A 57,671-nucleotide genomic window follows, 5' to 3' on the forward strand; every position below is an offset into this window, starting at 1 on the left:
GGCCAGGCCGGCGGACTCGCCCTGCCCGGCGCCGTCGCCTTCCTCGTGTGCGTGCTGCCCATCGCCTACTGGTCCGACCGGATCGGGCAACTGCGCGCCATGCGCTACGGCGTCGCCCTGTTCGTCGCCGGCCTCCTGGTCGGCTTCGCGCTCCCCACCCTCCCGGGAACGGTCGCCGCGATGGTCCTCTCCGCCCTCGGCTACGCGTCGTTCGCGGTCAACGCGCTGGTCGCGCTGTGGAACCTGGCACCCACCCAGAAGGTGCTGGGGACCTACACCGCGCTCTACACCCTCGCCTCATCCGCGGGCATGGCCCTGGGCCCGGCGATCCTCGGCACCACCATCGACCTCACGGGCTGGCGCTTCATGATGCTCAACGCCGCCGCCTTCGCCACGGTCACCTTCGCCGTCTTCACCCTCCTGGCCCGCCGAGCCCCCGACCGGAACACGGCGTGACGAACCCTCTGAACCCGCACATGAACCTGCACGGCGAAAGGCTCTGAACCCATGGAACTGCGCATCCTCGCTCCGACCGGGGCGCTGGGCGCCGGCTTCGACGCCGACGCCTTCCGGCGCGGCGTCGAAGCCCGCCCGCACGTCATCGCCTGCGACGCCGGATCCACCGACAGCGGCCCGGCCGCCCTCGGCTCCGGCACACCCAAGCTCTCCCGCCAGGCCGTGACCCGCGACCTGCGGCTGCTGCTGAAGGCCCGCGACGAGCTCGGCATCCCGCTCATCATCGGATCCTGCGGCACGAGCGGGCGCGACGTCGGGGTCGACCAGGTCGCGGAGATGGCCCGCACCATCGCCGCTCAGGAGGACCTGCACTTCAAGCTCGGCCTGATCTACTCCGACCAGCCCGCCGACCGCATCCAGGACCTGTACGACGCCGGCCGCATCCGAGCCCTGCCGAACGCGCCGGCCATCGACCGGGACCTGTTCGCCCGCAGCCACACGGTCGCCATGATGGGCGTCGAGCCGATCCAGCACGCCCTCCTGGAGGGCTGCGACGTCATCCTCGCCGGACGCGCCAGCGACACCGCTCTGTTCGCCGCCCTCCCTCACCTGCACGGCGCCGACCCGGGCCTGACCTGGCACATGGCCAAGACCATCGAATGCGGCGCCGCCTGCGCGATCCCGCCCTCCGCCAACGGCCTGCTGGTGCACCTGCGCGAAGACCACTTCGACGTCACCACCCTCGCCGACGGCAGCCGCCTCACCCCGCGCTCGGTCGCCGCCCACACCCTGTACGAGAACGCCGACCCGTTCCACATCCTGGAGCCCTCCGGGACTCTGGACACCACCGACGCCACCTACGAGGCCGTCGACGAGCGGACCGTCCGCGTACGAGGCGCCGCCTACCTGCCGGCCGACGGGTACACCAACAAGCTCGAAGGCGCCGAACTCGTCGGCTACCAGAGCGTCATCATCGGTGGGGTGCGCGACCGCCTCGTCATCGACGCCCTGCCCAAGCTCCTGCCGTTCGCCCGGCAGTACTTCGACGCGAAGATCCTCGACGTCTTCGACGGCGAGGTCGACCCCGGCACCGTCGACATCGACTACCGCCTCTACGGCGCCGGAGCCGTCCTCGACGGCACCGAACCCGACCAGCTGCTACCCCGCGAGCTCGGCGTGCTGATCACCGTCACCGCCCCCGACCAGGCCACCGCGCACGCCGTCTCCACCTTCGTCGCCCACGTCAGCAGCCACCTGCCCATCCCCGAGTACGACGGACTCGTCTCCACCCTCGCCTACCCGTACTCCCCGCCGGAGATGGACCGCGGCCCGCTCTACCGCTTCACCCTCAACCACGTCGCCACCGGCGTCACCCCCACCGAACTGTTCCGCACCACCACCGAGGAGCTGTGAGCCCATGGCCACCCTGACCGACTACTGCTCCCTGGTCCGCTCCAAGAACGCCGGACCCTTCACCCTCACCTTCGACTTCATGTGCCACGACCAAGCCGCGTACGACGCCCTGGTGGCCACCGGCTTCCTCAACGAAGGCCTCTTCGCGTCCCTCTACAACACCGACCCCGACCGGATCCTCGTCGTCAACCACCGCCACGCCCTCGCCGTCAAGGTCTCCCTGCCTCGCCCCACCGTCCAGGGCGACCTGCACGACAGCGACTGCTACGCCGGCCAGCAGTACGCCCCGCTCATGGACATGGAACTGCCCGCGTCCGCCTGACCCGTCCCGCCGGCGGGCGGCCGGAGCATCGCACCGCCTGTCCCGCCATCCCGCATCCGCACCCGCACCCGCACCCGCACCACGGAGTCGACCAATGCCCGCCGAAGCCCCCGTCTCCCCCTGGCACCTGCCCCCCGACCATCCCGCGCAGCAGTTCCTCACCGGCTCCACGCCGCTGTTCGCGCTTGCCCGTGACCCCCGTGTCTCCTACTGCCTGTACGTCCCCCGCCGCCACAGCAACACCGGCGAGCCCCGCCCGCTCGTGGTGGCCGTCCACGGCACCCACCGCTACGTCGGGCAGGTCCGTGACTCCTTCGCCGACTTCGCCGAGGAACACGACTGCGTCGTCCTCGCCCCGCTGTTCCCCGCCGGCCTGGCCGGGCCCAACGACCTGGACAGCTACAAGTTCTTCACCGAGCCGGGCCTGCGCCCCGACCTGCGGCTGCTCGACATGGTCGAGGAGGCCTCCGCGCGCTGGCACATCCGGACCGACCGTTTCCACCTGCACGGCTTCTCCGGCGGAGGGCAGTTCGCCCACCGCTTCTTCTACCTCCACCCCCACCGCCTCGCCTCCCTCTCCGTCGGCGCGCCCGGCCGCACCACCCTCCTCGACGCCTGCACCCCCTGGTGGCGTGGAACCGCCGACAGCGAAACCCTCTTCGCCGCCACTCCCGACACCACCGCCATGGCGCAGGTGCCCGTCCAGCTCGTCATCGGAGCCGACGACACCGCCATCGACGTCTGGGAGGGCGCCGAGCAGCCGGGCAGCCGCATGGACCGGATGACCGAACTGCGCGACAACTGGAACCGCCACGGCATCACCAGCCGCCTGGATGTCGTCAGCGGCGCCGGCCACAGCGCATCCGCCGTCACCCCGGCCGTACTGGCCTTCCTCGCTGACCACGTCCCCATCGTCCCCGCACCGGCAGACCCTGGGCATGGGCCTGCGGCGGGGCCGCGGCGATGACGACGAAACCGCCCGAACCGTGCTGAGCAGCCCGGAGCCGCCCCGGGAGGAGAGCGGCCCACCCACCGTACGGAGGACCGTCCCCGTGGAATTCCACCTGACCGGGTGGGCGCTGCTCGACAACCTGCTCATGGCGACTCTCGACTCCCTGCCCCCCGATGCACCCTCCAGCTCCACCGCGTCGCCCACCTGACCGTCCGGAGCACGAACCGTCACCAGACCGACCCGGCCACCACCGGTGCGGCCCCGGTCGGCACGGCGCAGACCGTCAAGGAATCGTCAGGTCGAGAGGGGTTGGAGCGTCAACCGGCCGGGCTTTGCTGGAGATCCGCAGACGCCCTCCGACCGAAATGAGCTGTGACCATGGCTGTGCTGCTCCACCGATGGGGACTGTTCGCAGTGCGGCGGCGCCGTACGGTCCTGGCCGTGTGGCTTCTGATCGTCGCCGCGATCGCCACCCTCGGGATGACCTTCGCGGGGAGCTTCGACACCGCGTCGCAGATCCCGGGATCAGCCGCGCAGAGCGCCCTGCAGAAGATGGACCGCCATTTCGCGGCCACTCAAGTACCGCCCCGACATCCTCGACGCCTTCCTCGCCGGAACCGGCCTCTCCCTCGACCTCCCGCCGCCATCACCCAAGCATGGCGTGGCCACCTGACGGACGTCACAGTTGAGGAACTGGCCGGCTGGCAGCAGAGCCTCAGCTACCGCGTCACCACGCTGCTCACCCAGGATCCCCGCCCAACCGCACAGCCGAACTGCACGCCCGCACCGCCTTCCACGGCCTGCTGGACCCAACTGTCAGACCGACTCGGTCCAAACATCGGGCTATTCTCGAGGCCATGCTGGCACCGGCATGCGCCCCGGTGTCCTGGCTCGTCGATCGCAGGGCCAGCCTCTCCAAGCCTCGGCCGCCCCGACCGTGGCTTCGAGGTCGGGGCCCTGGACGACGACCCGGTTGCCCTGGCCTTGGCCGTTGGGCGGCTGCTCGCCGGCCCCATCCGCCCGGCCGCGCCGGTGTGGGCAAGGGACTGGCTTACCATCACCGCCTATACCAAGCCGTCCGCTCCGCGAGTCTCACCGTCGACGGCGACTTCGCGGTGACCAGCTTCAACGACGTCCCGCTCTGCATGCTGCTCCAGTCGTCCCTCCAGCGTGCGCCTGCCGCTGGGCCGCCCTCGCGTGCCTCCTGGTCGAGCAGCTGATCGCCGCCGTCGAGGAGCCGGGTAGCCCGCTCGCGAGCGGCCTGCTGCTCCCGGCCGACCTGGTGATGCGCGCCAGCCCGCCGGACCACCGGGGCCTGACGTCCGGACAACGCACCCCGGGGCTGTCCGTCCGGCCGGACAGCCCCGGCGGCGCGGCCCGCGTGACGTCCTCGGTGTGCGCCTACTGGGGCGCCCGGGGCGAGGCAGAAAGTGAGGGAGCGTCGGTTTTGCGACGTATCAAGATGTTCGAAGGATCCACGGCGGGCCCGCGGGCCGGTTGACTGGTGATCGAATTCTCGGCGAGACTGGAAGCATGGTGAAGCGCCGGAATCGAGTAGGTGCACGGTCGACCTCGCGGGAGCGTGCGGGGTTCGGCGCCTGTTGTCGTCCGTCCGTCTGATTTCCCGGTCGGCCGAAGCGGCTCCGCCATCGCGGGCCGGCTGATCTCCTCCCCCCTTTCTTTAGGGGCGTGACCGCCTGTCGGGAATCGTATCGAAAGCAATCTGGAACAGACGTCTGTTCCAGAATCTTCTGCATGCGGTCGAACGTATCATTACGGTGTCCGTCGGGACGGCGGATAATCGGGCCCGAACGGGCATACGTGGACCGGCCGTCGGTCAACCATAATCATGACCGGTTACCTCGCCCCGGAATACCGGTGCCCGTAAGCCTGCGTTCCAGAGGATATACGGAGGGAAGTGTCCAGTGGATGCCAGGGTTCACAGGAAACGACCGGAGGGCGGCGCATTCAAGAGCCCGCCGGTGGAGGCCGTACCTCGTTTCCACCCGCAACTCGGCGCCCCCTCGCGGGTGGCGATCGACCAGATCGTCGAATCGGATTCGCTCCGCTCCGGCGGGTTGGACGAGGAGCACGTGCGGATGCTCGCCGATTCCGGGGCGCCGCTGCCGCCGATCATCGTCGACCGGGCGACGATGCGGGTCCTCGACGGTGCGCACCGGTTGCGCGCGGCGACCCTGCGTGGTCGGCGGGACATTGAGGTGGAGTACTTCGTCGGCGAACCCAGGGACGCGTTCGTCCTGGCAGTCAACGCCAACATCGCCCACGGCCTGCCGCTGTCCCAGGCCGATCGGGCGACGGCGGCCGCCCGGATCATGCTGTCCCACCCCGAGTGGTCGAACCGGGCGATCGCCCTGGTCGCCGGGCTCTCCCACCAGGCGGTCGGGGAGATCCGGCGGCGTGCAACTGGCCAGGACGACCGGTTGCACAGCCGGGTCGGCCGGGACGGGCGGGTCAGGCCTCTGGACAGCGCGGGCGGGCGCAGGCGGGCAGGCGAGCTGATCGCCGAGGACCCGGGAGCCTCGCTGCGCACGGTGGCCCGGCTGGCCGGGATCTCGCCCGGCACGGTCCGCGACGTGCGCGAGCGGCTGCGGCGCGGCGAAGATCCAGTCCCCCAGGCTGGCAGGCCGCGCCGACAGGAGGACCCCCTGACCGTCAGGAGCACAGGGCGGGAACCGTCCCCGGCCCCGCCGTCCGCAGGGCCCAGCACAAGGGACACCCCAGAAGCCGTACGCGGCCAGGACGTTTCATCAGTGCTGAACCTGCTACGCAACGACCCGTCGCTGCGTTTCAGCGAGGCCGGCCGGGCGCTGCTGCGCCTGTTGCACGCACATGCCTCGCTGACCGCCCAGAGCGAACTGTTCCTCCAGGCCATTCCGGCGCACAGCGCGGGCCTGGTAGCGAATGTCGCCCTGGAATACGCGGGGGCATGGCAGCGGATCGCCGAGCGCCTGCGGTTCCCGGGCGAACCTGGCGGTATGGCCATCGGTGACTAGTCGGAATCGGCCGGACCGCCCGCAGCCCGCACGGCGGGCCCGGCGGGAGTTATCGGGACGGAGCCGGGAGAACCGGGAACGACAGCGGAGAACGAAACTGCATCAGCGGCGACTGTGATCGCTTGACCTGGTTCGGAGGGGGTGCCAGCATCGAATGCGTTCACGGGGTACGAAATGCTCAGGGGAAACTCACAACGACTGGTTTCCGGCGATTGCGACGCAATACCGACAACCGGGTCGGGTACGACAGGGGAGGCAGCAGATGTCCTTGAACAGTTATGACGAATGGTCACCGCTCAGGGAGGTGATCGTCGGTTCCGCCCGGAACTACACCTCGCACGAGCGCGAGCTGTCGTTCGACCTGTTCTTCCACGACAACATCACCCGCTCGGAGTGGTACTACCCCCGGCTGACCGCGGTCGGCGACAGGCGGGACGGCCCGGTCCGCCCGTCGCGCCAGTCCATCAAACAGCGCTACGTCGACGAGTTGAACGAGGACGTCGACGGGATCGCCAGGACCCTGGAATCCCTGTCGGTGAAGGTCCACCGGCCCCTGGACGTGGACAGCGCCACCGCCGAGGTCAGCACACCGGCCTGGTCGGCCTCGGTGGTGCCGCCGCTGAACGTCCGCGACAACACCCTGATCCTCGGCGACGAGATCATCGAAACACCCCCGATGGTGCGTTCCCGCTACTTCGAGACACAGTTCCTCACCCCGGTCTTCGCGGAGTACTTCCGGCGCGGTGCCAAGTGGACGGTGATGCCACGGCCGTTGATGACCGACGCCTCCTTCGACCTGTCGTACGCCAGCGCCTCCGTCGGCGGTCCCACCGAGCCGATCGCCGACCCGAAGACGTCACCCTACGACGTCGGGTTCGAGATGATGTTCGACGGCGCCCAGGTGCTGCGGCTCGGCCGCGACCTGGTGGTCAACATCTCCACAGCCAACCACGCTCTCGCGGTGGACTGGCTTGAGCGCCACCTGGAGGGTCGGTTCCGCATCCACCGGGTGCACCGGCTCAGCGACAGCCACATCGACAGCATGGTCCTCGCCCTGCGCCCTGGCCTGCTGCTGGTCCGCTCGGAGGCCGTGCGCGACCAGCTGCCGGAGCCGCTGCGCACGTGGGACGTGATCGTTCCCCCGCCGCCCGAGGCGAACAACTTCCCGCACTACGACGACGACGACCTGGTCCTCACCAGTCTTTTCATCGACCTGAACGTGCTGTCGGTCGGCCCGGACACCGTACTCGTCAACGACGCGTGCCCGGAACTGATCCGGACGCTGGAGAAGCACCGCTTCACCGTGGTACCGGTCCGCCACCGCCACCGGCGGCTGTTCGGCGGGGGGTTCCACTGCTTCACCCTGGACACGGTTCGCGAGGGCGGGCCGGAGGACTACTTCAGCTGAGTCCTGCGGTCGGGCACCAGCCCCGTACCCGGGGCGGGGTGGGCAGAGCCGGAAAGGCGCAGGGACGGCAGGCGCGGGACCAGGGAGCGATCAGCGCCCCTGCCAGTTCGGCGGCCGCTTCTCGACAAAGGCCGCCGGCCCCTCCGAAGCGTCCCGACTGAACATCCGGGCCTCCTCCTGTGGATAGCGGGTCGCGAACGCCTGCTCGAGCGACAGGGTGGCCGACCGCGCGGCCGCCTCCTTGACCGCGCGCACGGACAGCGGAGCACAGCGCAGCAGGTCGGCCACCCAGGCGTCAACGCAGGCGTCGAGCTCCTCGACTGGCACTACCTCGTTGACGAGGCCGAGTTCGTAGGCACGGGCGGCGGTGAGGGGGCGTCCGGTCATCAGGTGGCCCATCGCGGTCCTGTAGGGCAGCTGGCGGGAGAGCCGGAAGACGCCGCCGGCGCCCGCGATCAGCCCGAGACGGACCTCGGGGAGGGCGAACGAGGCGTCCTCGGCGGCGATGATCAGATCGCAGGCGAGGGCGAGTTCGAAGCCTCCACCGAGGGCATGACCGCGGACCTTCGCAACGACCGGCTTGGTCAGGTCGAACCGCTCTGTCAGCCGGGGCCAGCCGGGCTTGTCGCGGCTGCCGAAAGTCGAGGTGCCGGCGCTACCGGCGCGGGATCGCGCGACCAGTTCCCCGAGGTCCTGGCCGACCGAGAAGGCCCGTTCCCCGGCGCCGGTGAGCACCGCGACCCACAGGTCGGGGTCGGCCTCGAAGTCGTCCCATATCAGGGCGAGTTCCTCGTGCATCCGCAGGTCCATCGCATTCAGCACCCGTGGTCGGTCGAGGGTGACGTAGGCGACGTGGCCGCGCTTCTCGTAGCGGACCCGGGGTTCCTCGGCGGCTGCGCCGGCATCCGTGCTGGAGGGCTGCATGGCACCGCAATCTAGTACCGGCCCGGGGGTGTTCACACGGGCCGCTCCGACCAGCACGGGAGGATCGATCGATGGCGCTCAGCGAAATGACACGGCTCGCGGGGTCCGCAGACACCGGGCCGGACGGCCCCTCGGCGCGGATCGTCGGGGTGGGTACCGCGGTGCCTCCCGACGCGTACACCCAGGCGGAGGTGCTCGACGAGCTACGGGTCGAGGATCCGAGGATCAGGTCGCTCTTCCTGAACAGTGCGATCGAACGCCGCTTCCTGCGGTTACCTCCACGTGGGCCGGACGGGCTACGCCGCCCAGAGTCCCAGGGGCAGTTGCTGCGCAAGCACGTCCGCGGCGGGCTGGCCACGGGCCGTGACGCAATCGAGGCGTGCCTGGAGGCAGCGGAGGCGCGGGCCTCGGACATACGGCACCTGTGCGTGGTGTCCTCCACGGGCTTCCTGACACCCGGCTTCAGCGCCCTGCAGATCAAGGAGCTGGGCCTGCGCCGGGACTGCTCGCGGCTCGACGTGGTCGGGATGGGGTGCAACGCCGGGCTGAACGCGCTGGGCGCCGTCTCGGCGTGGGCCCGCGCCCACCCGGGCGACCTGGCGCTGATGCTGTGCGTAGAGACCTGCTCGGCCGCCTACGCCTTCGACGGCACCATGCGCACCTCGGTGGTCAACAGCCTGTTCGGGGACGGCGCGGCGGCCGTGGCCCTTATCGCGGACCACCCGGGTCAGGGTCAGCCGACGGGGTCGGACGGGGGTCGGCGGGGCCCGTCCGTCCTGGGGTTCTCCAGCTGGATCATCCCCGACGCGGTGGACGCGATGCGCTACGACTGGGACGAGGACCAGGGACGGTTCAGCTTCTACCTGGATCCCGAGGTGCCCTACGTAGTCGGGGCCAACGCCGAGCACGCCCTGCGTTCCCTGCTCACTAGCGCGGGACTGCGACGCTCCGACATCGGCCACTGGATCGTGCACTCCGGAGGAAAGAAGGTCATCGACTCGGTGCGGCTCAACCTGGGGCTGTCCGCCCACGAGGTCCGGCACACCACCGGGGTCCTGCGTGACTACGGCAACCTCTCCAGCGGCTCCTTCCTGTTCTCCTACCAGCGCCTGCTGAACGAGGGCGTGGTGGCGGCCGGTGACCACGGGGTGCTGATGACGATGGGGCCCGGCTCGACGATCGAACTGGCGCTGGTCCGGTGGTGACGGAGACCACCGGCGTACGGGCGTGGCGGCCACCGTCTATGGAGGCGAGCGCGGACTCGGGTGCGGGCCCAGGTACGGAAACAGGAACGGGCGCGGACTCAGGTGCGCGCAACCAAGAACGGATGCGAGCGGCAACGGAGCACAGTCCGGTCGAAGCCGGCAGAAGGGACATGACGGCGATGGGCACATGGCATGAGGTGGACGAGCGAACGGACGGCCTCGGCCACCACCTGGAGTTCGACGGCGGGTCGGGGCTGCCCGCACTGACCGCCCGACTCAATGAGCTCTGCGACCGGGTGGAGGAGCAGCCGCAGGCGGTGGTGGTGCTGCGCCCGGCTGCCGGGACCGGGGAGGACCGATCCTGGCCGGGTAGGGCCCGGATCCAGGACGTCAACCGGTGGGAGCGGGCGGTCCGCCGGCTGGAGCGGTCGCCCGCGGTGAGCATCGCGGTGGCGTCAGGCACCTGCGCAGGCCCGGCGCTGGACCTGCTGCTGGCGGCGGACTACCGGATCGCCGGGGCCGATCTGCGGTTGCTCCTGCCGGTCAACGACGGCCACTTCTGGCCAGGGACCGGCATCCACCGGTTGGTCACCCAGCTGGGCGCCGCTCGGGCCCGGCAACTGGTGCTCTGGGGAACTGAGTTGACTGCCGAGCGGGCCCTGGGGACCGGACTGGTGGACGAGGTCGCCGACGACGTGCCGGACGCCGTCCGCACCGCCACGGTCTGGCTCGGCCGGGCGGCCGGCGCCGAACTGGCCGTCCGGCGCGCCCTGTTACTGGAGGCGGGCGCCACACCCTACGAGGATGCACTCGGGATGCATCTCGCCGCCTGTGACCGGGAGTTGCGCCGCCTCACCGGCGGCGGCACCGACGCGCCGCCGCCGCACACCCCCGCCGGCCCGGGGCCCGCGGCGGGCCCCGGACGGGACGCCGACCAGTGAGCGGCGACCTCACGGTCCACGGCCCCGACCGGGCCGGACGCCCGGCAGTGCGCGACGGCGACCCGATGGCGTGGGACGCCGACCCAGCGACGTGGGGGACGACCCCGCCGCCCCTCGGGGCCGGCCTGGCCGAGGACGCGACCGCGCTCGCCCACTACGCCGCGGCGGCCGAACGCGAGCTCGCCACCTTGCCCGCCGTGCCCCAGCGCGACCGCCGCCAGCGCGACGCGGCTGCCCGGATCCTGCAGGCCGCCCGCACGCTGCGCGACCACTTCATTGCCCACCACGCGGAGGCGGTCTACGACGAGCTGACCGGGGCACGCTCGGTCCACCTGCGCATAGACGCGCTGGCTCGCGCCGCGGCCGACCGCTTCCCCGGCCTGGTACCGACCCGCGCGCAGCTCGACGCCGAACGCGCCCTCGCCCAAGCCGACAAGGAGGGGCGGGAGATCGACCAGGGCATCCTCTTCCGCGGCCTGCTCCGCTCCCCCACGGCGGGACCACACCTGACCGACGCCATGCTGCTGCCCACTCGGCGGGCGCTCGACCTGCTCTCCAGGTTCCGCCGGACCGGACGGCTCGACCTGGGCGTGGTCCTGATCGAACGCAGGGGGGCGGCCGCCCACCTGACCCTGCGCAACACCCGCTGTCTCAACGCGGAGGACGACGCACTCGTCGACGACCTGGAGACCGCCGTCGATCTCACCCTGCTGGACGACCAGGTCACGGTGGGGGTGCTGCGTGGGGGCGAGATGACCCACCCCCGCCACGCGGGCCGGCGGGTCTTCAGCGCGGGGATCAACCTCACCGACCTGCGCGAGGGCCGCATCTCCTTCGTGGACTTCCTGCTCCGCCGCGAACTCGGGCCGATCGGCAAGATCACCCGCGGACTACTTCCGGTGCCCGGCGTCGAATCGTTCCCGCATCGCACCGTCCAGAAGCCGTGGATCGGCGCGGTGGACTCGTTCGCGATCGGCGGCGGGATGCAGCTGCTGCTCGTCCTCGACCGGGTCATCGCCACCGAGGACGCCTACTTCAGCCTTCCCGCCGCCCAAGAGGGCATCGTGCCGGGCGTCGCCAACCTGCGGCTGCCCCGTCTCACCGGTGCCAGGGCCGCCCGCCGCGTCATCCTCACCGGGCAGGTCATCACTGCTACCGACCCGCAGGCCTCCTTGGTCTGCGACGAGGTGGTGCCCTCCGACGGGATGGACGCGGCCGTGGAAGCCGCCGTGGCCGCCTTCGACAACCCGGCGGTCCTCGCCAACCGGCGCATGCTCCAGCTCGCCGAGGAGCCGCCTGAGCGGTTCCAGGCGTACCTGGCGGAGTTCGCCGTGACCCAGGCGCTGCGGCTCCACAGCGAGGACGTGATCGGCCGGATCGCCCGGCCCCGACCGGAGGGGGACGAACGTGCCGACGATCGACCGGCGTGATCTGCACGGCGCGCTGGCCGAGCCGGTGCTCGGCTCGATCGGGTTCCTGAACGAGGTGATGGGCCGCTACCCGGACGCGGTCTCCTTCGCCCCCGGCGCCCCGCACCCCGCCCTCCTGCGCGAACTCGACCTCGACCGGTACGTCCGGCGCTACCTGGACCACCTCGGCGACGACCGCGGCCTGGAGCCTGATCGAGCCCGGCTCCTGCTGGCGGAGTACGGGCCGAGCCGCGGCCTGATCAACGACCTGCTGGCGCGGGCGCTGCGGCTCGACCAGGGCCTGGACGTGCCGGAGCGCGCGATCGTGGTGACCGTCGGCGCCCAGGAGGGCATGCTGCTGGCGCTGCGCGTGCTGCACCGCTCCACGGACGACCTGCTGGCGGCTGTCACCCCGTGCTTCCCCGGCGTCCTCGGCGCGGCCCGGCTGCTGGACATCGGCGTCCTGCCGGTCCACGAGAGCCCCGTCGGGATCGACTTCGACGAACTCGCCGGGGTCTGCCGGGCGGCCAGGTCGGTCGGCCGCCGGGTGCGGACCCTGTACGTCGCCCCCGACTACTCCAACCCGTCCGGCACCGTGCTCGACCAGCCCGCCCGGCTACGGCTGCTGGCCGCCGCGCGACGGGAGGACTTCCTGATCCTGGAGGACGGCGCGTACGGTTTCACGGCCGCACCCGGCGCCGCCCTGCCCACTCTGAAATCGCTGGACACCGACGGCCGGGTGATCCACCTGGGCACCTTCGCCAAGGTCTGCCTTCCCGGCGTCCGGGTCGGCTTCGTCGTCGCCGACCAGCCGGTGCGCGACACGGACGGCGCACGCGGCACCGGCCGGCTGCTCGCCGATGAGCTCGCCGCCGCCAAGACCGTGGTGACGGTGAACACCTCGCCGATCGGCCAGGCCGTGGTCGGCGGGATGCTGCTGGAGCACGGCGGCTCCCTCGCCGCGCTGGGCCGGGAGCGCTCCGTCCTGTACCGGCGCAATCTCGACCTGCTGCTGCGGGCGCTGCGGCGCCGGCTCTCCCCCGACGCCCCGGGCGTGCCGCCGGGGATCTCCTGGAATCGGCCCACCGGCGGGTTCTTCGTACGGCTGCGCCTGCCGTGCCCGGTCGACGCCGAGCTGCTGGAGTACTCCGCCTCGCGGTACGGCGTGCTCTGGACGCCGATGTCCGCGTTCCACCTGGACGGCGCCGGCGACCACGAGCTGCGCCTCTCGTGCAGCTACCTCGACCCGGACCAGATCGAGGAGGGCGTCGACCGGCTGGCCCGCTTCCTGCGCGACCTCCCGACGGCCCCGTCCGGCGGCCGTCGGACGAGGACCGCCGGAGCCGAGTCCGTCCCGCGCGGGCGCGGTACGAGCGGGCCCGTCCACGCGTCCCCGGGCACCGCGCCAATCCACCCCACCCCAGACACCCGTCCGGTTGCACCGGCCGGCCCGACGAGCGGACAGCAACGATGACCGACCGCCCCAACGCCGTCCCCGTCCCCGGCCCGCAGCCCCTGCCGCCCGCACGGCTCCAGCAGCTCGTCGACGAGCTGCGCGACGCCGACCGCCGCAACCGCGCCGCCGTGAACCTGGTTCCCAGCGAGACCCGGCTCTCCCCGCTGGCCGCCCTGCCACTGGCCACCGACTTCTACAACCGGTACTTCTTCGACGAGCACTCCGGCTTCCGCGGCGGCCTGGCCGCCCACCGGCTGGAGAGCGAGGTCGCGGCGGGCAGCCTCGCGCGGCTCTCCGGCGCCCGTCACGTGAACACCAGGCCGGTCTCCGGGATGAGCGCGATGACGCTCGCCATCGCCGCGCTCGCCGGGCCCCGCGGCAACACCGTGATCAGCGTGGGCGACGAACACGGCGGCCACTACGCGACCCGGGAGGTGGTCGAACACCTCGGCTACCGCTCGGCCACGGTGGCCTTCCGGTCCGGGCGGGTCGACCGGGACGACCTGGTCCGTGCACTGCGCGAGGGCACGCCGGGCCTGGTCTACCTCGACCTCCAGCACAGCCTGCACCTGCCCGACGTGGCGGCCGTCGTGGAAACTGTGCGCCGGCACGGGCGCGGCGTTCCGGTCCACGTTGACTGCAGCCACACCCTCGGCCTGGTACTCGGCGGGGCGGTGCCCCACCCGCTGGAGGCGGGCGCCGACTCCATGGGGGGCTCCACCCACAAGACCTTCCCCGGCCCGCACAAGGGCGTGCTGATCACCGACCGGCCGGACGTGGCCGAACGCTTCCACGAGGCCGACATGCGGCTCATCAGCAGCCACCACTTCGCCGAGAGCCTCTCCCTGGGCCTGGCCGCCGCCGAGTTCGAGCACTTCGGCGCCGGGTACGCCGCCGCGACCCTCGCCAACGCCGAGCTGCTCGCCGAGAGCCTGCACGAGGAGGGCTTCGAGGTGGCCAAGGCCGGCGAGACGTTCACCCGCACGCACCAGGTCTGGGTCCGGATCGGCGACCCGGAGGACACCCAGCGCTTCTTCGACCGGGTGACGGCGGTGGGACTGCGGGTCAACCGGCTGAGCCGGCTGCCCGGCTGGGACGGCCCCATGATCAGGCTCGGCACCAACGAGGTCACCTTCGAGGGCGCCGGCCCGCGGAGCATCCGGCTCATCGCGGCGGCCCTCGGCCACGCCCGCCGGGCGGCGCCCGGACGCGGTCCTGACGCACCGGAGATCCGCGCCTCGTTCGGCCGGCCCCACTTCTTCGACGACCCGGCCCACCTCGATCCGGACGCCGTCTTCGACCCCGTCACCGCGTTCGCCGCAGCCGGCCGCGGCTGACCGACCGTCCGCCCCGATCCCATCAGGAGGTTTGAGTGGCCACCGACTCCCGCGACCCCGCCGGCCTCGTCCGCGGCGTCACCGCACTGTGGCAGGAACTGCTCCGTGTCGAGCAGGCCGCCCCGCACGACAACTTCCTCGACCACGGCGGCACCTCGGTCACCGCGATGTTGCTGCTCAACCGGCTGCACCGCGACTGGGGCCTGGAGCTGCCCATTCGGGCCTTCCTGCGCGACCCCACCCTGGGCGGCGTCCTCACCGCGCTCGCCGGATTGGCGGCCGCCGCGCCCGCGTCCGACGGTCCGCGACGGGCGGGCCCCGCGGCCCGGCGCACCCCTCCGGCCCGGCTGGAGGCCGCCCCCCGGAACGGACCGCGCGACACCTTCCCGACCACCCCTGCCCAGCGCCGGCTGCTCTTCCTCGACCGCTACGACGGCGGCAGCCCGGCCTACCAGATGCCAGTCGTCGCCGTCCGGGTCGAGGGGCCGCTCGACCCGGACGCCCTGCGGACGGCACTGAGCGCCCTGGTCACCCGGCACGAACCGCTGCGCACCACCTTCACGCTCGGCGACGAACTGCTCCAGGTCGTGCACCGGCAAGGCGAACTGCCCTTGGCCGAGACCGACCTGAGGACGCTCCCGGCGGCAGGCCGGCAGGCCGGCGCCGACCGCTGGGCGGCCGCGCTGGCCGCCGCGCCGATGAACGTGGAGACCGGGCCGCTCGCCACCGCCGGCCTCGCCCGGCTGGGCACCGAGGAGTACCTCTTCGTCCTGGTCGCGCACCACCTGCTCATCGACGGCTGGTCCGTCTCCGTGCTCCGCGCCGAACTCGCCGAGCTGTACCGGGCCGCCGTGGAGGGCCGCCCACCCGCCCCTGCCCTGCGCGACGACCAGGGCCCGCCCCGCCCGCAGTACGCCGACGTCGCGCTGCGCCGGGCCGAACGGCTGCGCGCGGGCCGGGAGCGCCCGGGGCTCGACTGGTGGCTCGACCGCCTCCGGGACCTTCCCGCCAGGTTCGACCTGCCGCTGGCCGACCCGCGCCCGGCCGTGCCGGGCCGGACGGGCGGACTCCACGGACATCGGCTGCCGGTCGCCGTCGTCCGGCGGATCGGCGCGCTGGCCGCACGGGCCGGCGCGACCCCGTACCACGTCCTGCTGGCGGCCTACCTACTCCTGCTGCACCGCTACAGCGGACGTACCGACCTGCTGGTCGGCACCCCGGTGTCCGGCCGCGAGGAGCCCGGACTGGAGTCACTGGTCGGCCTGTTCACCAACACCGTGGTCATCAGGGCCGACCTGTCCGGGCCGCTGACCGGGGTGGGGCTCGTCCGCCTGGTCCGGGACGCGGCGCTCGACTCCTTCACCCACCAGGACGTTCCCTTCGAACGGATCGTCTCGCGGCTGCGGCTGCCCCGCGATCCCGGCGCCAACCCCGTCTTCCAGGTCTTCTTCGCGCTGCACAACCAGCCGCCGGCCGAACCTGAGCTGGCCGGCACCCAGACGCTGCCGCTGCCGGACGACCGGCGCTTCGCCCGGTTCGACCTGAGCCTGGACGTCACACCGGTCGCAGGGGCGATGGAATGCGCCTGGGAATACCGCAGCGACCTGCTGGACCGCCCCCGAGCGGAGCAACTCGCCCGGCACTGGACACGGTTGCTGGACGGCCTCATCGAGGAGCCGGACGTCCCAGTGGCCGGGCTGCCGCTGCTGGGCGAGGAGGAGGCCCGCGCCCTCGTCCTGCACGGCCCCCCGCCGGCGGGCCCGGAGCCCGGCCTCGCGGAGCTGTTCGCCGCCCGGGCGGGCGCCCACCCCGGGCGCGTCGCGGTCGTCGGCGCCGGGGCCCGGCTGACCTACCGGGACCTCGACCGGCTTTCCGACGCCGTAGCCGCCGGGCTCACCACCGCTGCCGCCGGGACCGCCCCCGGGGCCGCGCCGGCACCGGTGGGAATCCACCTGCCTCGCACGCCCGACGCGGTGGCCGTCATGCTCGGCGTCCTGAAGGCGGGCCGGCCCTACCTGCCGCTCGACCCCGGCCAGCCGGCTGGCCGGACCGCCACCCTGCTCCGGGACTGCGGAGCGGGCACCGTGGTGACCGGCGCCGCCGACGCGGGCGCGCTGCACCGGGCGCTGGCCGCGGACCCGGCGGGTCCTCCGGTACCGGTGGACCCTTCGGACCCTTCGGACCCGGCGATACTGCTGGTCGAGGAGCTTCTCGCCGCCACCGCCGACCGACCCCACACCCCGGCCCGGCCGACCCCGCCCGGCGCACTCGCCTACATCACCTACACCTCGGGTTCCACCGGGCGGCCCAAACCGGTGGCCGTCCGCCAGGACGCGCTGGCCGGGCTCGTCCACGGCACGAGCACGGAACTCGGGTTCGGCGAGGACGACGTCTGGGTGTCCAGCCACACCTTCACCTTCGACGTCAGCGCCTGGGAGATCTGGGCCCCGCTGCTGACCGGCGCCCGGCTGGTGATCGCCACCGCCGCCCAACAGCACGCACCCACGGGCCTGCGCGCCCTGCTCGCCGAGGAGGCCGTCACCGTGCTCTGCCTCACCCCGTCCGTCCTGCGCGAACTGGCCCGCCTGGGCCTACCGGAGGGCGGCGCCCTGCGCCGGGTCTTCGCCGGCGGTGAGGCACTGCCCTCCGACCTCGCCCGCACCCTGCTCGACTGGCCTGCCGAGTTGTGGAACTTCTACGGACCGACCGAGGCGACCGTGTGGGCCGCCGTGCACCGGGTGGGGCCGGCCGATCTCGACGGACCGAGCGTGCAGCTCGGCCACCCGGTCGCCGGCACCCGGCTGAGCGTCCTCGACGACCGGCTCCAGCCACTGCCGCCCGGCGTCCCCGGCGAACTCTTCATCGGGGGAAGGGCGTTGGCCGAGGGCTACTACCGAAGGCCGGACCTGACCCGGGAACGCTTCCCCCCCGACCCGACAGCCGGGCCCGGCGAACGGCTCTACCGCACCGGGGACAGGGTCGTGCTCGGCCCCTCCGGGGAGCTGCGCTTCCTCGGGCGCGCAGACGACCAGGTGAAGATCCGCGGCTTCCGGGTCGAACTCGGCGAGGTCGAGGCGGCCCTGCGGGCCGCGCCCGGGGTCCGTGACGCCGCCGCCGCACTGCGGCGGCGAGGCGAGCACACCGTCCTCGCCGGCTACCTCGTCCCCGAACCGGACCGCGCCGGCCCCGCACTCGCCCGCCAGGTGCTGGCCGCACTCGCCGAGACGCTGCCCGCCCACCTGATCCCCACCCTGCTGACCGAGATCCCCGCCGTCCCGCTGACACCCAGCGGCAAGGTCGACCGGCTGGCGCTGCCCGAACCGGCGGCCGCCACCGGGGCGCCAGCCGCCGGGTACCGACCGCCGGCCGACGATGTCGAGCGGCGCCTGTGCACCCTCTGGGAACGGCTGCTCGGCGCCGACCGGGTCGGCCGGCACGACGACTTCTTCCTCCTGGGCGGCGACTCCCTGATCGCGATGCGGTTCACCATCGAGGCCGAGCGGGAGTTCGACACCTCCCTCACCCTTCCCGACGTGTTCCGGCACCCGACCGTCCGGGCGCTCGCCGCCATGCTGCGCGGCACCGCCTCCACCTCCGAGGAGCCGACGCCCGGCCACCCCACGCCCGGCCCGCCGTCCGCGGCGCTCCTGGAGGCGGACGCGGTCCTGGACGCCGCCATCGCCCCCGGGGAGGCCGTGCGATGAGCGCACCCACCGTGCTGCTCACCGGCGCCACCGGCTTCCTCGGGGCGCACCTGCTCGCCGAACTGGCCGCCGCCGGCGCACGGGAGATCCGCTGCCTGGTCCGGGCCCCGGACTCCCCCGCCGCGGCCGAACGGCTGCGGGCGGCCGCCGCCCGCTACGGACTGGCCGAACCGTCCCGGGCCGTCCGCCCGTGGCCGGGCGACCTCGGCCGCCCCCGGCTGGGACTGGGCAACGCCGGCTACGCGGCCCTGGGGCGCGGTCTCGACCTGGTCGTCCACGCCGGCGCCCGGGTCAACCTGGCCCTGCCCTACGAGGCGCTCAAGCCCGTCAATGTCGACGGCACCCAGGAGATCCTGCGGCTCGCCGCCCAGGGCCCGACACCGGTTCCGGTGCACCACATCTCCACGCTCGCCGTCTTCGGCCCGGACACCCCGGTCGAGGAGACCCTGCGGCTCCCCGCCCCGACCGATCTGGCCAGCGGCTACGAGCAGAGCAAGTGGGTGGCCGACCGGCTGGCCGCCACCGCCGCCGAACGCGGCCTGCCGGTGGCGATCCACCGCACGGGCCGCCTGTTCGTCAACAGCGCCACCGCCGGCCACAATCCGCAGGACCTGCTGGTCCAGGTGCTCACCGCCGTCGTGCGCCTGGGCACGGCCCCGGACTACGAGGCCGTGCTGCGGCCCGCGCCGGTGGACTGGACGGCCGGCGTCCTGCGCCGCCTCGCCCTGGCCCCCGACGGTCTCGGCCGCGCCTACCACCTCACCGGACAGCAGCCGCTGCCGTGGAGCGCGGTGCTGGACGCCGTCGACGCCGGCGGCCCGGCGCTGCCGCGTACCGACTACCGCCGCTGGCTGCGGCTGCTGACCGAGCACGCCGGCCGCAGTGGTGACGAGGTGCTGCGCCGGCTGACCCTGGTGCTCGGCGCCCGTCCGCCGTTCCTCGGAGAGGACGCCGGCACGCCGGCCAACGCTCGCTCGGTGCTCGGCCCCGCGTTCGACCGGGAGCACCCTGCGTCGGCCGCCGGGCTGGTCACCCGCCTGGTGGCACGGCTGGCTGCCGAACCGCCAGGCCCGCCACCAAGCCCGCCGCCGGAAGACGCCACTGACCCGGGGCGCTCGCCGGGCCCAGCGCCGGTCGCGCCGGCCGCGCCGGCGGGTGTCGGCCCGGACCGGCCGACGGGGGAACCGTACGCACCCGGGGGCACCCGATGAGCGACCTGTACCTGTCGGCGCTGGCCCACGTGCACGGTGAGCCGCGGCCGATCGCCAGCCTCGCCGAACCCGGCGCCGAGGAACTCACCGACCCGCTCCACGGCCTGGCCTCCTACCGGCAGAGCGAACTGCCGATCTGGCGACTCGCCGCGCTCGCGGGCGAGCGCACCCTCGAACTCGCTGACGGCGCGCCCGATCTGCTGCTCTACATCAGCGAGAACGACGAGGACATCGCCGACTCGCTGGCCCGGCTGGCCGACCGGCTCGGCCTGCCGACCGTCGAGTACCTGGCCCTGGCCGGGCACGGCTGCGCCAACCTGGGCCCCGCGCTGCGGATCGCGGGGGACGCGCTCGCCTCCGGACGCCACCGGCGCGTCCTGCTGATCTCGGCCGACCGCGCCCCGGCGGGCGGACGGCTGATGAAGTCCGGCCTCTCGGTGTTCAGCGACGGCGCTGCCGCCGGCGTGCTGACCCGCTCCCCACCGGACCGGCGCTCCGCCACCTTCCGGATCGACGCGGTGGGCCTGCGTACCTCGGTCAGGGCCGGATCGCGATCCGCTCCGGGACTGCTGGACATCGTGGAGCTCGCCACCGACGCGGTGACCGACATCCTCGCGGAGACCGGCCGCAGCCCGGAGGACTTCGACGCCGTCGTCTTCGCCAACTACCGCCTCCAGAGCCAGGGGTTCCTCGCCACCGCGATGGGCTTCGGCCAGGACCGGCTCCTCCTCGGCGACGTCGCCGGACTGGCCCACAGCTTCTCCGCCGACCTGCTGATCACCCTGGAACAACTCGCCGCCGACGGCCGCACCCGGCCCGGTCACCGCCTGCTCGTCTCCGCCACCGGTCCGCACGCCTGGTCGATCCTGGCCGTCGAACAGGTCGGACTGCAGCCCCGAGAGGAAGGACCCCACCGATGACCGACTCCCGAGAGACCGACCCGGTCCGCGAGCGCTTCGACCTGATCGTCAACGGCCCGGCCCTCTTCAGCGCGCTCGTCGCCGGGCTGGAACTGGACCTCTTCGGCTACGTGTCCCGCCACCCGGCGCCGCCGGCCTTCGAGGACATCCGCGCCTTCACGGGCCTACCCGCCCACCAGACCCGCGTCCTGCTGCACGCCCTGTGCGCCACCGAACTCCTGGACGTACGGGACGGCGGCTACGTCAACTCCCGGTTCGCCGAAGAGACGCTCACCTCGGACGGCCCGGACGGCTGGCGGCACATCCTCGACGGCTGGCAGCGGATCTACAACCCCGCCTTCGCCCACACCACCGCCGCGCTCCGCGCCGGCACCAACACCGCGCTGGCCGACCACCGGGGCGAGGAACCCACGCTCTACCGGCGCCTCGCCCACAACCCCGAGCTGGAGGCCGTGTTCCACGCCTCGATGGCCGCCTTCAGCCTCCGGACCCTTCCCGCGCTGTTGGAGCACATCGACCTGACCGGGGTCGGTGAACTGCTGGACGTCGGCGGCGGCGACGGCACGACGGCCCGCCACCTCGCCGGTCGCTTCCCCGCGACCCGGATCACCGTGCTGGACACCCCGAGTGTCAGCGAGCTCGCCGACCGGGCCGAGCCCTTCGCCGGACGCAACCGGATCACCCTGCGCCCCGGCGACATCCTGAACGACCCGTTCCCACCGGGCGCGGACGCGGTGCTGTTCAGCCACGTCCTGGAGGTGTTCCCCGCCGACCGGATCCGACAGCTGCTCGCCAAGGCCGTCGAAGCGCTGCCCAGCGGGGGGCGGGTGTTCGTCTACGGGTTCGTGATCGACGAGGAGGAGCGCCGGGGCATCTACTCGGCCCGGCTCTCGCTCTACCTGAACGTCCTCGCCAGCGGCGGCGGCATGGCCTACCCGGCCGCCGACTACGAACGCTGGCTGCGCGAGGCCGGCTGCGTCGACGTCGCGACGGTGGCCGGACTCCCCTTCGAACACGGCCTCACCGTCGCCACCAAGCCCTGAGCGCCGAGCACCGAGCACCAAGTCCTGAGTCCTGAGCCGGGTGCCCCGAGTACTGTGCCCCGCTCCCCGGCGGCCCCTGATCACCCCGCCCCTCAGCGCCCCACACCATCGAGCGAGAGGAACCGCCGTGCCCCCCGAGCAGGCGCTCGAACCCGAGCCCGTCCGCCACCCCACCGCCCGCTCCTGCCCGTTCGACCCGCCGCCCGAGCTGGGCCGGTACCGGGAGAGCACCCCACTGCGCCGGCTCGCCTATCCGGACGGCCACCTCGGCTGGCTGGTCACCAGCCACCGACTGGCCCGGACCGTCCTGGCCGACGACCGGTTCAGCGCACGGGCCGACCTCAAGCACGTGCCGGTCCCGCGTCCGGCCGCCGACCCTTTCATCGGCGCAGAGGTCCAGCCCGGCTGGTTCGTCGACCTCGATCCGCCCGAGCACACCCGGTACAAGCGGCTGGTCATCAGCAGCTTCACCGCGCGCCGGATGGCCGAACTCCGGCCCCGGATCGAGCGGACCGTCGAGGGGCATCTGGACGCGCTGGCGCAGGCCGGCCCGCCGGCCGACCTGGTCGAGCACTTCGCGCTGCCCGTCCCGTCCACCGCCATCTGCGAACTCCTCGGCGTCCCGTACGGGGACCGGGCCGAGTTCCAGCACAACAGCACGGTCCTGTTCAGCCTCACCGCCGACGCCGGGGAAGGCGTCGAGGCGATGCGCGCGCTCGACGACTTCCTGCTGCGCCTGGTCCGGCACAAGCGCCGGGTCCCCGGCGATGACCTACTCAGCCGGATGGCCTCCACCAGCGACCTCACCGACGCCGAGGTGGCCGGGGCCGGCGTCCTGCTGCTCACCGCCGGCCACGAGACCGTCGCCGGCATGCTCGGCCTCGGCGTCTTCGCCCTGCTCTCGCACCCCCGTGAGTGGCGGCGCCTGCGCGAGCGGCCGGACCTGGCCGACAACGCGGTCGAGGAACTGCTGCGCTACCTGTCGATCTTCCACTTCGGTGTCCCCCGAACGCCGTTGGAGGACGTCGAGCTCGACGGACGGACGATCAGGGCGGGCGAGAGCGTCACCATCTCGCTCTCGGCGGCCAACCGCGACCCGCAGCGGTTCCCTCATCCGGACCGGCTCGACCTCGCCCGCGCCACCGGCGGGCACATCGCCTTCGGGCACGGCATTCACCAGTGCATCGGGCAGAACCTGGCGCGGCTCCAACTACGCGTCGCCTACCCGGCACTGGCCGCCCGCTTCCCCGACCTGCGGCTCGCCGTCCCCGCCGGGGAGGTCCCGCTCGGCGGCGACATGGGCTTCTACGGCGTCCACCGGCTTCCGGTGGCCTGGTGAAGGGACACACGTGCACGTCTACTCGGTGACCCCGCCCTCACGGCCCGGCGAGGGTCCGGTGCCCGTACCCGGTGCCTACCGGGCCCGGGTCGCGGCGACCGCGCGCGCCGCCGAGGCGGCCGGCTGGTCGGGCATCCTGGTGCCGCACAACCTGCGTGAGGTCGACCCCTGGACGGTCGCCTCCTACATCGGCGCGGTCAGCCCCGAGCTGACCCCGCTCGTCGCCGTCCAGCCCTCCGGCACACCCCCGCACACCGCCGCCGCCTGCGCCGCCGCATACGCCGAACTCTACGGCCGTCCGCTGTACTTCAATCTGGTGGCGGGGGCCCGGGACGACGAGATGCACAGCATAGGCGAGCGTCTGGACCACGACGGGCGCTACCGGCGGTTACGGGAGTACGCCCAGGTCCTGCGGGCGCTGCTGGCGGGTGCCGAGGCGGAACTCACCGGCGAGCACTACACGTACCGCCGTCTTCGGCTCGAACCCCGGGCCGCGGTGCTGGCCGGGTGCAAGGTCTTCATCGCGGGCTCGTCGCCGCAGAGCGTGGCACTCGCGGTGGACGAGGCGGACGTGGTGGTCACCCACCCGCTGCCCTTCGAGCGTTGGCGCGAGGAGTCGCTGGATCCGCTGCGGCGGGCCGGCTACCGGGGTGAACTCGGCATCCGGATCGGCATCGTGAGCCGCGAGAGCCGCGCGGAGGCCCGCCGGGTCGCGAACCTGCGCTTCCCCCAGACCTGGCTGGCCCGGCAGGAGACCGTGCTCAAGACCGGTTCGCGGAACCACTGGGCGCGCGACCTCGCCAACTTGGCCGTCGAGCGGGAGGCCGCCGAGGACGGCGCCGACGCGGCGGACCCGACGGACGGCACCTACTGGCTGGGCGCGTTCCGCAGCGGCCGGGCCAGCGCGCCCTTCCTCGTGGGCTCCTACCAGGACGTGGGCGCGGCCCTCGGCGCGTACCTGCGGGCCGGTGTCGACCACGTGCTGCTGAACGGCGTCGACCAGGAGGACCACGCGCACACCGGGATCGCTCTGGAGGAGGCGGCGCGCGCACTCGATGGCATTCGCTACCCCCTTGGCAACGAACATGATTGACGTAGTGTCACGTGCGTGTTGCACGCCTTCGATTGCGTGACTGGCTTCCCTTCGGCGGTGCTAGTCTCGCCGAATGTCCGGACCGGCCCCCACCGACGTGATGTCGGGCCAGAACTCAGTGGAATACCACCGACCGAACCTCCTGCTACGCACTCTCGGCAAACGGTTCCGCGTTCCCGTCACATTCGGCGTGGTCGCCGGAATCGCGGGAATGCTCGCACGTTCGTTCATCCCCGTGGTCATCGGTCTCGCCGTCGACCGGGGACTCGTCGCCCACGACAGACCGGCCCTGCTGCGCTGGGCCGGCCTGCTGGTCGCCCTGGTGCTGGCCCAGTCGATCGCCGGACTGGCCCAGGAGCGGTGCGACTTCAGGAGCATGACCGGCCCCTCGTACCACCTGGTGCACCTGATCAACGCGCAGGCCGCCCGCCTCGGGTCTGGCCTGCGGGCCCGGACCACCAGCGGCGAGGTGGTGAGCATCGGCGTCGGGGACATCGAACCGCTCGGGGCCGCGCTCGCCGCCGGCTCCCGCGGAGTGGGCGCCGTGGTGGCGATCGGCGTGGTCGCCACCATCGTGCTGTCCTCCTCCTGGCAGCTCGGCCTGATCGTGCTGGTCGGCGTGGGCGTCAACTTCTGGCTGCTCGCGCTCCTCCTCGGGCCGCTGCGGCGGCGCCAGCAGGACCTGCGCCGACAGCAGGGCGAACTCATGGGCATGGCCGTGGACATCGCCGGCGGCCTGCGGGTGCTGCACGGCTTCGGCGGCGAGCAGCGCCTCGCCGAGCGCTACCGGCTCGAATCGCAGCTCACCCGGCGCCTAGCCACCCGCACGGCCCGGGTCGAGGCGGCCCTGTCCGGGGTGAAGGTCCTCGTCCCCGGTCTGCTCGCCACCGCGATCGTGTGGCGGGGCGCCGACTTGGTCCTCGCCAGCGAACTGAGCGTCGGCCGTCTGATCGCCTTCTACGGGTACGCGGTCTTCCTGGTGACTCCGCTGCGCTGGCTGACCGAGACGGCTGAACTCCTCACCCGCGCCCAGGTCTCCGCCGCCCGGGTGAGCCGCTTCCTAGCGCTCGAACCGCACCTGGCCGACCAGGGCGCCGCCGACCTGCCGCCCGGGCCCGCGGAACTCGTCGACCCGGAGTCCGGACTCAAGATCCGGCACGGGGAGTTCACCGCCATCGCCTGCTCCTCGACCGGTGAGGCCGCCGAACTCGCCGACCGGCTCGGCCGCTACACCGACTCCGCCGTCACCTGGGGCGACGTTCCGCTCACCGAGCTGCCGCTGGCCGCCGTGCGCGAGCGGATCCTCGTGGTCCACAACGACGACCACCTGTTTGCCGGCCGCCTCGGGCTCGAACTCGACCCCCTGGACCGGGCGGGTGCGGGCGCCCTCGCCGCGCATGCCCGCACCGCCTCCGCCACCGATGTCATCGACCGGCTCCCGCAGGGACTGGACAGCGAAGTGCAGCCGGGCGCACGCGACCTCTCCGGCGGCGAGCGCCAGCGGCTGCGGCTCCTGCGCGCCCTGGCCGTCGCCCCCGAGGTCCTGGTGCTGGTCGAGCCGACCGGCGCCCTGGACGCTCACACCGAGACCCGCGTCGCCCAGCGGCTGCGAGCCGGACGCGCCCGGCGCACCACCGTCGTGTTCACCACCAGCGCGACCGTACTCGGCGAGGCCGACACCGTCCTGTACGTCCGCGACCTCTCCGTGGTCGGCGAGGGCCCGCACAGCGCCCTGCTCGCCGACGCCGACTACCACGCACTCGTGACCCGAGGGAGCGACCCCAGGTGACCGCACTGCCCGTCGTCTCCTCGAAGACCGTCCGCCGCCACGCCCGGCGCCTCCTGCTACGCCACCCCGTCCGCCTCGTCCCCGTGCTGGTGCTGCACGCGCTGGCCGCCGCCCTCGGGCTGACCGCTCCCTGGCTACTGGGCCGGTTGGTGGAGGACGTCCAAGCCGGCCAGGACACCGTCACCACCGTGGTGCCGGCGATCCTCGGCTTCCTGCTGACCCAGTCCGTCCTGATCGGCCTGGCCGTCCACCAGTCCGCCCGGCTCGCCGAGCAGGTCATCGCCGAGCTTCGCGAGGACTTCGTCCGCGACCTGCTCCGGCTTCCCCTCGCCAGGGTCGAGAGCGCCGGGGTCGGCGACCTCGTCACCCGCTCGACCAGGGACGTCGACGCGCTGGCGCGCATCGTCCGGGACGCCGTGCCGAGCTCCCTGGTCGCGCTCACCGCGATCGTCACCACCCTCGGCGCCCTCCTGCTGACCGGCCCGCTCATGGTCGTGCCCTGCCTGCTCGCCCTCCCGCTGCTGTGGCCGGCGGCCCGCTGGTACCTGGCCCGGGCCCGTGACGGGTACCTGCGCGAGCGCTCCTCCTACGCCCGCACCGCCGAGGTGCTCACCGAGACCGTCGAGGGCGCCCGGACGGTCGAGGCCCTCGGCACCGCCCCATGGCGGGTGGAGCGGATGCGGCGGGCGGCCCGGGAGTCGTACGGCGCCGAGCGCCACACGCTCTGGCTGCGCAGCGTCTTCCTGCCCGTCACCGACACGGCCATCGCCGTCCCGACGATCGCCACGCTCGTCCTCGGCGGCATCGGCTACGACCGGGGTTGGGTCTCCCTCGGGGCGGTCACCGCGGCCACCCTGTACGCCCAGCAGCTAGCGGGCCAGATCGACGTGCTGCTCTACCAGCAGGACAAGCTGCAGGTCGGCGGCGCCTCGATGGCGCGCCTGCTCGGGGTGAGCGAGGCGGCCGCGGTGGGCGGGGCGGGCGGGGGCCGTCCGCAAGAGGACCGACCGGGCACCGACGCGGTGGACCCCGCGGTCCCGTCCGCGCCGCGGACGGAGGCACGGGTGAAGGCACGGGTCAGGACACCGACCCGGGCGTGGGCAGGGACCGGGGCTGGAGCAGGGACCGCGGCGCGGGACATCGTGCTGCTCTCAGTCAGCCACGCCTACCAGGGCGGACCCGACGTCCTGCACGACATAGACCTGACCGTCCGCGCGGGGGAACGGCTCGCCGTCGTCGGACCGTCCGGCGCGGGCAAATCCACCCTCGGCCGGCTGATCGCCGGGATCGACCGGCCCCGCGCGGGTTCGATCACCGTCGCGGGCCTTCCCCTGGACCGCCTGTCCCGGTCCGAACTGCGCGCCGAGATCGCCATGGTGACCCAGGATTACCACGTCTTCCGGGGTTCCGTCCGCGACAACCTCCTCCTGGCACGGTCCACCGCCGACGACCGCGAGATCGACCGGGCGCTGACGGCCGTCGGCGCCGACGGCTGGGTCACCGAACTGGGCCTGGACACCCCGCTCCACGACGGCGGTCGCCGGCTCTCCCCGGCCGAGGCCCAGCAGCTCTCGCTCGCCCGGCTGCTGCTCACCGACCCGCACACCCTCGTCCTCGACGAGGCGACCTCACTCCTCAACCCGCGGCTCGCCCGCGACCTGGAACGGTCGCTGGCGGCCGTCTCCCAGGGCCGCACGGTGATCTCCATCGCCCACCGGCTGCACACCGCCTACGACGCCGACCGGGTGGTCGTCCTGGAGGACGGCCGCATCGTGGAGAGCGGGCCGCACCGGGACCTGCTCGGACTGGACGGCGCCTACGCCGCCCTCTGGCGCTCCTGGCACGGCGAGGGCGCCCGCGCCTGACCCCACCCCCGCGTCGGCCCGTGTCCGGCCCCGCGCTCCGGCGCCCGCCGGCAGGGCCGGACGCCTTTCCCGCAGGGGCCTGCTTCCGGAGCACCGCGCATTTCCGCGAGAACGTCTCGCCATTCCCGACGTCCGTGCGCAAATCCTTTGCTCAGATGATCGGTTGACGCACTGACGGGCGCCGCGATTTCATGAGGGGAACAGCGGGAAATGGGAGTGCGTCACGCACCCGAAGGACCGACCGTGTGCGGACTGCCACGGCGGGCAATTCCCGGTCTCCGAATCCAGCCGTGTCCGCTACCCAGGTGGTGAGGGAGTTCGATGGAGGCTCAAGCGATCCCGGTCGAGGCGCGGCACGGACCCGCTGCGACCCCGGCACCTACGACGCAGACACCCGCAACACAGGCACCCACGACGCCAGCGACCGTACCACCGGCGGGCGACGACGGGACGCTGACCGGCCGGTTCCGAGCGACGGCCACCGCCCACCCGGACCGCACGGCGGTCCGCGGGCCCTCGGGCGCCTACTCCTACCGGGAGTTGGACCGCCTCACCGACGCCACCGCCCACCGACTGGCCGCAGCGGCCCCCGCCGGCGGGCGAATCGCCCTGCTCTGCGAACACGACCTCGGCGCGGTCGTCGGGATCTGGTCGGTCCTCAAGAGCGGCAACGCGTACGTCCCGCTCGACCCCCGCCAGCCCGACGGACGGCTGACTCGGATCCTGGCCGACGCCGACGTGTCCGCGATCGCGTACGACACCCCGCTCGCCCAGCGGGCCCGCTCGCTGGCCCAGGGAACGCCGCTCGTCGAACTACCCGGCCGTCCGGGGACAGGGCCCGCCCCCGAGGGCGGGGAGCCGCGGGCTCCGTTGCCGGAGCCGACCGGCGGCTCGGTCGCCTACCTGCTGCACACCTCCGGCTCCACCGGCCGCCCCAAGGCCGTCGTGCAGAATCACCGCAACGTCCTCGGCCACGCCCTGGAGTACGCCCGCCGAATCCGGATCGGCCCCTCCGACGAGGTGTCGCTCACGGCGCGCTACACCTTCGACGCCGCGGTCATGGACGTGTTCGGCGCCCTGCTGAGCGGCGCGGGCCTGAACGTCCTGGAGCCGCTGCTCCCTGCGGCGGAGCTGCGCGCCGCGCACAGCCGTGCGGGCACCACTGTGCTGCACTGCACTCCGTCGCTCTTCCGGCACCTGCTCTCCGACCTCAACGACACCGACGGCACCGGCAAGACCCTCAGGACCGCCGGGCGCGACCTGCCGGTGGAAGGAACCCCGTCCCCGGGCGCTGCCCCGGACCCTGACCCGGACCTGGCGTCGGTGCGGGTGGCCGTCCTAGGCGGCGAGGAGGCCGTCGGAGCCGATCTACGTCAGTTCCGGCGGCACTTCAGGGCAGATGCCGTGCTGGTCAACGGCCTCGGGCCGACCGAGTGCACCCTGATCCTCCAGCACCGTGCTGGTCCCGCCGACGCCGACCGCCCCTCGGTGCCGGTCGGCCATCCGGTGGAGGGCGTCCGGGTGGAACTCCAGGACGCAAATGGCCGCCCGAGCGCCACGGCCGGCGAGCTCGTGGTGATCGGCGAGCGCGTCGCCCTCGGTTACTGGCGACAGGCCGAGGCGACCGCCGCCGCCTTCGGCACCCGCCCCGACGGTACGCGGTACTACCGCACGGGGGACCTGGTCCGCAGGCTCCCCGACGGATCGCTGGTCCACGAAGGCCGCAAGGACCGGCAGGTGAAGATCCGCGGCCACCGCGTCGAGCCGGGCGAGGTGGAGAACCGGCTGCGCGCCCACCCGAGTGTCGCCCAGGCCGCGGTGGTGCTCGACGCACCGCCCGGGAGCGCGCCCCGACTGGTCGCCTACGTCACCAGCGCCGCCGGACTCCCCGCCGAGGAGGATGAGTTGGCCGACTACCTGGGCAGGCAACTGCCCGAGTACGCCGTCCCGGGGCGCACCGTCGTGCTCGAGCGCATGCCGCTCGGGCCGACCGGCAAACTCGACCGCGCGGCACTGCCCGCACCGCCCGAGCGGCCCGAACCGGGTAGCGACCTGCCGACGACACCGGTGGAACGGCAGGTGGCCGGCCTCTGGTGCGACGTCCTCGGCACCGCCGCCGGTGTCGGAACGAACTTCATCGCCGCCGGCGGCGACTCCATCCGACTGCTGGAACTGCTGACCCGGATCAGGGCCGACCTGGGCGTCGAGATCCGGCTCGCCGAATTCCTGCGGGCTCCGACGATCGCCACGCTCGCCCTACTCGTCGAACGCGACGGCCGGCTCCGGCCGTCCGGGAGGGAACACCAGTGACCCGAGTACTTATCGGCAACGACTTCAGCGAGGACGCGCGCACCGACCGCGGATGGACCGGCTGGTGGGTCCAACGGCTGGCCTGGTTCGCGCGTGAGGGCGACGTCCTCGTGCTTCCGGTGGCGCCCGAGGCCGACTTCCTGGCCTACGTCACCGCGCTGACCGGGGTCCCGGCCGGCTCACTGCGCGCGGTGGTCCCGCCGCCGGGCGCGACGGGGACCGGCACGCTCTCCCCGGACCGGCTGGCCGACCCGGTCTTCCTGCGCGAGCTGCGCGAGGCCATCGGCACTCGCCGGGTCACGGAGGTCTTCCCCCTCTGGCCGGACGTCCCGGTCGCCCGGCTCGTGAGGGAGCTCGGGATCGCGGCGGCGCTGCCGGGCTACGGCTTCGTGGACCAGGCCGGCGGCTTGCTGCTGAACAGCAAGTCGGCCTTCCGGGCGATCGCCGGCGGTGCCGGAGTCCCGGTGCCACAGGGGACGGTCGGCACGAGTGCCGAGGCCGTCGAGCCGACCGTCCTGGAGCTGCTGGCCCTGGGCCATCCGGCCATCGTGAAGCACGACTTCCTCTCCGGCGGCCACGGCAACGAGATCCTCAACTCCAGCGGCCCGGTGCGGCCGGTGGGCGCCCGCCGGGTCGTCGAGGTCCGCGACCGCGACGAGGTCCGCGCCTACCTGGCGGACCGCTGGGAATGGCTCACCGGCGGCGGACGCAGCCGCCCCGTCGTCGAGCGCTACTACCGCGACAGCTCCGCCTACTTCGCCGAGTTCCTGATCTCCGACGCGGGCATCCGGCTGACCGGCACGGGCGAGCTGCTGTCGGCACCGTACGCGGTGGGCCAGATCATGCCGGCCGTCGGGCTGGAGCCGCACACCTTCCAGCGGCTCGTCGAACTCGGCCGTCGGCTCTGCGAACCGCTGCACGCGCTGGGCTACCGGGGCACGCTCGGCGCGGACGCGATCGTCACCCCGGACGGGGAGGTGCTGTTCACCGAGTACAACGGCCGGGTCACCGGGTCCACCCACATCTACGGGGTGATCGGGGAGCAGGTGGTCGGCCCGGGCTACGGCGAGGACCGGGTGATCCTGGAACGAGTCTGGCCGGAGGGATGGTCGGTCCCCTCCTTCGCGGCGGCCGTCGAGCGCCTAGCCGCCACCGGCACCGGGTGGAACCCCGGCACCCGGACCGGTGTCGTCCTGACCAACGCCTTCGACGGCGAACACGGCGTGATGTACTGCATCGTCGCGGCGGACCTGGACGACGCCTGGGCCCGGGACGCCGCGCTGAAGGACGTCTTCGGCGCGCCGGCCTCCCCCGCCGCCGCCACGACCGCTGCCCTCCCGGGCGGGCGGGCATGAGCACGGGTGCGGACACCAGCCTCGACCCTCGCACGGACCCGCCGCCGCCCGGTACCGACGGCCCCGGCCGGCCCCCGGCCGTCCGCGAGGTGGTCGCCGGCGGCGCGGTGATCCGGGTCCTGGTGGACGACGGCGCACCAGAGGACGTGCCGTCCCCCGCGCCCGCATCGGCGCCGGTGCTCTGGCCGAGCATCGGCGAGTACCCGATCTACGATCCGACCTCGTACCGTGTCCTCGCCACCGACGAGGAACGCAACAGCCGCTTCCGGACGGCCCTCAGCCGACTCGCCCCCGGCCGTACGGTGCTGGACCTCGGAACCGGGCAGGAGCTGGTCTGGGCCCGCGAGGCGCTCAGGGCAGGCGCCCGGCACGTGGTGGCCATGGAGGAGATGCCCGCCTCGTACGCGGGGGCCCTGGACAACCTGCACGCCCTCGGCCTGGAACGGGAGATCACCCTGCTCAACGGCGCCTCCGGCGCCCTGGAGTCCGGCTCCCGGGCTGAGGTCTGCGTCGCGGAGGTCATCGGCTCCCTCGCCGGAGCCGAGGGGGCCGCGGCCGTGCTCACGGACGCCCGCCGGCGCCATCTCGTGCCGGGCGGCACGATCGTCCCCGACCGGGCCGTCACCCTCGCCGCCCCGGCCTGCCTGCGCGGACTGCTCGGGGGCCGTACCCCCGCGTTCTCGCCGGCGGGAGTCACCTATCTGCAACGGATCTTCGACTGGAACGGCGCCCCGTTCGACGTCCGGCTCCGGATCCGGGACCCGGCCGTCGACGCCGTCCTGTCGCCCGGCGAGCCGGTGGAGGTCCTCGACTTCAACGGTGACCTGCTGGTCGGCCAGCACCGGGCGGCGCACCTGGTGATCGACCGCCCCGGCTCGGTCGACGGCATCCTGACCTGGCTGGAACTGCGCTGCCTGCCGGACGGCGAACCCCTCGACGCACTGGCCGTGAAGTCGAGTTGGGCCTCCGTCTACCTGCCGCTATTCGACTCCGAGATTCCGGTCGTCCCCGGCGACACCATCGATCTCGCCTTCACCACGACGCTCAGCGACGACGGCCTCCACCCGAACTATCGCGTGGAGGCGATCCTACGCACCGCGGACGGCGTGATCCGCACGGGCGCCCACCATTCCCCCCACCACGGCACCACCTTCCGGGACCGCCCCCTCTACCGCACCCTCTTCCCTCAGCCCGCCCTGCCCCCAGCAGATCCGCGCCCACCTGCACTCAACACCCGCGCCAACCGGAGGGATTGACCCGCCGCCAAGTCCTGTCCTTGCCGTCCGGGTGATGCCCGCCTCCCGGCGGAAGACCCCGGCACGGCACACCTGTGGTCCCGGCGAGGCGCCGGGAGCACAGGTCAGGGAAGGGAGCCGTGGCGGCCGACCGAGTGGCGTGACAGCCGCCGCACGAGCTCGTCAATGTGGGTCAGCACCTCCTCCGGAGCGAGGTCGAGGTCCGAGAGGATCTGGATCGCGGTACGCAACCGGCCCGCCGCGGCGACCTCGCGAGCCGCTGTGGTGCCGGCCACGAAAGCGACCCTCGCGGACGACAGCGGAACCGCATCGGCCCAGGCACCGGAGTTCGCCGCCGGGGTAGATGCTGCCCACCATCCTCGGCGCCGCCGCGATCGGCTGGTCACGAATCATCCTCAAGGCCCACACGGTCGGACAGGTTCTCGCGGGTACCGCACTGGGCGGCACCGCGGCCCTGTGCTTCGCCCTGCTGCGCTGACGACACGCATCTTCCACCCCTTGAAGGGCGCGCTCCCCCAGAGCTCCCCTTCGGCTGCGACGCGGGCATTGGCAGCGCCTCCCCCGTGATCCCCGCCAGCGTCACAGAATGTGCCAGCGCAGCCCGTCGTCACCCTCACGCAGGCCGGCGATCCGGCGGACGACCTCCACCAGCGTTGCCGAACCTGGTGCGGACCGCTTCGCGTTCGTTGTGATCATCCTCAACTCACGCAGATCCCGAAGAACTCGGTACCCCTCCCACTGGACGACGTCGAAGCCGTACGACCGGGCGAAGGCCTCGTAGTGCGCCCTGCCGTACCCGAACCTCCGACAGTGGATCTCGATCGTCACCAGGTCGATCTCCGGTTGCCCGTAGCTGGCCGTGTCCCAGTCACAGAGCACGGCAACCGGTCCGTCGTGCAAGGCGTTCCGATGCTGCGGGTCCCCCTGAAGCAGCGCCGGCGTCAGCGGGAAGCGGATCCCCAAGAGGGACTCCTGCAGCCTGTCGAGACGGGCGGACAGGTAGTGGAGATCTTCGGCGGCGAGCACCGTGATCGCGTTCAGGGAGCGGCGGATCGCCCCGACCGTGTCGAGCGTACGGAGGGGGAACGGTGGGGCCGGCAGCTCATGGAGCAGCTTCAGTGGGTGGGCGAGTTGTTGTGCCGCGACCGGGTGGTCGGGCTGGGGCAGGTACTTCCAGAACGTGACCGCATGCCCGTCGACAAGAACCGGCTGTTCCAGCGGCAGCAGGGAGACAGTTGGGAAGTCCATGCCGACCAGCCACTCGACCAGCCGGACCGTCCGGCGCACCTCCTCGGCGTTCGAGCCGCGCCGCGCGATCTTGACCACTACCGGGCTGGAGGCCAACAGGAAGACGGCATTGGTGTGCCCGCGGAGGACAGTGGCGCCTGACGCGTCCAGGCCCACCGTGCGGCAGGCGGCGTCGAGAACGTGGCCTACTTCGGACTCACTGAAGCCGCCGATCCGGCTCGGTGCACTCATGTCCTTAAGGCTGACGGACGACGGCCTCACTGTCACATCGTTCCCGGCGGTAATGCGAGAACGTCGCCCAGTTCGCGAACCGCGCGCGTCGTACGTAGCCGGTCCGGCAGTATGTCGATCACCGCCCGCGCCCGGGAGCCAAGGATCTCCGTTCGGTGGGCCTCCGGCACCTGAAGGTAGGTGCGGCCGGCCAGTTGGCAGGCTTCCGCGAGGCTTCGCTCCTTGATCAGGCAGACGGCCTGATCAAGTCTGAGGAGTGCCGGATCGATCCCCGTGCGGTCGGGGTACAGGACGAGCGCCTGCTGCTGCGCGGCGCGTGCCCGGCCGGTTTCGCCGAGGTAGGTGTAGGTGCCGCTGAGGTAGAGGAAAAGGCGGCGCTCCGGGAAGCCCCACGCGTCCTCGGGGTCGCCCTGGTCGCAGCGTTCGAACATGTCCTGTGCGTGGTGGATCGCCCTGTGGGCCTCCGCCGTCCTGCCCAGCCGCGCGAGCGCTCGCGCCTCGGCCGCTGCTGCCAGGGCGCCCGTGGCCGTGGGACGCCCTCGGTTGAGCAGTCGGGCCTGGCGTGCCAGTTCGGCGGCCTTCTCCAGCGGACCGTAGTAGTACGGCAACATCGCGGCCTGAACGCGGACCCTGGCCCTGAGGTCGACGCTGCCACTGTCGTCGGCTGCCATGCGCGCTGTCCCGTACCAGCGCTCGGAATCGTCCAACCTTCCCAGCTTCATCAACGCGTCCGCGATCAGGGCCGACACGACTGCGGTCATTTCGGACAGCCGTACCTGAACGTTCGCGGGCTGGCGTTCCGCCGCATGCAGCCGGATCTCCTCCAGATCCCCCAGGAGCCGGCCGAGCATCACGGCCGGCGCCGTGAACACGTAGTCACGGCGCAGGCCCATCACACGCTCGTCCAGGAGCTCCAGCTGGGTCGTGCTCACTGTCGTCAGCGCGAGGGTGCGTTCTACCGCCCTGCGGGCGGAGTCCACCAGGGAGCTGATCGAATCGCTTGCAGCATGGCGCGAGCCGGCCTGCGTCGGCAGGCGCACAGGTGTACTCCCAAGCGCGGCGCACACGGGGCGGTGGTGCACCTCCGCGGCTTCACCCCAGCCACGGTAGTCCCCCATGAGCCCGAGGGTGGTGGTGTCGGTCCGGTACAGGCGACAGAGCAGGTCGATCGTCCCTGCGCGGGGCTGCCGGCCCGTCTCCCAGTGCCCGAGCTGGTCGGCGTCGAGCCTGGGACGGGCGATGCCCTCCTCGTCGCAGAGCTCGATCAAGACGTCCACGGCTTCCTTCAACGTCCAGCCATGGGCGAGCCGATGGGCCCGCAGGCGGCTGACCCCACAGCAGTCGATGAGCTCATCGACGATTCGTTGGATGCTCCGATCCCCTGCCGTCCCCTCGGCGCGAAGGCGCTCTGCGCAGACCAGGCCGTGGGCCATCCCAGTCACCCCCTCGACTGTCGGCTTCGGCTTCTCAGCGTAGTGATCCGGCGTACGGAGCGTGCCGGAACCAGTAACTGATTACTGCTCCGTTCTGCTGGACGGCACGACGCCAGTGACTTCCGCCCTCACCCGCAACTACCTCCTGTTGTCGCCGGTCGGTGCCCTCGCGAACCTTACGGCACCTGCGATCGACCACCAGGCGCCGGACTTCCACGGAACGAACCGGGCGACCTGCACGAACCGGAGGACCTCGTCTTGACCGCTGAATCCTTCTCGACGCCCGCAAGGGCATCCGAGATCTCCAAAGTCCGCCGACACGTTCCTGTCGCCTTGGCGAAGGTCGGCGTCAAACTGCCGCCGGACGACGCCGACACGGTCGTCCTGCTGGTGTCCGAACTCGCGACCAACGCCGTCGTCCACGGCAGCCACGGGGACGATCCCTCGGCGACACTCACGATCGAGTTCACATTCATACGCCCGACCCGCCGTCTTCGCGTCCAGGTGCTCGACGCCGGCCGCGGTCGGCCCCGTAGGAAGATCGCCGGTCCCGAAGCCGAGGACGGCCGCGGACTGTTCCTCGTGGCTCAACTGGCCATCGACCACGGGACAGAGGTCGTCGAGGGCGGCGGAACGATCGTCTGGTTCGAAGTCCCCGTAGCCACCGGCCCGGTCGGCACAGAGCCAGGCGGCCGGCCGTCGACGAGCTCTCATGGCACGGCCGGAAGGCGCGCCCCCGAACAGGGACGGCAACGGGACCCCCTCGGAGCGGCAATCACCGCGTGCTGGGCAGCGGGCCACGTGATCGTCCTGGGTCTTCTCGGGCAGGTCGTCAACCAATCGGTCGAGGCCACGCCGGCATTGCCGCCCATCGTCCCGTTCGCCGCCGTCGACGCTGCTGCCGACGCTTAACTCCGCCACCGCACAGCACCGTTCGCACGGCAATTCCCCCGACTGCAGAAGGAGGTTCCTCGTGAATCCCGTCCTCGCATCGTCACGCAGCTATCTCTGCACGCAGGCGGCTGAGAGCCTCCTCGGCCTCCTCCCTGACATCGGGCAGGTCCTGGCTCGCACGCACCACCCGCTGGAGCTGGTGCGGAAGGCGATGCATCGCCGCTCCCTTGACGGCGGCGGTCATCTGCTCGCGGGCAGCACTGCGGTCGCCCCGTCGTGCCAGCACCTGACCGGCGGTGATGGCGGAGATGATCTGCCACTGCGCGCTGGTCCGCAGGCTCGGACTCGGTGCACGGTCCAGCAGGGCGACGGCCTCGCCGATACGACCGACCGCGGCCAGCCCTCGCAGTTGGACTTCGTGGTGGGTGAATTCCGAGAACAGCGGGGTCACCGATGCAACGTCGAGCAGTCGCCGCCCCTCGGTCACGGCCGAGTCGAACAAGGCGGCGTGCCCGGCGTTGCCTGCTGCCCGGCCCAGCAGAATGATGGCCTCGGCCCGTTCCGTGGGGGTGCCGGCGAGGTCACGGGCAAGGGTCAGCCGATCCAGTGCGGCACCCAGCATGCGGGCCTTGCGCAGTTCGTTGCCGTGGTGGCGCAGGGCAAAGGCGTGCAGGCCGCGGTCGCCCAGCCGACGAGTGATCGCCGTGCCCTTACCGGTCCAGCGTGCGGCCGTGGCGAGGCGTTCCTCGGGCAGGACGTGGCCGAGCGCAACGCCGAGGCCGACACGGGCGCGGGCCAGCAGGCGCAGCACGTCGGTCTCGGTGTAACCGTCAGCTGCTCTTGCTTCGAGACGGGCGACGAGCGGCCAGAGCTCGTCGACGGCGGCAGCTGCTTTGCCGGCCTGACGGGCGATCTCGGCCAGGCGCAGGACGCTGTCGGCGAACTGGACCATGGCGCGGTGGTCCCCGTCGGCGTCGTCGGTGACCCCGAGGACGTGGGGCGGCAGCGCGAGGCGTTCGGCGATCTGCCGCAGGGCGACGACGTCGGTGATGGTCCTGCTGCCCGTCTCGACCCGGGAGATGTAGGAGGTCGAGTACCCGAGCAGAGTGCCGAGTTCCTCCTGTGGCAGGTGGTGCAACTCGCGGTAGAAGACGAGGATCTCGGGCAGCCTGCGGCGGCTCAGGATGGCCTGCGCCCTGGGAGTGGCCCAGTGCCAGCGGATGCCATCGTGCGGGTCCGGCCGGCCCATCGGTCAGCTCCGGTCGAGCAGTTCGTACCACCGGGCGACCGAGTCCTTGTAGCCCTGAGGCATGACGAGGCCGGGAACTTCGTCGCGCCGGAAGAGGCCGGCCTCCTTGTGTTCGTGGCTCACGACCGCGGGCCGGTGGGCGTCTGTCGCGGTGCAGCCGTACGTGACGATGAAGACCAGGCGGCCGGGCAGCGGCTCGTACATCCACGTGTCCAGCAGCGGGCCGGCCGTGGCGGTCCAGCCGCATTCCTCGCGGATCTCGGTCTCCACCCGCGTTTCGGGCCGCTCCTTGCCTTCGAGTTTCCCGCCCGGCAGTTCCCATTCCTGGCGCTCGTTCTTCAGCAGCAGGACCCTGCGCTGCGGGTCGAGCACCACACCCTTGATCGAGATCGGGAACTTCGGCGGCACATAGAGCTGATCAGTCATCTCTTCTTCCACGGCGCGCGGGCGGGCACGGGCACGTCGAACGTAGCAGCCGTCCGGCGCCCCGGACTCCCGACTTCTGGTGATCGGGCTTTGACAATCTGTCACTTCACTCGGGGAGGGCGAGGCGAGGAGAGTGTGCCGTCTCCCGTCCGCCACGTCTCACGAGGGGGATCCACCATGCCGTATCCCGATACCGCACCCGCCTCCGCGGATGAGGAGTTCACCCCGGCGTCACTGGGCAGCGATGCGCGAGGGCGAGCCGACGCGGTGCTGCGAGAGCGCGGCGTGGTGCGGCTCGGCAGGCTGGGCGGGCGTGACGACGTCCTGTACGCGGCGAAGCAAATGATGTCCGGGCTATGGCCGCATCGTGATGCCGACCCCGACGGGCTGACCGTCATCCGCGACACGGGCCGCCACGTAGATCGGGTGGGCCTCGCCGGCCTCGGGCGCGGCGGCCTCGACCTGCACACCGAATCCGCGCAGTACCCGCGACCGCCGCGTCTCCTTCTCCTGGCGTGCGCACGAGCGGGCGACTCGGGCGGGGAGAGTCTGCTGGTGGACGGCCGGGCCGTCCTCGCGGAGCTGGCCGCGTTCCACCCAGCTGCGCTGGAGGCTCTTGCGGCGCCGCGGGCCGCGTTCTTCGGCGGAGCGGACGGACGATTCACGCCCGTGCTGGAACAACTTCCGGGCGGCCGGTGGCGCCTGCAGCTGCGCCAGGACTCCCTCGCCCGGTTCTCGCCGGCGGCCGAAGTACATCTGCCCGCCCTACGCCTGGTCATCGACCGCCACGCGTCCCGGCTGCGTCTGGCCGCCGGGCAGGGAATCGTCCTGGACAACCATCGCTTCCTGCACGGCCGGACGGCGTTCCGAGGCGAACGGCTGCTGCTGCGCGCGCTCGGGGATCCGCACCTCTTGACCGGCTTGCGGGCGGGCTTTTCCGCGCCTTGGTCAGTGCGCGGCGCCGAACCGTCGGCGCCGGGGGAAGCGGCTGTGTAGCGGCAAACGGAGCAGAGCCGTTCACCGCGCTCCCTGACGGCAGCGTGCTCGTCCGTCCCGCTTTGCCCCTGACCGCGGGGGCAGTCGCCGCCCTCGACGAGCTTCGCACCTTGAACCCGCCCGGGTGAGTCCCGACCTTCAGCTGCCCCGACACCTCACCGTCTCCTGGTGATGCGAGACGCATCCCGCACCTCGACGCCAGGTCCCGCAAGGGAAATCCCAACAGGAGGAACCACATGGCTCAGAAGATCACGGCCGACAGCCTGGTCGCCCCGCTCACCGGCGTCGCCGACGAGTTCGACCTCGACATCCGCACCGTCGAGACGGCCGATGCGGCCAGCCTGCAGGTGCTGACCGACGACGGCTGCGGCAGTACCTGCGGTGCCTGCACCACCGGCCTGCACTGACGCCGCCCGGCCGGTGCACGAACCAGGTCCCCGTGCACCGGCCGGCACACCCGTCCGCTTCCGAGCCCCGAGGTCCGCCATGCGTCCACTCGCTCCCACGGCTTCCTACCGCGCCGCCCGCGTGGCGCTGGTGCGCGCCGTCGCCCGCCCCGATCTTCCAGTGCCCACCTGGCCGGACCTCGCCACCGAGGCACATCACCTGACGCACCGGCAGGTGGAGTGGCTGCGCACTCTGTGGAGCGACGAACTCCTCGTCGAGGCTCTCGCACAGGCCAGCCCGGACCTCGCCCGCCGCGTCGAGCACCTGGTCGCCGCCGAGCGGCCGGCGCCGCGGGACGTGCGGCGGGCCGCCCTGTCGATCGCGCGCTATCTGCTACGTGCCCAGGGGCGGCCGACCCCCTTCGGCCACTTCGCCGGTGTCCAGGGCGCCGTCTTCGGATCGGCCGGCCAGGTCCGCTGGGGTGGTGACCACCGCGTGGTGACCCGGGCTTCAGCTGACTTCCTCAGCCGCATGATCGAGCGGCTGGAGCAACGACTGCTGGTCCGGCTGGACGTGATGACCAACGACACCGTCCATGTACGTGGTGGCCGCCTCGTGGTTCCTCACCGGCCCGTCACCGGACCCGTCGGAACGACGGTGGCGGAAACTACCCTCCGCCACACCCTCCCTGTCGCGTCCGCCCTGGCCGGTGCCCGACACCCGATCCGCGTGCAGGATCTGATCGCAAAGCTCGGCGCCGAGTTCACCGCGGTACCCACCGAACGGATCACCGGGATCCTGTCCGAACTCGTTGCCTGCCGCGCCCTGATCACCAACCTCCACGCCCCGGCTACCGAGCCGGACCCGCTCAAGCACCTCTTGGCTGCTCTGGAGAGCGCCGGCGCCGACGAGCTCGCGGCCGTCGGCAAGCTGCTCACGAGTCTCCGCACTGTCGGCGCTCTTCTCGGCCAGCACGATCGAACGCCCGACCGCACCCTCCGTGGCTTCGCCCGAACCACTGCCACCACCATGAGTCCTGGAACGCGGGAACGCCCCGTGACGGCTGTCGACCTGAGGCTGGACGCCGACCTCGTCCTCCCGCAGGCAGTCGCCGACGAAGCCGCCAGGGCGGCCGGCCTGCTCACCCGGCTCAGCGCGTCCCCCAACGGCACCTCCGCGTGGCGGGCCTATCACCAGCGCTTCTACGAGCGGTACGGCCGCGGCGCGCTGGTCCCGCTGCTCGACATGGTGGCGGACAGCGGGATCGGTTGGCCCGATGGCTACCCCGGCGCCCGGCCCGCCGAAGCACCGCGCTTCGACCGACGCGACGGGACCCTCGCCGCCCTCGCCCAGCAGGCAGCCCTCGACGGCCGCTGTGAGGTGGTCCTCGACGGCATTCTGCTCGACTCGCTCGCCCCCGGCCCGGACCAGCCACGCTTACCCCCACACCTGGAGGTTGTCGCCCGCATCCACGCCCACACTCAGCAGGCCCTCAACCGGGGTGCGTTCCGGCTGGAGGTGGTCTCCGTCTCACGGGCAGCTGGTGTCTCGGTCGGCCGCTTCCTCCACCTGCTCGCCCCCGAGCACCAGGCCGCCTTCTCCGATGTACTGACCAGCCTGCCGACGATGGACGAGCAAGCCATCACCGCACAACTGTCCTTCCCTCCTCTGGACCCGGCCACCGGACACGTGGCCCGCGGCCTGGCGCCCGGCCGGCTGATGATCAGCCTCGCCGAGCACCGCCCGAGCACCGACGGCGTCCTGCGACCGGAGGACCTGGCAGTCGGCTGTGACGGCCGGCGGATGTACCTGGCCGCACCGGTGCTCGGCGTGCGCGTCGAGGCCACCGCCGCACACGCCCTCAATCTCCGGACCCACACCCCACCGCTGGCCCGACTCATCACCGAACTGTCCCGCGCCCAAACCGCGCAGGTCACCCGCTTCTCCTGGGGATCCCTCAGCGCCCTGCCGTTCCGGCCCAGGCTCCGGCAAGGCCGCGTCATCCTCTCCCCCGCCACCTGGCGGCTCAACTCCGCCGAACTCCCCGCCAGGAACGCACCCTGGAAGCAGTGGGACGAGGCCCTCAGCGCGTGGTTGGAGCGGTCCCGGACACCGCGCTTCGTCATGCTGGCCGCCGACAGCCAAGGTCTACCACTCGACCTCGACCACCCAGGCCACCGCACCCTGCTGCGCACACACCTCGACTCCTCCCCCCATGCCGTCCTTGCCGAGGCTCCCGAACCGGCAGATCTCGGCTGGGCAGGCGGCCGGGCACACGAGATCGTCGTCCCCGTCACCGCCAACCACCCTCCAGCCTGGCCGCGCCTGCCCAAGCCGACGACGGCCCGCCTCCTGGGCCGCGGCCACGGCGAGGCGCCCGGCACATCCCGGGTTCTCCTCGCCTCGCTCTACGGCGACCTGCAACGCCAGAACACCGTGCTCACCAGGCACCTGCCCGACCTCCTTGAGCGGCTGGGCGGACCGCCTTGGTGGTTCGTCCGCTTCCGCGACCCACGCCAGCATCTGCGGCTGCGCATCGCCCTGCCCGAGCCCACCGGCTTCGGCCCCGCAGCCGCCGTGATCAGCGACTGGACCGCCGAGCTGCACCGGTCCGGGCTCCTGTCCGAGGTGATGTACCCGACCTCGTACGCGGAGACCGGTCGTTGGGGCGCGGGATCGGCCTGGACCGCGGCCGAGCAGGTCTTCCGCACAGACTCCGCAGCCGTCCTCGCCCAGCTCTCCCAGCCCACATCGCCTGGGCGGCAGGCACTGCTCGCCGCTCAGACAGTCGCCATCGCGACCGGCTTCACCGGCTCCCCCACCGCCGGACTTCGCTGGCTCGCCGCCAACGTCCCCAGCAAGCCTCCGGCAGCCGTCCCGCGGCCGGTGTTCCGCGAGGCCGTACGCCTGGCCGATCCTGCCGACGGTTGGGCAGCACTGCGCGCCGAGCCGGGCGGCACCGCGATCACAAGTGCCTGGAACGACCGCCACCAGGCCCTCGCCGCCTACCGGCAGCACTTCCCCGGGCCGGAAACCACGGGAGTGGACCCGGACGACGTGCTCGGCTCCCTGCTGCACTGCAGCTACGTCCGCGCGCACCACATCGACTTCGACGACGAGGCCCAAGTCCTGTACCTGGCCCGCGCCGCCGCCGTCGCCCGCCTCTCCCGGGACGATGACCAGTGACCCCACAACCCCATCCCGCTCTCCGACTGTCCGACCGAATCGCCGACTTGCTCGCCGACCCTGCCGATGCACCCGCCGCGTGGAGGTCCCGTCCTCAATGGCGCCAGTCCCTCGCCCACGGCGCCCCCGGCATCGCCCTGCTCCACATCGAACGTGCGGCCACCGGCCGAGGGCCCTGGGAGCCGGCTCACACATGGCTGGCCGCCGCAGCCAGTGTCCCGATCACGAGTGGAACCGACAGCTACCACTACTACGGAGCCCCGGCGCTCCTGCACGCGCTCGCCTGCGCCGCCCAGGCTCGGCCCGGCTCCTACCAGCAGGCCCTCGTCCGCCTCGACCGTACGGTGGCTGACCACGCCGTACGCCGCTGCGAGCGGGCGTTCGCCCGGATCGACCGTGGCGAGCTACCGACGCTGGCCGAGTTCGACACCATCCGCGGCCTCGCCGGCATCGGCGCCGTCCTGCTGCACCGGGCCCCCGACGGCGAGGCGATCCGGCAGATCCTAACCTACCTGGCCCGCCTCACCGAGGACATCCAGCACGATCGCCGGACGCTGCCCGGTTGGTGGACCGCCGCCAGCCCGTCCGGAGAACCGAACCCACGCTTCCCCGCCGGGCACGCCAACAACGGCATGGCGCACGGCATCGCCGGCCCCCTCGCCCTGCTCGCACTGGCCCTGCGACATGGCGTCGAGGTCGAAGGCCAACGCGAGGCGATCCGCATCATCCTCACCTGGCTGGAGCTCTGGCGAGACGACCACGCCTGGCCGTACTGGGTCACGGCAGCACACCTGGCCGGCCCCGACCGAAAACCGCTCGTGCCACAGCGACCCAGCTGGTGCTACGGCACCGCCGGGGTGGCCCGAGCCCAGCAGCTCGCGGCCATCGCGATCGGCGACCAACACCTGCGCCACCGAGCCGAGAACGCCCTCGCCACCGCCCTGCTCGACCCGCGCGCCCTCGCCGCGACCACCGACATGTCGGCCTGCCACGGCTACGCCGGGCTCGCCCACATCGCCCATCGAGCCGCCGAGGACGCCTCTCCACGCAACGCCGCTCGGCTTGGCTCGGCCACCTCGCTGCTCCTCGACACCACCCACCCACCGCACACCGACCCCGAGGAACAAGCCCACCTACTTGTCGCCTCGGCCGGGCCCGCCCTCCTGGAGGGGGCCGCCGGAACCGCCCTTGCCCTGCTGGCCCCGGCCACCGGCACCACCCCGGCCACCCGCTGGGACGGCTGCTTCCTGACTGCCTGAACAAGGACGACTCGATGACCACCAGCTGGATCCAGCACGACATCACCTTCGCCGACCGCGGCGCCACCGAGCCCCTCAGTGCCCACCGCCTCCTCCCCGTACTCGCCACCGCCCAACAGGCCGGCGAGCTGCAGGACTGGTGGTACATGCGGAAGAACCCCTTCCGGCTCCGCTACCGCGCCGCCGCACCTGTTCCCGCCATCGCAACACTGCTGGACACGCTCACCGAGGAAGGACTCGTCGCGCGGTGGAACAAGGAGATCTACGAGCCGGAGACCGATGCGTTCGGCGGACCGGAAGCGATGGAGGTCGCCCACCGCCTCTTCTGTACCGACAGCGTGCATCTTCTGACTCGCGCCACCGCCCAGGGTCCGCCGGCACTCGGCCGCCCCGAGACGGTCGTCGTCCTGGTCTCAGCCATGCTCCGCGCGGCCGGCCTCGACTGGTTCGAACAGGGCGACGTGTGGGCCAAGTTCGCCGCACTCCGGGGCGATCCGAGTCCCCTTCCCGTCGATCGGGCAGCCACTCTGACCGCCGCGATGCACCACCTGATGCGTCTCGACCCCCACCGCCTCGCCCGTGACGGCGCACCGCTCGCCGGCCACTCCGCATGGATCGACGCCTTCGAGAAGGCAGGGCAGGACCTCGTACACCTGGCCCGCGACGGCCGCCTCACCCGCGGGCTGCGCGCCGTCCTCGCACACCACCTGCTCTTCCACGCCAACCGGGCCGGCCTGCCGACCACCCACCAAGCCGCCATGACCGCAAGGGCGTTGGATGCCGTCTTCCAATCCGCCGAGGGCTCCGCGTCCTCACAGCCAGCCATCCCCGCCACCACTAAGGTCGCCCGCATGACTACGCTCAGCGATGACACCGCCGCCCCCAACCCCCGACAGCTGCGTGACGCGCTCACCGATCGCCTGATCGACCAGAAGGCCATCACCATCACGGAGGTGGAGACTGCCTTCCGCGCCGTACCCAGGGAACACTTCCTGCCCGGCTTCCCCCTGGAAACCGCCTACGCCGACAACCCGACCTACACCAAGACGGACGGCTCCGGCACCCAGATCAGCGCGGCCTCCCAGCCCGCGATCGTTGCCTTGATGCTCGAACAGCTCGACGCCCGGCCTGGCGAGAGGATCTTCGAAGCCGGTGCCGGCACCGGGGTGAATGCCGCATACATGGCGACCATCGTCGGTCCCGACGGCCACATCGTGGCCGTGGACGTGGACGAGGACCTGGTCGACGGAGCCCGCAAGCACCTCGCCGACGCCGGCATCACCAACGTCGAAGCCGTCCTCGGCGACGGCGCCCTCGGCCACCCGGCCGGAGCCCCCTACGACCGTGTCATCGCCACCGTGAGCACCAGCGAGATGCCCACTCCGTGGCTCCAGCAGGTCAAGCCGACCGGGCGAATCGTCCTGCCGCTGCGGCTCCGCGGCACCGCGTCGCGCACCATCGCCTTCGAGCGCGGCGACGACGGCTGGGTGTCCGTCGACGACCAGCTCGCCGTCTTCATGCCGTTGCGCGGCAGCATGGACGACGCCCGCCGCACCGTCCCGCTCACCCGTGACGGCGACGTCACCCTCCAGGTCCACAAGGACCAGGAGGAGGCGATCGACGCCGAACAGTTGCTCGGCGTCCTCGACAGCGGCCTCCACGAGCGCTGGACCGGGGTGACTATCGCCGCCGGCACCACCTACGAGTACCAGGACCTCTGGCTGGCGCTCACCCTGCCCAACTCCCTCATGCGGATGAGCGTGACCGGCACCGCCCGCGATCGCGGCATCACCCCCATGTTCGGCTGGGGCACCATGGCCACCGTGGTCGACGGCTCCCTCGCCTACCTCACCCTGCGCCCGGCCGCCCCCGATGCCGAAGGCCGCAGGACCTACGAGACCGGCGTCATCGGGCACGGCCCCGACGGCGCCGCCCTCGCCGACCTCGTCTCCGAGGAAATCCGCACCTGGAACACCGGCTACCGCAACCGGGCTCCGCGCTTCGAACTCCCCGACGCCCCAGCCACCGCCGACCCGGCCGCCGGCATCTTCGTCCTGAAGCGACCGAACCACCCGATCACCATCATCTGGGAGTAACCCACGTGCACCCGACCGGACCCGTCGCCCGGCGCTTCCCGCTGGTCGCCAGGATCCGACCCGCGTGCCTGCCCCTCGACGCCCGTGTCGGCCGGCTCCGCGAGCTGGCCGACACGGCCGCCCACCGGCAGGACCCGGGCCTGGCATCCACCGTCTTCAACCAAGCCGCTCTTCTGGCCTCCGATCTCGGCCTGCCCAACTACGCCCGCTCGCTGTGCCACCGCCACGCCCGTCTCTACCTCGACTGCGGGCCGCTCCCAGCGATGAGCGCGATCCGGGGGCTTGAGCCGATCGTCAACCTCGCCCGCCTTCACATCCGGGCCGGACAACACCAGCGCGGCCACCAGCTTCTGCTCAACCTCTACGAGGCCGTCACCACCACCACGGAGGCGACGCTCGACGGCATCACCGTCCCAGCCCGCCTTACCGAGACCGCCCAGCAACGTGGCGAGGTCCGGGCGTGGCTGTGGCGGGTCGTCATCGCCGACGGCACCCGCGCCCTCACCGCCGCCGGCCGCTGGACGGAGGCCCTACGCCACATCGAGGAGCACCGCGGCTTCGGCCTGCGTATGCTCGACGGCCGCCAGGTCGCCGTCTTCGCCGCCGCCACCGCGGGCGACCTCCCTGGCGCCCTCGTGCTGCTGAAGGAGACCGCGCCGGGCGATCCCTGGGAGAACGCCGTCACCGCCGTCCTGACGGCGCTGTGCAGCCCCGGTGATCAGCACGCAGCCGAAGCGGGGATCGACGAATGCCTCGCGCTTCACTGCGGCGAAGGTCTGACTGTCTTCAGCACCCGCCTGTCGCTGAGTGCCCTCGACGCGGCCGACCCGGACATGCCCGCCGCCCGAAACCTTTTCGATCTTCTGACCAGCCGAACAGGTGATTCCGGCGATGGCTACGCCCTGCGTGACTTCCTCTCCCACTCCGGCATCCACAGCCGCCTGGCACCCGGCCGGGCCATAGCACTCGAACGGGCACTCGCCGCCTGCGCGCTGAACTCCGCCACCCTGCCTGGTGTCCTCCAGAGCCGGTTCGAAGATGCCCTGTCCCGCGCCCGCACAGTACTCGAGAACTCACCGTTCGACCCGGGCAAGCCCGAAGGTGACTCACTTGAACAACGCACTCGAACGGCACCATCATCAGTCATCACCTCGCACAACTCGCCTTCTTAACCTCCTGTTTGCCGGATCCTGCGTCGACAAGCGGACTTCCGAAGCTCATACACCACCCGCATCTGGAGGTTCTCCGCAGCAACATCGACCATCCCCGCCATCAGCGCCCAGCGCCCCTGCCCCGACCGGTCCCGCCCAAGGTGTCGAAGAGCGCCTGCGATCAACTTCGTCGTGCTGACCGGACGGGCCGCCCACGAGCTCATAGAACGGATCGGCGCCGGCATTGTGGTCCGCGATGCCACAGGCCGGTTCTGATGATCCACCGGATCCCGCATGACGTCCCGCCAGGCCTGCGGGAGAGCTCGTACAGCATGCGCAGGCTGCCCAGCAGCCTCCGCTGCCGCATTCCCGCCAAACGCGCGACCACCTTCCCAGCCTGACCAGCACACCAAGGATGTGCGTCGAAGCTGAGCTTGGTCGAGTGGCCCGCGAGGTTAGACAACAAGCCTAGGTGGATACTGCTACCTGAGGAGCTTCGGCCCTGCGTTCGCGGGGATGGCTCCGAAGTAGCCCCAACTCCACACATCGGCCCTGCGTTCGCAGGGATAGCCTGATGGCGGCCTGACCGCCGCGAGATGACAGGTGGCCGGGCCTCTCGAGCCTCGGCCACCTGTCTCTTCATGTCTGACCACCCCCGACCCACCGGTGGCGTGATCCGACAGGAGAAGCATTTGCCCTGCTCAGAGAGCAGTCAATGAAGTGGCCCCAACTCCGCAACTTAGAAAGGGCATTGAGCATGCGTCATCTAACCAACAGCAAGGCGAAGATGCTGCTACCGTGGTGAGCCTCAAGACGAGATGAAGGGCGCCCCTTGCCCTAGGAAGCTTCTACGGGGCGCCCGTTCACAAGCAGGAGGACAAGTGCCACTCCCGATCAGACATGCCCGCATCCGCGTCGGCATCCCCAGCATCCTTGCACGACAGGGACAGCAGGACAAGCAACTGGCTGCGATCGTTGCGATCTGCGTAATCAAGGGCGACACGGTGACCGGGGTACTTAGCCAAGGCACAAATCTGGTGATCGCCATCACCGTCCTGATCACCGTAAGTGTCATCGCCCGCGCCTTGGACAGCTTCTGCGGGAGGGCCAGAGGGACCTTCCGGGCAGCTCGGGAGTGAGCGACTTCCTTGGGGCCCCCTGCTGTGGTGCGAAGGCAGAAAGTGCGGCGGCCAAGGCGCCGGGCAGCGTTGCCTGAGGAGTAGCGGGGGCGCACAGCTTGACGTCTAGCCCCGCAGAAGAAGCAGCCTCCTGATCTGACGTTCCCCACCGGAACGACGGAAGCGGCCGTTCTCCACGGATCGTGACATCGAGTCGCGAAACACGAGAGAACGGCCGCTTCAAAAGGGGCCTGGGCCCTCCGGTCGAGCCGATAACGTACTGCGCTCAGGCTGGGGCTGAGACTACGGATCCTTGGGAGATCCCCCGCGAGCGCGGGGCCGACGCCGTGTAGCGGGGGTGCCACAGGTTGTGGCACGAGAGATCCCCGCGAGCGCGGGGCCGACGAGAGCCCGGGGTGATCAAGCCCGGGGTGATCAAGCCCGGGGCCCCTCGATAGATCCCCGCGAGCGCGGGGCCGACTGGCCCGGCACGTGCGAGCACTGCGGCGAGCGGGATAGATCCCCGCGAGCGCGGGGCCGACCCCGTGATGGCCCAAAGCGTGCGGCACATCGGGGATAGATCCCCGCGAGCGCGGGGCCGACCTGGTCCGCAAGACCCAGGAGAAGCAGCTGTGGGATAGATCCCCGCGAGCGCGGGGCCGACCCCGGTGAGGCCGCGCCCCCACCGGCCGTCGGAGATAGATCCCCGCGAGCGCGGGGCCGACGGGACGGGGGCCACGTCGTCCACCGCGACGCCGGATAGATCCCCGCGAGCGCGGGGCCGACGCGGTACGCCTGCCCCTTCAGCTCGGTGAGGCGGATAGATCCCCGCGAGCGCGGGGCCGACCCCGTTCGTAATTCTGAGCACGCGTGCGCGGGGGATAGATCCCCGCGAGCGCGGGGCCGACTGGGCGTCGTCGGTGAGGATCTGCCCGATGTTGGATAGATCCCCGCGAGCGCGGGGCCGACGGCTCGCTCCCGAACAAGTCGGCGAGCACCCCGGATAGATCCCCGCGAGCGCGGGGCCGACTACGGCCCGGCCCGGGACGACCCCTCCATCACTGATAGATCCCCGCGAGCGCGGGGCCGACTGGCCGGAGGTGCGCATCGCGGCCAGCAGGGCGGATAGATCCCCGCGAGCGCGGGGCCGACCCCCCGGACCACACGGTCCGGGGGCGCCTCGCGGATAGATCCCCGCGAGCGCGGGGCCGACACTTCGTGACCTGCGATGTTATCGGCGCTGACGTGCCGAGAGAATCAGTCCGTCGAAGTCGATGGGCTTCCAGCGGTCCTTGCCGGCGGTCCTCACTGTCCAGCCCTGTTCGTTGTTGGCGGGTTCGACGAGGACGGCTTGACCGTCGCCGATGCGGGTGGCGAGCAGGTCCCAGAGGCGGTCGCGGATACGTCGACTGGGGTTGCCGACGAAGACGCCTGCGTTGACCTCGACCATCCAGCGGGTGAGGTGTCCGCGGAGGCCTTCGGGGGCTGCAATCAGGATGATGACGGTCATGGGCTGCTCTGGGGTGGGTCCTGGTCGAATTCCGGTCCGATGATGGCAACGTGCTCGTCGCCCATACCCGGGTCGCTTGCGGCGACTGCCTCGGGCAGGCTTGCTCCTGACGCCCAGTTGACGCCGCCTTGGACCGACCCGACTCGTTCGTCCCAGAGTTCGTTGACCTCGGCCTCCGGGATGTCGATACCGTCGGGGCTGAGGAGTGTCTTGATGTCGCGGACGATGCGGCCGAGAAGCTTTTCCTCGGCGATGCGGTCGCGCAGGCCGAGGCGGGCGTCGCGTTCCTCGGTGAGGCCCTGCTTCGCGAGGTCGAAGGCAAGCGGAATGGTGTATTCGGCTTTGTAGAGGTCGGCGATGTCGAGGACGAACGAGGTGGCCAGGCCGGTATGGACGAACCCGAGCCCGGGGCTCGTACCGAGGCCGGTGATGACGGCGTGGCAGATGCCGTAGAGGGCTGCGTTCGCCGCCGACAGGAGCCGGTTGACGTCGTCGCCTGCGGCGTTCGCGTCGCCGGCCTTGTACTCACGCCCGCTCCAGGGGACTCCCGTGCGCCGGGATTCGGCTTGGTAGAGCTTGCGCAGGCGGGCGCCTTCGCGCCCGCGGAGCTGCTGCATCGTGGCGGTGCCCACGTCCTCACCGGGGAACCGCATCCGGTACATGTTCCTGGCGACCGCGAGGCGCTCTTTGGTGCGGCTGACCAGCCATGCCTGGCGGTTGAGGAGGGCGGCTCCGCGGCTGGGGCCGATGCCGGAGGCGTACATGCGCACGCCCTGCTCGCCGACCCAGCACACGGTGGTGCCGGAGTCGGCGAGCAGGTTGACGGCTCCGTGCGTGACGCGGGTGCCCGGACCCAGGAGCATCACGGCGACCATCGCGGCGGGGACGCGGACGGTCTCACGCTTGTTGATGACGACGACGGCGTTCTCGTCGCGGTCGATGTGGCTGCGCTCCACATAGACGCTGGAGACGCGGTCGGCGAGGCGGTGCAGGTCGTGCGGGTGAGCTTTCCACCAGATGTCGGCCATCGCTCAGGGCTCCCGCGACGGGGGCGGAGCGAGAGTGAGTAGGCCGCAGCCGTACGCCTTGGAAGGACCGATACCGCCGAGGAGGGCAGCCTGGAGGAGGACGGGGTCGGTGATGCGCAGCTGCCCTTCGAAGGTGGCGGTGGTGAGGGTGACGGGGGTGCGTGTGCCGGGCTTGGTGAAGGTGCTGCGGCTGCGGTCGGTGATCCTCACCTCCCGGGTGGGCTGCGCGTCGGCTGGAATGTCCGCGGCATCCGGTTCGAGACCCGGTGCGGGACGGTCGGTGTGGCTCTCTGGGACAGTGAAGCCCCACCGGGTGGTGCGTTCCAGGAACCAGGTGAGCTGCTGCGCGGCGGTGCGGTGGGCCATGCGGTAGGAACGGTGCTTGAGGTCGGCGGCTGACCTCGTCCGGTGCGGACTCGCCTTGTCGGGCGTGGAAGTGTTCTGGACCGGGCTGGCAGTGAGCCGGAAGGCGAACTCACGGCCGACGGCCAGCTGGGCGAGCAGCGGGCTGTAGTCGCGGATCGCGTAGTGCTCGCCTTCTGCATCGGGCCATCCGGCCTCTTCGACGATGTGGGTCCAGTCGGGTTTGGAGGGAGTGAGGACCAGCAACATGGGGCGACGGGGGTGGTCGGCGTCGAGTCGCCACAGAATCCGATCGCCGGGAGCCGTGTCGGGGATGCCTGCCAGGACGGCGCCGTGCAGGGAGCGAGGGTTGGCGAGCAGGTTGCGACTGGCCGCGCGCAGGGGGTTGATGCGGACGCGGGAGAGGTAGGTCATCGGGTCACCAGCCCAACAGGGCGAAGGGGTCGTGGCCACCGGCTACGGCGGCCGGTTGCGCGGTGTCGGCGGCCTGGGCGGGGGACGGTGGCAGGCCAGTGGGGACGTTGAGCCAGGCGTGGCGGATCCGCCGGGTGGAGAAGCCGCGTTCGCGGGGTGCGAAGGAGCGCGGCACGTCCTGGAGGGTGTCCTCCCCGGACGGGTCGTCGAAGGTCGCGGCCAGGTCGATCCGGTGCGGTGAGAACGGCTCCGGCCCCCGCTGGTAGCGGCGGCGGTAGGCGTTCTTGGCGGCCTCGCCCGCCTGCCATGGCTCCTCGGCCAGAACGGCCTCCAGGTTGGCGTCGCGGACCGCGCCGAGGACAATCGGCTGGGTGGGGACGCAGGAGCGCCGGCCGAGGGCGAGCGGGAAGGCAGGGCGGCGGATCGCCTCGGCGAGCGTCGTGACGAGGGTGATCGGGCCCTGGACGGCGGCGACGAATACCGCGTCCTGGAGGTAGTAGCGATGGGTCACGTGGGTGTCCTTGGCCGGGGAGGTCGGCTTCTGGATTCCCTTGGCGTTGACGCCGGCCTGCGGGAGCGGCCTTCCCCGGTAGTCGCTGACGGTGTGGTAGTCGCGCAGCAGGGTTCCGGGCTGGTCGACGCGCACGCCCAGGCGCAGGCCGACCAGGTCGGTGATGTCCGCTTCGCGGGGGTATCCCGCGGCAGCGGCGAGCAGTCCCACGACGCCGGACTTGGTCGGCTGGGGCCGGCTGTCACGGCGGTTGAAGGCACTGCGGTCGCCCCAGGACTGAAGGGGGCCGGCCAGACGCAGGGCGAGGACCGCCTGGTCCTCTTCCTGCTCCGGGGCCGGCACGGAGGTGGCTTCGGCGGGCATCAGTTGTCGTTCACCCGCTCGGTGAGGATGGTGCGCAGGCCGTCGCGCAGCTCGGTGAAGGTGCGGTTCTCACCGAACGCATCCTCCAGCTTCTGCCCGGTCTCGTCGGTGTCCGTGGCGGTGCCGAGGGTGTGGCAGATGCCGACGTACAGCGGGCTGTCGCCCCACTGCTCGGTGGCGGTGGCGAACTCCCTGGCGAGGCGGCGCGCGGACTCGGCGACGATGCCCCGGCTCGCCGAGACGGGGTTCTCGTAAGCCGAGACGAGGTTGACCGGCTGGTCGGCGCGGACGACGACGGCGACAAGGCTGGGGCGGGTGCGGTGGGCGAAGGAGTTGCCGTACCCGGTGGGCATGGAGCGGGCGAAGGAGTCGATGAACAGGTCGACGGCGTCGAGCGTGGCCTTGTCCTCGCCGAGGTTGTCCCGCAGCTGGTGCAGGCCGATGGTGGCGTAGCGGTAGAGGGTGGCGGAGTTGAAGCCGATGGTGCCGATCATGCCGGCGCCGGTCTCGTCGGCCTCGTTCTCGTCGTCGACGGCTGTGTAGTAGTCGAATTCGAGCTCGGTGGCGTGGGTGGAGATGGCGTGGGCGACCTGGGTGGCGGCGTCAACGTTCAGGCCGGGGATGTCGGCGACCATCCGGCCGAAAAGTGCGACGTCGGCGGGGTGCCCGGTCTGCAGTTGCTCCTTGACGGGCAGGGCCTTGGCCGCCTCGTCGAGGGCCTTGGCGTCGAGGGCAGCGAGGTCAGCGGCGGAGTGGGCAACCAGGTCGACGATGCCGTCCAGCTGGCGGCGCCCGTAGAAGAGAAGGTAGGCGGTGTCGCCTTCCTTCTTGCCTGCGGAGATCCCGGTCGACTTGATCAGCGCGTCGGCGATCCGCTGCCCGTCCTCGGCCGCGATGCCGGTGCGCTCGGCGATGCCCTTGGCGAGCTGGGCGGCGATCCGCTTGGTCCGGGTGGCCAGGTCCTGCCGGTCACGGCTCTCGGCGAAGTGGATGCGGGTGGCGCGCTTCCAGGCCTGGGAGGAGACGCGGGAACGGCGCTTGCCGCCGAAGTAGGCTTCCTTGGGGTTGCCGTTGTCGTCCCGGTTCAGGTTAGCCGGCGGGACGGTCTGCAGGATGTGCACGTCGATGTAGAGGCGGTCGGTCATGCGCTTCTCCTCGATGGGTGACGGTGCCGTTGGTGATGGACAGGTCGGGCGCGGTCAGTCGGTGGGCGCCTGGTCCTTCCACGCCTGGTAGCCGATGGCCCACTTGAGGCGAACCTGCGGGCGGCGGTCGGCGTAGTGCCAGGCCTGGATATCGGCCATCAGGTGGTTGTAGTCCAACGGCTGCCCAACGGAGCGCAGTTGGGTGATCAGGCCGCGCAGGTGGACCAGCAGCGCTGACACACTGGTGGCGTTGGCGAGTTGAGCGACCCGGGTGTCGAGTGCCTCCTCGCGGAACTTTCCACTGCGGCGCAGGGCCCGCAGCGCCTCCCCGAGTTTCACGCCTCGGCGGTGCATCGGCTTGGACTGGCTCTGTTGGTGGAGGCCGTAGAGGGCGAGAGCGGCGTGCTCGGCCTTCTGCTCATCGGAGACCTCGTCGCGCAGGGCGAGGACGTCGTTGACCTCACAGCTGTAGAACGGCCACATCTTCGGGCTGTCCATGACGGGCCGCCCGAGGCCGGAACGCAGAGCCGCGAGGTCCTCTCCCGGCGGTCGGCGCGGCTGCTTGGTGCGGTGGTCGATGCGCCAGGTGTGGTCGGGGGCGGTGAACTCGTCCCAGTACCGGTGCCGTTTGGCGGTGACGGTGTGCTCAGTAGTCAAAGTCCGCTCCAGGGGCGGGGTCGAGGGCAGGTCCGGTCTCGGCCGCCCGGGCGGCGGCCGCCTGACGTACGGCGTCGGTGTGGCGCGGGAGGATCTCGCTGACCTGACGCCGGAAGTTCGCGCCGGCCGTGCCGAGCCGGTAGGTCTGAGTCTTGCCCGCCTTGCCGGGCTGGTCGAGCGTCCGGCCGCCGAAGGCACTGGCGGGTGCTGCCAGCAAGAGCACGTCCGCCATGTCCCACGCCTGGCGGTGGGCGACCTGCTCCCAGGCGAGTCGGCCTTGGTCCAGGACCTCCTCGTTGGTGCCGGCGTCGCGTACACCGGCGAGCAGGCGGCGCACCAGGGGGTCGAGGGCGTGCAGGAGGAGTTCGCCGGGGCGCTGGCCCTTGTCCCAGGGAATGGGGTCGGCTCCGGCAGCCCGGCGCAGGTCGGCGGACAGGTTGTTGACGGCCTGTGCGAGCCGTTCCGCCTGCTCGGCGACTTCCAGGAGGAGTTGGTGGAATCCGCTGTCCTGGTGAAGAGCCAGCAGCGGCAAGGGGATGGCGTCGTGGATGACGTCCTCGACGACGGCGGACTGGGTGCCGTAGACCATGCCGAAGGTCTCGACCTGCAGCGGGTAGTCGGCGGGGAGTTGGTCGTCCTCCTGGAGTGCGCTGATCTGGTCGAGCAGGATGCTGGTCTCGAAGCCGTCAGTGCTCTGCCGGCTGGGCGCGAGAAGGGCTTCCAGACCCCGCCACGCGGCTTTGCCCTGGGTGTGGCGGCGCGGCCGGCGCTCGGGCAGCGCCGAGGTCGACTTCTTGGTGGGTGCGGTGAACGTCCAGGCGGTGTGCGGCTCCAGCTCGGACATGGGCACGAGCCGATCACCGGCGCTGATGACCACCCGGTCCACCCTCGGCTGCCCGGCTTCATCCCGGTGCGGGATGAGCCGGATTCGCCGGGCTTGCCACGTCCACAGGTCGAGGAGGCCCTCGGCCGCACGGGGCTTCCACCCGGGACCGTGCGGCCCGCGCTTCCACTGCGGGACACCGAGGTTGTCGGGAGGGGTGACCGGGAGGTTCAGCAGGAGGGTCTCGTACAGGGTGCGCCCGGTGGGGACGATGACGCCGAGCTGGCCGAGCGGGCCGGTCGGGTTTCCGGTTGTCTTGCCCGCCTTGACCTGGGGGTCGTCGACGGCCCCGGTCTTGATCGCCGCGGTGTCCCAGCAGTGGACGTGCAGGAGCCAGTGGGCGGCCTGGGCAGCTGTCAGGTCGAGCGGGTCGGCATCGGTGCGGCTGGCGAACAGTGGGACGTTGTTGCCGCTCGCCGCGGTCGCCACGAGGGCGGCAGCGCCCTTCGTCTCATTCTTGGCGGTGCGCAGGCCGGCGACCTGCCCGAACGGGGCCGTCGGATCGAAGAGGTCGAAACTCGCATGGTGCTCGCCGAGGTAAGGCAGGAGCTTCTCGTCCAACTCGTCCTTTGTGAACCCGCCCTCCTGGGTGAGCCGTTCACCCTTCTCGCGGAGGCTCCGGGGCGCTCCGGTGGCGTCGGCAACGACAGGCAGCAGGACCTGGCGCAGGAGGGCCGGGAGCTGGGTGGGGAACTCGACGACGAGGCCCTCGAACTGGTGGGCCCGGGCCAGCACTTCGGCGATCCCCAGCTTCACAGGAGGCCCACCCCCTACAGGCCGTACCGTCAGCCACGGTTCGTCGACAAGATTGTACCCAGGCACGCGCTGCACTCCCAACTGGCCTTGTTTAGCTTGTTGCAGATTCATCGTGGCACCGGTGGAGAGCCGGTGTGAGGGGAATGCTTGAATTGCCCCTCGGTCCCGCGGGTTTCGTGCGCGGGAATGGCCCCTGGCCGTGTTTGTGAGCCGATCACGGCAGCAAGTCGGCCCCGCGCTCGCGGGGTTGGAGTCGCGTGGGTGGAACGGAACCCGTCCGTTCCACCCACGCTCTCTACTGGTACGGGCGTCCCCCACTCACCACAAGGCCGAGCAGGTCGTCGTAGCGCAGACGGAAGTCACCGAGAACTGCAACGCCGTGCTCGTCAAGTGCGAGGGCCATGCCGTATCGCAGCCACGGATGGTCACGCCAACCTGGCAACGGACCGAGCGCCTGCTCGGCGGCCACCGTAAGCCTGGCGGGAAGGCGCACCGTTCCGGAGAGCACGTCATCCACCACTTCGGCCGCGGTCTCGCCGTTCGGCCCGAGTCTGCGGCCCGTCATCGCGCTGAAGCCGTTCTCCGCACGGCGCACCAGCACGACCTCCACGCTCCGGTCCCCGTCCCGGACGAGCGCCTCGAACTGCCCCTCCACCAGCGTGCCGTGGGCTCCGAAGTGCAGGCCAGCCAAGGTCGGCTCCCCATGCTCCCCGGCGCGGGTCAACACGTACTGGGCGGCTTCCGAACGACGTTTGGCCTGCCGTTCCTCCCAGCCACGCCTTGCCCGGGCCTCGACCTCAGCCCACTCCGCCGGGACGACGGGATCGGTGCCGTACACGCGGGCAACCAGGTCCGGCACCTGGCCGGGGATGCTCCACGCGCCCTCTCCAGCCTTCGCCGCCAGCTCGACCACGGCGGCCGTACGTAGCAGGAGGTAGCGGCCGTAGATCCCTTCGGAGGCGCGCAGGACCTGCGGCGGGCCATCGTCGTCGAGGTGCACACCGGTGACGGCGACGGTGGGCCGAGACAGCAGAGTGGGGCGCTTCACTCCGTCGTGGCGGTGGAGACGTCCGATGCGCTGGAGGAGCAGGTCGATCGGTGCGAGGTCCGTGATCAGCAGATCAGCGTCGACGTCGAAGGACTGCTCCGCGAGCTGGGTGGCAACGACGATCAGCCTGTCGGGACGCTCGACGCCCTGCGTCGGCGGCCCGAGCAGTTTCAGCACCTCCTGCGTGCGGTCCGCCCGGTGCCCCGCGTGCAGGCGGCCGTGCAGGAGCCGGACGTCCGCGCCGAACTCCCTGTGGAGGCTCTCGAACGTCGACTGGGCGCGGGCCACGGTGTTGCGGATGACCAGCACGCATCCGCCATCGACCAACCGCTCCCTCAGGTAGTCGACCACGGTGACGTCCGCCGCCGCCCCGACATCGCCCTGCGGAGTGCGGGATTCGGTCCGCACCGGCGGCTCGTCAAGCACCTCGACCCGCACCCGGAGGTCCTCACGCCAGGATTCGGTGCTCTCGACCAGCAGTTCCGGACTCCCATCCTGTCCCGGCCAGGCCGCCGTCACGCTCGGATAGCCCTCCGGCTCGGGAAGATCGAGCATCGCCGAGACCTCCGCCGACTGCGTGCCGGCCAGGTAGGCGGC

General features: G+C 71.8%; 45 protein-coding genes and 1 CRISPR repeat array (2 of these 46 cut by a window edge). Of the genes, 31 read left to right on the top strand and 14 right to left on the bottom strand.

Annotated features, from left to right (window positions below; all coding sequences use genetic code 11):
• The 6 genes from ACFTWP_RS24800 to ACFTWP_RS24825 form a co-directional block, all read left to right on the top strand.
• On the top strand, positions 1–456 hold the final stretch of the coding sequence (locus ACFTWP_RS24800) for an MFS transporter (protein WP_380266943.1). 846 nt of this gene lie to the left of the window's left edge; the window shows 456 of its 1,302 coding nt (coding positions 847–1,302); its start codon lies off the left edge, out of view; the stop codon is at positions 454–456.
• 51 nt (positions 457–507) lie between these two features.
• Positions 508–1,869: an acyclic terpene utilization AtuA family protein gene (locus ACFTWP_RS24805; RefSeq protein ID WP_380266944.1), complete on the top strand. Its 1,362-nt coding sequence runs from the start codon at positions 508–510 to the stop codon at positions 1,867–1,869.
• 4 nt (positions 1,870–1,873) lie between these two features.
• Positions 1,874–2,191, top strand: a complete 318-nt coding sequence (locus ACFTWP_RS24810; protein ID WP_380266945.1) for a DUF4387 domain-containing protein — start codon at positions 1,874–1,876, stop codon at positions 2,189–2,191.
• A gap of 94 nt (positions 2,192–2,285) precedes the next feature.
• Positions 2,286–3,158: a poly(aspartic acid) hydrolase gene (locus tag ACFTWP_RS24815; protein WP_380266946.1), complete on the top strand. Its 873-nt coding sequence runs from the start codon at positions 2,286–2,288 to the stop codon at positions 3,156–3,158.
• 2,015 nt (positions 3,159–5,173) lie between these two features.
• Positions 5,174–6,157 (top strand): streptomycin biosynthesis protein, encoded by a 984-nt coding sequence (locus ACFTWP_RS24820; protein WP_380266947.1) that lies wholly within the window; start codon positions 5,174–5,176, stop codon positions 6,155–6,157.
• 262 nt (positions 6,158–6,419) lie between these two features.
• Positions 6,420–7,565: a glycine amidinotransferase gene (locus ACFTWP_RS24825; protein ID WP_380266948.1), complete on the top strand. Its 1,146-nt coding sequence runs from the start codon at positions 6,420–6,422 to the stop codon at positions 7,563–7,565.
• Positions 7,566–7,655: 90 nt separating this feature from the next.
• On the opposite strand, the gene dpgD is transcribed toward ACFTWP_RS24825, so the two are convergent.
• Positions 7,656–8,489, bottom strand: a complete 834-nt coding sequence (dpgD, locus tag ACFTWP_RS24830; RefSeq protein WP_380266949.1) for an enoyl-CoA-hydratase DpgD — start codon at positions 8,487–8,489, stop codon at positions 7,656–7,658.
• Between the two features lie 71 nt (positions 8,490–8,560).
• Between dpgD and dpgA the strand changes: the two genes are divergently transcribed.
• From dpgA to ACFTWP_RS24910, 16 genes are all read left to right on the top strand, one after another.
• Positions 8,561–9,694, top strand: coding sequence for a 3,5-dihydroxyphenylacetyl-CoA synthase DpgA (gene dpgA, locus ACFTWP_RS24835; protein WP_380266950.1), 1,134 nt, complete (start codon positions 8,561–8,563; stop codon positions 9,692–9,694).
• Between the two features lie 179 nt (positions 9,695–9,873).
• Positions 9,874–10,635 carry an enoyl-CoA-hydratase DpgB gene (gene dpgB, locus ACFTWP_RS24840; protein WP_380266952.1) on the top strand — a complete coding sequence of 254 codons (762 nt, stop codon included), beginning with the start codon at positions 9,874–9,876 and terminating at the stop codon, positions 10,633–10,635.
• A complete protein-coding gene (dpgC, locus tag ACFTWP_RS24845; RefSeq protein WP_380266953.1) occupies positions 10,632–12,065 on the top strand; it encodes a (3,5-dihydroxyphenyl)acetyl-CoA 1,2-dioxygenase DpgC in 1,434 nt (477 codons plus the stop codon). The genes dpgB and dpgC overlap by 4 nt, the downstream gene beginning before the upstream one ends.
• Entirely contained in the window at positions 12,043–13,518 is a 1,476-nt protein-coding gene (locus ACFTWP_RS24850) for an aminotransferase class I/II-fold pyridoxal phosphate-dependent enzyme (protein WP_380266954.1), read from the top strand. Before dpgC ends, ACFTWP_RS24850 begins: the two co-directional genes overlap by 23 nt.
• A complete protein-coding gene (locus ACFTWP_RS24855) occupies positions 13,515–14,837 on the top strand; it encodes a hypothetical protein (protein ID WP_380266956.1) in 1,323 nt (440 codons plus the stop codon). The genes ACFTWP_RS24850 and ACFTWP_RS24855 overlap by 4 nt, the downstream gene beginning before the upstream one ends.
• A gap of 35 nt (positions 14,838–14,872) precedes the next feature.
• Positions 14,873–18,541, top strand: coding sequence for an amino acid adenylation domain-containing protein (locus ACFTWP_RS24860; RefSeq protein ID WP_380266958.1), 3,669 nt, complete (start codon positions 14,873–14,875; stop codon positions 18,539–18,541).
• Complete coding sequence (locus tag ACFTWP_RS24865; protein ID WP_380266959.1) at positions 18,538–19,752, top strand: thioester reductase domain-containing protein; 1,215 nt, start codon at positions 18,538–18,540, stop codon at positions 19,750–19,752. Before ACFTWP_RS24860 ends, ACFTWP_RS24865 begins: the two co-directional genes overlap by 4 nt.
• Positions 19,749–20,672, top strand: a complete 924-nt coding sequence (locus tag ACFTWP_RS24870) for a 3-oxoacyl-[acyl-carrier-protein] synthase III C-terminal domain-containing protein (RefSeq protein ID WP_380266960.1) — start codon at positions 19,749–19,751, stop codon at positions 20,670–20,672. Before ACFTWP_RS24865 ends, ACFTWP_RS24870 begins: the two co-directional genes overlap by 4 nt.
• A complete protein-coding gene (locus tag ACFTWP_RS24875; RefSeq protein ID WP_380266961.1) occupies positions 20,669–21,715 on the top strand; it encodes a methyltransferase in 1,047 nt (348 codons plus the stop codon). Before ACFTWP_RS24870 ends, ACFTWP_RS24875 begins: the two co-directional genes overlap by 4 nt.
• A gap of 127 nt (positions 21,716–21,842) precedes the next feature.
• Positions 21,843–23,054: a cytochrome P450 gene (locus tag ACFTWP_RS24880; RefSeq protein ID WP_380266962.1), complete on the top strand. Its 1,212-nt coding sequence runs from the start codon at positions 21,843–21,845 to the stop codon at positions 23,052–23,054.
• Between the two features lie 58 nt (positions 23,055–23,112).
• Positions 23,113–24,147 (top strand): LLM class flavin-dependent oxidoreductase, encoded by a 1,035-nt coding sequence (locus ACFTWP_RS24885; protein WP_380266963.1) that lies wholly within the window; start codon positions 23,113–23,115, stop codon positions 24,145–24,147.
• 100 nt (positions 24,148–24,247) lie between these two features.
• Complete coding sequence (locus tag ACFTWP_RS24890; RefSeq protein ID WP_380266997.1) at positions 24,248–25,936, top strand: ABC transporter transmembrane domain-containing protein; 1,689 nt, start codon at positions 24,248–24,250, stop codon at positions 25,934–25,936.
• Positions 25,933–27,801, top strand: coding sequence for an ABC transporter ATP-binding protein (locus ACFTWP_RS24895; protein WP_380266964.1), 1,869 nt, complete (start codon positions 25,933–25,935; stop codon positions 27,799–27,801). Before ACFTWP_RS24890 ends, ACFTWP_RS24895 begins: the two co-directional genes overlap by 4 nt.
• Before the next feature lie 321 nt (positions 27,802–28,122).
• Positions 28,123–30,111, top strand: coding sequence for an AMP-binding protein (locus ACFTWP_RS24900; protein WP_380266966.1), 1,989 nt, complete (start codon positions 28,123–28,125; stop codon positions 30,109–30,111).
• Positions 30,108–31,466, top strand: a complete 1,359-nt coding sequence (locus ACFTWP_RS24905; protein WP_380266967.1) for a peptide ligase PGM1-related protein — start codon at positions 30,108–30,110, stop codon at positions 31,464–31,466. Before ACFTWP_RS24900 ends, ACFTWP_RS24905 begins: the two co-directional genes overlap by 4 nt.
• A complete protein-coding gene (locus tag ACFTWP_RS24910) occupies positions 31,463–32,722 on the top strand; it encodes a class I SAM-dependent methyltransferase (RefSeq protein WP_380266968.1) in 1,260 nt (419 codons plus the stop codon). Before ACFTWP_RS24905 ends, ACFTWP_RS24910 begins: the two co-directional genes overlap by 4 nt.
• Before the next feature lie 104 nt (positions 32,723–32,826).
• On the opposite strand, the gene ACFTWP_RS24915 is transcribed toward ACFTWP_RS24910, so the two are convergent.
• Positions 32,827–32,997: a hypothetical protein gene (locus tag ACFTWP_RS24915; RefSeq protein ID WP_380266969.1), complete on the bottom strand. Its 171-nt coding sequence runs from the start codon at positions 32,995–32,997 to the stop codon at positions 32,827–32,829.
• Positions 32,998–33,065: 68 nt separating this feature from the next.
• On the opposite strand from ACFTWP_RS24915, the gene ACFTWP_RS24920 reads away from it, so the two are divergent.
• Positions 33,066–33,200 (top strand): phosphatase PAP2 family protein, encoded by a 135-nt coding sequence (locus ACFTWP_RS24920; protein ID WP_380266970.1) that lies wholly within the window; start codon positions 33,066–33,068, stop codon positions 33,198–33,200.
• 101 nt (positions 33,201–33,301) lie between these two features.
• On the opposite strand, the gene ACFTWP_RS24925 is transcribed toward ACFTWP_RS24920, so the two are convergent.
• Both ACFTWP_RS24925 and ACFTWP_RS24930 read right to left on the bottom strand, forming a co-directional pair.
• Positions 33,302–34,201, bottom strand: a complete 900-nt coding sequence (locus ACFTWP_RS24925) for a phosphotransferase family protein (protein WP_380266971.1) — start codon at positions 34,199–34,201, stop codon at positions 33,302–33,304.
• 32 nt (positions 34,202–34,233) lie between these two features.
• The gene (locus ACFTWP_RS24930; protein ID WP_380266972.1) at positions 34,234–35,634 is read right to left on the bottom strand and encodes a helix-turn-helix domain-containing protein; all 1,401 of its coding nucleotides are present in this window, start codon (positions 35,632–35,634) and stop codon (positions 34,234–34,236) included.
• Positions 35,635–35,892: 258 nt separating this feature from the next.
• On the opposite strand from ACFTWP_RS24930, the gene ACFTWP_RS24935 reads away from it, so the two are divergent.
• Positions 35,893–36,546, top strand: coding sequence for an ATP-binding protein (locus tag ACFTWP_RS24935; RefSeq protein WP_380266973.1), 654 nt, complete (start codon positions 35,893–35,895; stop codon positions 36,544–36,546).
• Positions 36,547–36,628: 82 nt separating this feature from the next.
• Here the strand turns inward: ACFTWP_RS24935 and ACFTWP_RS24940 are convergent, their stop codons facing one another.
• Positions 36,629–37,777, bottom strand: coding sequence for a helix-turn-helix domain-containing protein (locus tag ACFTWP_RS24940; RefSeq protein WP_380266975.1), 1,149 nt, complete (start codon positions 37,775–37,777; stop codon positions 36,629–36,631).
• Between the two features lie 3 nt (positions 37,778–37,780).
• Positions 37,781–38,203, bottom strand: a complete 423-nt coding sequence (locus tag ACFTWP_RS24945) for an NUDIX domain-containing protein (RefSeq protein ID WP_380266976.1) — start codon at positions 38,201–38,203, stop codon at positions 37,781–37,783.
• Between the two features lie 177 nt (positions 38,204–38,380).
• Here ACFTWP_RS24945 and ACFTWP_RS24950 point away from each other — a divergent pair, with 177 nt between their 5' ends.
• From ACFTWP_RS24950 to ACFTWP_RS24980, 7 genes are all read left to right on the top strand, one after another.
• Positions 38,381–39,199 carry a TauD/TfdA family dioxygenase gene (locus ACFTWP_RS24950; RefSeq protein ID WP_380266977.1) on the top strand — a complete coding sequence of 273 codons (819 nt, stop codon included), beginning with the start codon at positions 38,381–38,383 and terminating at the stop codon, positions 39,197–39,199.
• A gap of 236 nt (positions 39,200–39,435) precedes the next feature.
• Positions 39,436–39,606 (top strand): FxLD family lanthipeptide, encoded by a 171-nt coding sequence (locus ACFTWP_RS24955; RefSeq protein WP_380266979.1) that lies wholly within the window; start codon positions 39,436–39,438, stop codon positions 39,604–39,606.
• A gap of 79 nt (positions 39,607–39,685) precedes the next feature.
• Positions 39,686–42,772, top strand: coding sequence for a lantibiotic dehydratase (locus ACFTWP_RS24960; protein WP_380266980.1), 3,087 nt, complete (start codon positions 39,686–39,688; stop codon positions 42,770–42,772).
• A 47-nt stretch (positions 42,773–42,819) separates the two neighbouring features.
• The gene (locus ACFTWP_RS24965) at positions 42,820–44,031 is read left to right on the top strand and encodes a lanthionine synthetase C family protein (protein ID WP_380266981.1); all 1,212 of its coding nucleotides are present in this window, start codon (positions 42,820–42,822) and stop codon (positions 44,029–44,031) included.
• 14 nt (positions 44,032–44,045) lie between these two features.
• Positions 44,046–46,127 (top strand): methyltransferase, FxLD system, encoded by a 2,082-nt coding sequence (gene fxlM / locus ACFTWP_RS24970; protein ID WP_380266982.1) that lies wholly within the window; start codon positions 44,046–44,048, stop codon positions 46,125–46,127.
• A 5-nt stretch (positions 46,128–46,132) separates the two neighbouring features.
• Positions 46,133–47,299, top strand: a complete 1,167-nt coding sequence (locus ACFTWP_RS24975; protein ID WP_380266983.1) for a hypothetical protein — start codon at positions 46,133–46,135, stop codon at positions 47,297–47,299.
• Positions 47,300–48,159: 860 nt separating this feature from the next.
• The gene (locus tag ACFTWP_RS24980; RefSeq protein WP_380266985.1) at positions 48,160–48,417 is read left to right on the top strand and encodes a hypothetical protein; all 258 of its coding nucleotides are present in this window, start codon (positions 48,160–48,162) and stop codon (positions 48,415–48,417) included.
• 295 nt (positions 48,418–48,712) lie between these two features.
• Positions 48,713–49,609: a CRISPR direct-repeat array (repeat unit 28 nt; unit sequence GATAGATCCCCGCGAGCGCGGGGCCGAC).
• An 18-nt stretch (positions 49,610–49,627) separates the two neighbouring features.
• Here ACFTWP_RS24980 and cas2e read toward each other — a convergent pair.
• From cas2e to cas3, 8 genes are all read right to left on the bottom strand, one after another.
• A complete protein-coding gene (gene cas2e, locus ACFTWP_RS24985) occupies positions 49,628–49,906 on the bottom strand; it encodes a type I-E CRISPR-associated endoribonuclease Cas2e (protein ID WP_380266986.1) in 279 nt (92 codons plus the stop codon).
• Positions 49,903–50,934: a type I-E CRISPR-associated endonuclease Cas1e gene (cas1e, locus tag ACFTWP_RS24990; protein WP_380266987.1), complete on the bottom strand. Its 1,032-nt coding sequence runs from the start codon at positions 50,932–50,934 to the stop codon at positions 49,903–49,905. Before cas1e ends, cas2e begins: the two co-directional genes overlap by 4 nt.
• A 3-nt stretch (positions 50,935–50,937) precedes the next feature.
• Positions 50,938–51,711 (bottom strand): type I-E CRISPR-associated protein Cas6/Cse3/CasE, encoded by a 774-nt coding sequence (gene cas6e / locus ACFTWP_RS24995; protein WP_380266988.1) that lies wholly within the window; start codon positions 51,709–51,711, stop codon positions 50,938–50,940.
• A 4-nt stretch (positions 51,712–51,715) separates the two neighbouring features.
• Positions 51,716–52,585: a type I-E CRISPR-associated protein Cas5/CasD gene (cas5e, locus tag ACFTWP_RS25000; RefSeq protein WP_380266990.1), complete on the bottom strand. Its 870-nt coding sequence runs from the start codon at positions 52,583–52,585 to the stop codon at positions 51,716–51,718.
• On the bottom strand, positions 52,585–53,730 hold the full coding sequence (cas7e, locus tag ACFTWP_RS25005) for a type I-E CRISPR-associated protein Cas7/Cse4/CasC (protein WP_380266991.1): 1,146 nt from the start codon (positions 53,728–53,730) through the stop codon (positions 52,585–52,587). Before cas7e ends, cas5e begins: the two co-directional genes overlap by 1 nt.
• A gap of 54 nt (positions 53,731–53,784) precedes the next feature.
• Positions 53,785–54,387: a type I-E CRISPR-associated protein Cse2/CasB gene (casB, locus tag ACFTWP_RS25010; protein WP_380266993.1), complete on the bottom strand. Its 603-nt coding sequence runs from the start codon at positions 54,385–54,387 to the stop codon at positions 53,785–53,787.
• Positions 54,377–56,137: a type I-E CRISPR-associated protein Cse1/CasA gene (gene casA, locus ACFTWP_RS25015; RefSeq protein ID WP_380266994.1), complete on the bottom strand. Its 1,761-nt coding sequence runs from the start codon at positions 56,135–56,137 to the stop codon at positions 54,377–54,379. The genes casB and casA overlap by 11 nt, the downstream gene beginning before the upstream one ends.
• Before the next feature lie 184 nt (positions 56,138–56,321).
• Positions 56,322–57,671 carry the final stretch of a CRISPR-associated helicase Cas3' gene (gene cas3, locus ACFTWP_RS25020; protein WP_380266995.1) on the bottom strand. It continues 1,551 nt past the right edge of the window, so only the last 1,350 of its 2,901 coding nucleotides appear in the window; the start codon falls outside the window, past its right edge — the gene reads right to left on this strand; its stop codon occupies positions 56,322–56,324.

Source organism: Kitasatospora sp. NPDC057015 (assembly GCF_042673745.1).
GTDB lineage: Bacteria > Actinomycetota > Actinomycetes > Streptomycetales > Streptomycetaceae > Kitasatospora.

Coding starts and splice junctions, on each gene's coding strand:
- ACFTWP_RS24940 (WP_380266975.1), bottom strand. CDS start 37,777: ATGGGCCGGCCGGACCCGCACGATGGCATCCGCTGGCACTGGGCCACT.
- ACFTWP_RS24890 (WP_380266997.1), top strand. CDS start 24,248: ATGTCGGGCCAGAACTCAGTGGAATACCACCGACCGAACCTCCTGCTA.
- ACFTWP_RS24930 (WP_380266972.1), bottom strand. CDS start 35,634: ATGGCCCACGGCCTGGTCTGCGCAGAGCGCCTTCGCGCCGAGGGGACG.
- ACFTWP_RS24875 (WP_380266961.1), top strand. CDS start 20,669: ATGACCGACTCCCGAGAGACCGACCCGGTCCGCGAGCGCTTCGACCTG.
- ACFTWP_RS24945 (WP_380266976.1), bottom strand. CDS start 38,203: ATGACTGATCAGCTCTATGTGCCGCCGAAGTTCCCGATCTCGATCAAG.
- ACFTWP_RS24815 (WP_380266946.1), top strand. CDS start 2,286: ATGCCCGCCGAAGCCCCCGTCTCCCCCTGGCACCTGCCCCCCGACCAT.
- cas7e (WP_380266991.1), bottom strand. CDS start 53,730: ATGACCGACCGCCTCTACATCGACGTGCACATCCTGCAGACCGTCCCG.
- ACFTWP_RS24805 (WP_380266944.1), top strand. CDS start 508: ATGGAACTGCGCATCCTCGCTCCGACCGGGGCGCTGGGCGCCGGCTTC.
- cas5e (WP_380266990.1), bottom strand. CDS start 52,585: ATGCCCGCCGAAGCCACCTCCGTGCCGGCCCCGGAGCAGGAAGAGGAC.
- ACFTWP_RS24870 (WP_380266960.1), top strand. CDS start 19,749: ATGAGCGACCTGTACCTGTCGGCGCTGGCCCACGTGCACGGTGAGCCG.
- ACFTWP_RS24810 (WP_380266945.1), top strand. CDS start 1,874: ATGGCCACCCTGACCGACTACTGCTCCCTGGTCCGCTCCAAGAACGCC.
- cas6e (WP_380266988.1), bottom strand. CDS start 51,711: ATGACCTACCTCTCCCGCGTCCGCATCAACCCCCTGCGCGCGGCCAGT.
- casA (WP_380266994.1), bottom strand. CDS start 56,137: ATGAATCTGCAACAAGCTAAACAAGGCCAGTTGGGAGTGCAGCGCGTG.
- cas2e (WP_380266986.1), bottom strand. CDS start 49,906: ATGACCGTCATCATCCTGATTGCAGCCCCCGAAGGCCTCCGCGGACAC.
- dpgD (WP_380266949.1), bottom strand. CDS start 8,489: ATGCAGCCCTCCAGCACGGATGCCGGCGCAGCCGCCGAGGAACCCCGG.
- dpgA (WP_380266950.1), top strand. CDS start 8,561: ATGGCGCTCAGCGAAATGACACGGCTCGCGGGGTCCGCAGACACCGGG.
- ACFTWP_RS24855 (WP_380266956.1), top strand. CDS start 13,515: ATGACCGACCGCCCCAACGCCGTCCCCGTCCCCGGCCCGCAGCCCCTG.
- ACFTWP_RS24910 (WP_380266968.1), top strand. CDS start 31,463: ATGAGCACGGGTGCGGACACCAGCCTCGACCCTCGCACGGACCCGCCG.
- ACFTWP_RS24825 (WP_380266948.1), top strand. CDS start 6,420: ATGTCCTTGAACAGTTATGACGAATGGTCACCGCTCAGGGAGGTGATC.
- dpgB (WP_380266952.1), top strand. CDS start 9,874: ATGGGCACATGGCATGAGGTGGACGAGCGAACGGACGGCCTCGGCCAC.
- fxlM (WP_380266982.1), top strand. CDS start 44,046: ATGACCACCAGCTGGATCCAGCACGACATCACCTTCGCCGACCGCGGC.
- ACFTWP_RS24960 (WP_380266980.1), top strand. CDS start 39,686: ATGCGTCCACTCGCTCCCACGGCTTCCTACCGCGCCGCCCGCGTGGCG.
- ACFTWP_RS24925 (WP_380266971.1), bottom strand. CDS start 34,201: ATGAGTGCACCGAGCCGGATCGGCGGCTTCAGTGAGTCCGAAGTAGGC.
- ACFTWP_RS24955 (WP_380266979.1), top strand. CDS start 39,436: ATGGCTCAGAAGATCACGGCCGACAGCCTGGTCGCCCCGCTCACCGGC.
- ACFTWP_RS24950 (WP_380266977.1), top strand. CDS start 38,381: ATGCCGTATCCCGATACCGCACCCGCCTCCGCGGATGAGGAGTTCACC.
- ACFTWP_RS24865 (WP_380266959.1), top strand. CDS start 18,538: ATGAGCGCACCCACCGTGCTGCTCACCGGCGCCACCGGCTTCCTCGGG.
- ACFTWP_RS24920 (WP_380266970.1), top strand. CDS start 33,066: ATGCTGCCCACCATCCTCGGCGCCGCCGCGATCGGCTGGTCACGAATC.
- ACFTWP_RS24900 (WP_380266966.1), top strand. CDS start 28,123: ATGGAGGCTCAAGCGATCCCGGTCGAGGCGCGGCACGGACCCGCTGCG.
- cas1e (WP_380266987.1), bottom strand. CDS start 50,934: ATGGCCGACATCTGGTGGAAAGCTCACCCGCACGACCTGCACCGCCTC.